At 70.6% G+C, this 55,148-nt stretch carries 58 protein-coding genes (1 of these 58 running past the window's edge); 34 read left to right on the top strand and 24 right to left on the bottom strand.

What is annotated here, in order from left to right:
• The 6 genes from AB4112_RS10865 to AB4112_RS10840 all read left to right on the top strand — a co-directional run.
• On the top strand, nt 1-145 hold the final stretch of the coding sequence (locus AB4112_RS10865; RefSeq protein WP_441719394.1) for an aldolase/citrate lyase family protein. The gene continues 620 nt to the left of window position 1, outside the view; the window shows 145 of its 765 coding nt (coding positions 621-765); its start codon lies off the left edge, out of view; the stop codon is at nt 143-145.
• Nucleotides 146-228: 83 nt separating this feature from the next.
• Nucleotides 229-612, top strand: coding sequence for a DUF2946 family protein (locus AB4112_RS10860; protein WP_309798177.1), 384 nt, complete (start codon nt 229-231; stop codon nt 610-612).
• Between the two features lie 104 nt (nt 613-716).
• Nucleotides 717-1,211 carry a copper chaperone PCu(A)C gene (locus AB4112_RS10855; protein ID WP_441719391.1) on the top strand — a complete coding sequence of 165 codons (495 nt, stop codon included), beginning with the start codon at nt 717-719 and terminating at the stop codon, nt 1,209-1,211.
• 1 nt (nt 1,212) lies between these two features.
• Nucleotides 1,213-1,818, top strand: a complete 606-nt coding sequence (locus AB4112_RS10850; protein WP_441719388.1) for an SCO family protein — start codon at nt 1,213-1,215, stop codon at nt 1,816-1,818.
• Between the two features lie 66 nt (nt 1,819-1,884).
• Entirely contained in the window at nt 1,885-2,403 is a 519-nt protein-coding gene (locus AB4112_RS10845) for a YcnI family copper-binding membrane protein (protein ID WP_441719385.1), read from the top strand.
• A gap of 110 nt (nt 2,404-2,513) precedes the next feature.
• Nucleotides 2,514-4,214: a copper resistance CopC/CopD family protein gene (locus AB4112_RS10840; protein WP_441719382.1), complete on the top strand. Its 1,701-nt coding sequence runs from the start codon at nt 2,514-2,516 to the stop codon at nt 4,212-4,214.
• A 13-nt stretch (nt 4,215-4,227) separates the two neighbouring features.
• Here AB4112_RS10840 and AB4112_RS10835 read toward each other — a convergent pair whose 3' ends face one another.
• Nucleotides 4,228-4,962 (bottom strand): prepilin peptidase, encoded by a 735-nt coding sequence (locus AB4112_RS10835; protein WP_309798189.1) that lies wholly within the window; start codon nt 4,960-4,962, stop codon nt 4,228-4,230.
• Nucleotides 4,963-4,975: 13 nt separating this feature from the next.
• A complete protein-coding gene (gspD, locus tag AB4112_RS10830) occupies nt 4,976-7,177 on the bottom strand; it encodes a type II secretion system secretin GspD (protein ID WP_309798191.1) in 2,202 nt (733 codons plus the stop codon).
• 362 nt (nt 7,178-7,539) lie between these two features.
• Between gspD and AB4112_RS10825 the strand changes: the two genes are divergently transcribed.
• From AB4112_RS10825 to AB4112_RS10760, 14 genes are all read left to right on the top strand, one after another.
• Complete coding sequence (locus AB4112_RS10825) at nt 7,540-9,225, top strand: GspE/PulE family protein (protein WP_441719378.1); 1,686 nt, start codon at nt 7,540-7,542, stop codon at nt 9,223-9,225.
• 4 nt (nt 9,226-9,229) lie between these two features.
• The gene (locus tag AB4112_RS10820; RefSeq protein WP_309798195.1) at nt 9,230-10,435 is read left to right on the top strand and encodes a type II secretion system F family protein; all 1,206 of its coding nucleotides are present in this window, start codon (nt 9,230-9,232) and stop codon (nt 10,433-10,435) included.
• Nucleotides 10,436-10,443: 8 nt separating this feature from the next.
• Nucleotides 10,444-10,902, top strand: coding sequence for a type II secretion system major pseudopilin GspG (gspG, locus tag AB4112_RS10815; RefSeq protein ID WP_309798198.1), 459 nt, complete (start codon nt 10,444-10,446; stop codon nt 10,900-10,902).
• On the top strand, nt 10,877-11,368 hold the full coding sequence (locus tag AB4112_RS10810; protein ID WP_309798199.1) for a GspH/FimT family pseudopilin: 492 nt from the start codon (nt 10,877-10,879) through the stop codon (nt 11,366-11,368). Before gspG ends, AB4112_RS10810 begins: the two co-directional genes overlap by 26 nt.
• Nucleotides 11,358-11,777: a type IV pilus modification PilV family protein gene (locus tag AB4112_RS10805; RefSeq protein WP_309798200.1), complete on the top strand. Its 420-nt coding sequence runs from the start codon at nt 11,358-11,360 to the stop codon at nt 11,775-11,777. The genes AB4112_RS10810 and AB4112_RS10805 overlap by 11 nt, the downstream gene beginning before the upstream one ends.
• Nucleotides 11,774-12,616, top strand: a complete 843-nt coding sequence (locus AB4112_RS10800) for a prepilin-type N-terminal cleavage/methylation domain-containing protein (protein WP_309798201.1) — start codon at nt 11,774-11,776, stop codon at nt 12,614-12,616. Before AB4112_RS10805 ends, AB4112_RS10800 begins: the two co-directional genes overlap by 4 nt.
• On the top strand, nt 12,597-13,607 hold the full coding sequence (locus AB4112_RS10795; RefSeq protein ID WP_441719372.1) for a general secretion pathway protein GspK: 1,011 nt from the start codon (nt 12,597-12,599) through the stop codon (nt 13,605-13,607). The genes AB4112_RS10800 and AB4112_RS10795 overlap by 20 nt, the downstream gene beginning before the upstream one ends.
• Nucleotides 13,608-13,615: 8 nt before the next feature.
• A complete protein-coding gene (locus AB4112_RS10790; RefSeq protein WP_441719369.1) occupies nt 13,616-14,671 on the top strand; it encodes a PilN domain-containing protein in 1,056 nt (351 codons plus the stop codon).
• A complete protein-coding gene (gene gspM, locus AB4112_RS10785) occupies nt 14,668-15,240 on the top strand; it encodes a type II secretion system protein GspM (protein ID WP_441719367.1) in 573 nt (190 codons plus the stop codon). Before AB4112_RS10790 ends, gspM begins: the two co-directional genes overlap by 4 nt.
• 1 nt (nt 15,241) lies before the next feature.
• On the top strand, nt 15,242-15,757 hold the full coding sequence (locus AB4112_RS10780) for a hypothetical protein (RefSeq protein WP_309798208.1): 516 nt from the start codon (nt 15,242-15,244) through the stop codon (nt 15,755-15,757).
• On the top strand, nt 15,754-16,410 hold the full coding sequence (locus tag AB4112_RS10775; RefSeq protein WP_441719364.1) for a cell wall hydrolase: 657 nt from the start codon (nt 15,754-15,756) through the stop codon (nt 16,408-16,410). Before AB4112_RS10780 ends, AB4112_RS10775 begins: the two co-directional genes overlap by 4 nt.
• A 101-nt stretch (nt 16,411-16,511) precedes the next feature.
• A complete protein-coding gene (locus tag AB4112_RS10770) occupies nt 16,512-16,931 on the top strand; it encodes a rhodanese-like domain-containing protein (RefSeq protein ID WP_309798212.1) in 420 nt (139 codons plus the stop codon).
• A 78-nt stretch (nt 16,932-17,009) separates the two neighbouring features.
• Nucleotides 17,010-17,660, top strand: a complete 651-nt coding sequence (gene upp / locus AB4112_RS10765) for a uracil phosphoribosyltransferase (protein WP_309798213.1) — start codon at nt 17,010-17,012, stop codon at nt 17,658-17,660.
• A gap of 5 nt (nt 17,661-17,665) precedes the next feature.
• The gene (locus AB4112_RS10760; protein ID WP_309798214.1) at nt 17,666-17,911 is read left to right on the top strand and encodes a DUF4170 domain-containing protein; all 246 of its coding nucleotides are present in this window, start codon (nt 17,666-17,668) and stop codon (nt 17,909-17,911) included.
• Between the two features lie 23 nt (nt 17,912-17,934).
• On the opposite strand, the gene AB4112_RS10755 is transcribed toward AB4112_RS10760, so the two are convergent.
• Complete coding sequence (locus tag AB4112_RS10755; RefSeq protein WP_441719359.1) at nt 17,935-18,393, bottom strand: MarR family winged helix-turn-helix transcriptional regulator; 459 nt, start codon at nt 18,391-18,393, stop codon at nt 17,935-17,937.
• A 181-nt stretch (nt 18,394-18,574) separates the two neighbouring features.
• On the opposite strand from AB4112_RS10755, the gene AB4112_RS10750 reads away from it, so the two are divergent.
• From AB4112_RS10750 to AB4112_RS10735, 4 genes are all read left to right on the top strand, one after another.
• On the top strand, nt 18,575-18,997 hold the full coding sequence (locus tag AB4112_RS10750) for an organic hydroperoxide resistance protein (RefSeq protein WP_309798216.1): 423 nt from the start codon (nt 18,575-18,577) through the stop codon (nt 18,995-18,997).
• Nucleotides 18,998-19,057: 60 nt separating this feature from the next.
• Entirely contained in the window at nt 19,058-19,831 is a 774-nt protein-coding gene (locus AB4112_RS10745) for an alpha/beta fold hydrolase (protein ID WP_309798217.1), read from the top strand.
• Nucleotides 19,832-19,900: 69 nt separating this feature from the next.
• Complete coding sequence (locus tag AB4112_RS10740; protein WP_309798218.1) at nt 19,901-20,461, top strand: GNAT family N-acetyltransferase; 561 nt, start codon at nt 19,901-19,903, stop codon at nt 20,459-20,461.
• A 91-nt stretch (nt 20,462-20,552) separates the two neighbouring features.
• Nucleotides 20,553-21,740: a hypothetical protein gene (locus AB4112_RS10735; RefSeq protein WP_441719354.1), complete on the top strand. Its 1,188-nt coding sequence runs from the start codon at nt 20,553-20,555 to the stop codon at nt 21,738-21,740.
• Nucleotides 21,741-22,073: 333 nt separating this feature from the next.
• Here the strand turns inward: AB4112_RS10735 and AB4112_RS10730 are convergent, their stop codons facing one another.
• The 6 genes from AB4112_RS10730 to AB4112_RS10705 all read right to left on the bottom strand — a co-directional run bounded on the left by AB4112_RS10730 (nt 22,074) and on the right by AB4112_RS10705 (nt 27,611).
• Nucleotides 22,074-22,424: a hypothetical protein gene (locus AB4112_RS10730; protein WP_441719351.1), complete on the bottom strand. Its 351-nt coding sequence runs from the start codon at nt 22,422-22,424 to the stop codon at nt 22,074-22,076.
• A 9-nt stretch (nt 22,425-22,433) separates the two neighbouring features.
• Entirely contained in the window at nt 22,434-22,784 is a 351-nt protein-coding gene (locus tag AB4112_RS10725) for a hypothetical protein (protein WP_441719348.1), read from the bottom strand.
• A gap of 94 nt (nt 22,785-22,878) precedes the next feature.
• A complete protein-coding gene (locus tag AB4112_RS10720) occupies nt 22,879-24,135 on the bottom strand; it encodes a DUF763 domain-containing protein (RefSeq protein WP_441719345.1) in 1,257 nt (418 codons plus the stop codon).
• Between the two features lie 30 nt (nt 24,136-24,165).
• On the bottom strand, nt 24,166-24,723 hold the full coding sequence (locus AB4112_RS10715) for a DUF6886 family protein (RefSeq protein WP_309798223.1): 558 nt from the start codon (nt 24,721-24,723) through the stop codon (nt 24,166-24,168).
• A 20-nt stretch (nt 24,724-24,743) separates the two neighbouring features.
• Nucleotides 24,744-26,897: a methylmalonyl-CoA mutase gene (gene scpA, locus AB4112_RS10710; protein WP_441719342.1), complete on the bottom strand. Its 2,154-nt coding sequence runs from the start codon at nt 26,895-26,897 to the stop codon at nt 24,744-24,746.
• A gap of 84 nt (nt 26,898-26,981) precedes the next feature.
• Entirely contained in the window at nt 26,982-27,611 is a 630-nt protein-coding gene (locus AB4112_RS10705) for a LysE family translocator (protein WP_441719339.1), read from the bottom strand.
• A 129-nt stretch (nt 27,612-27,740) separates the two neighbouring features.
• On the opposite strand from AB4112_RS10705, the gene AB4112_RS10700 reads away from it, so the two are divergent.
• The 3 genes from AB4112_RS10700 (at nt 27,741) to AB4112_RS10690 (ending at nt 29,455) form a co-directional block, all read left to right on the top strand.
• Nucleotides 27,741-27,995 (top strand): type II toxin-antitoxin system Phd/YefM family antitoxin, encoded by a 255-nt coding sequence (locus AB4112_RS10700; RefSeq protein WP_441719336.1) that lies wholly within the window; start codon nt 27,741-27,743, stop codon nt 27,993-27,995.
• Nucleotides 27,992-28,381 carry a type II toxin-antitoxin system VapC family toxin gene (locus AB4112_RS10695; RefSeq protein ID WP_309798227.1) on the top strand — a complete coding sequence of 130 codons (390 nt, stop codon included), beginning with the start codon at nt 27,992-27,994 and terminating at the stop codon, nt 28,379-28,381. The genes AB4112_RS10700 and AB4112_RS10695 overlap by 4 nt, the downstream gene beginning before the upstream one ends.
• A gap of 228 nt (nt 28,382-28,609) precedes the next feature.
• Nucleotides 28,610-29,455, top strand: coding sequence for an aspartyl/asparaginyl beta-hydroxylase domain-containing protein (locus AB4112_RS10690; protein WP_309798228.1), 846 nt, complete (start codon nt 28,610-28,612; stop codon nt 29,453-29,455).
• A gap of 172 nt (nt 29,456-29,627) precedes the next feature.
• On the opposite strand, the gene AB4112_RS10685 is transcribed toward AB4112_RS10690, so the two are convergent.
• The 4 genes from AB4112_RS10685 to AB4112_RS10670 form a co-directional block, all read right to left on the bottom strand.
• Nucleotides 29,628-30,206, bottom strand: a complete 579-nt coding sequence (locus AB4112_RS10685; RefSeq protein WP_441719332.1) for a cysteine hydrolase family protein — start codon at nt 30,204-30,206, stop codon at nt 29,628-29,630.
• Entirely contained in the window at nt 30,206-31,210 is a 1,005-nt protein-coding gene (locus AB4112_RS10680; RefSeq protein ID WP_309798232.1) for a GlxA family transcriptional regulator, read from the bottom strand. The genes AB4112_RS10685 and AB4112_RS10680 overlap by 1 nt, the downstream gene beginning before the upstream one ends.
• Before the next feature lie 232 nt (nt 31,211-31,442).
• On the bottom strand, nt 31,443-31,616 hold the full coding sequence (locus AB4112_RS10675) for a hypothetical protein (RefSeq protein ID WP_309798234.1): 174 nt from the start codon (nt 31,614-31,616) through the stop codon (nt 31,443-31,445).
• Nucleotides 31,617-31,683: 67 nt separating this feature from the next.
• Nucleotides 31,684-32,145 carry an MEKHLA domain-containing protein gene (locus AB4112_RS10670; protein WP_309798236.1) on the bottom strand — a complete coding sequence of 154 codons (462 nt, stop codon included), beginning with the start codon at nt 32,143-32,145 and terminating at the stop codon, nt 31,684-31,686.
• Nucleotides 32,146-32,341: 196 nt separating this feature from the next.
• On the opposite strand from AB4112_RS10670, the gene AB4112_RS10665 reads away from it, so the two are divergent.
• Nucleotides 32,342-33,121, top strand: coding sequence for a substrate-binding domain-containing protein (locus AB4112_RS10665; protein WP_309798238.1), 780 nt, complete (start codon nt 32,342-32,344; stop codon nt 33,119-33,121).
• Nucleotides 33,122-33,437: 316 nt separating this feature from the next.
• Nucleotides 33,438-37,211, top strand: a complete 3,774-nt coding sequence (gene metH, locus AB4112_RS10660; RefSeq protein ID WP_441719327.1) for a methionine synthase — start codon at nt 33,438-33,440, stop codon at nt 37,209-37,211.
• Nucleotides 37,212-37,479: 268 nt separating this feature from the next.
• On the opposite strand, the gene AB4112_RS10655 is transcribed toward metH, so the two are convergent.
• Nucleotides 37,480-37,947 carry a MarR family winged helix-turn-helix transcriptional regulator gene (locus AB4112_RS10655; protein ID WP_309798242.1) on the bottom strand — a complete coding sequence of 156 codons (468 nt, stop codon included), beginning with the start codon at nt 37,945-37,947 and terminating at the stop codon, nt 37,480-37,482.
• Nucleotides 37,948-38,059: 112 nt separating this feature from the next.
• On the opposite strand from AB4112_RS10655, the gene AB4112_RS10650 reads away from it, so the two are divergent.
• Entirely contained in the window at nt 38,060-39,469 is a 1,410-nt protein-coding gene (locus AB4112_RS10650) for an MFS transporter (RefSeq protein ID WP_441719323.1), read from the top strand.
• Between the two features lie 169 nt (nt 39,470-39,638).
• Complete coding sequence (gene ilvD, locus AB4112_RS10645; RefSeq protein WP_309798246.1) at nt 39,639-41,501, top strand: dihydroxy-acid dehydratase; 1,863 nt, start codon at nt 39,639-39,641, stop codon at nt 41,499-41,501.
• 195 nt (nt 41,502-41,696) lie between these two features.
• On the opposite strand, the gene AB4112_RS10640 is transcribed toward ilvD, so the two are convergent.
• The 5 genes from AB4112_RS10640 to AB4112_RS10620 are packed head-to-tail and all read right to left on the bottom strand — an operon-like array spanning nt 41,697 to nt 46,661.
• Nucleotides 41,697-42,125: a F0F1 ATP synthase subunit epsilon gene (locus tag AB4112_RS10640; protein WP_309798248.1), complete on the bottom strand. Its 429-nt coding sequence runs from the start codon at nt 42,123-42,125 to the stop codon at nt 41,697-41,699.
• A 29-nt stretch (nt 42,126-42,154) separates the two neighbouring features.
• Nucleotides 42,155-43,591, bottom strand: a complete 1,437-nt coding sequence (gene atpD, locus AB4112_RS10635) for a F0F1 ATP synthase subunit beta (protein WP_309798250.1) — start codon at nt 43,589-43,591, stop codon at nt 42,155-42,157.
• 60 nt (nt 43,592-43,651) lie between these two features.
• Nucleotides 43,652-44,530, bottom strand: coding sequence for a F0F1 ATP synthase subunit gamma (locus AB4112_RS10630; RefSeq protein WP_309798252.1), 879 nt, complete (start codon nt 44,528-44,530; stop codon nt 43,652-43,654).
• Nucleotides 44,531-44,571: 41 nt separating this feature from the next.
• Complete coding sequence (gene atpA / locus AB4112_RS10625; protein ID WP_309798254.1) at nt 44,572-46,101, bottom strand: F0F1 ATP synthase subunit alpha; 1,530 nt, start codon at nt 46,099-46,101, stop codon at nt 44,572-44,574.
• A complete protein-coding gene (locus AB4112_RS10620) occupies nt 46,101-46,661 on the bottom strand; it encodes a F0F1 ATP synthase subunit delta (RefSeq protein ID WP_309798256.1) in 561 nt (186 codons plus the stop codon). Before AB4112_RS10620 ends, atpA begins: the two co-directional genes overlap by 1 nt.
• Before the next feature lie 231 nt (nt 46,662-46,892).
• On the opposite strand from AB4112_RS10620, the gene AB4112_RS10615 reads away from it, so the two are divergent.
• Together AB4112_RS10615 and AB4112_RS10610 are read left to right on the top strand one after the other, a co-directional pair.
• Entirely contained in the window at nt 46,893-47,885 is a 993-nt protein-coding gene (locus AB4112_RS10615; protein ID WP_441719316.1) for a cation diffusion facilitator family transporter, read from the top strand.
• A 139-nt stretch (nt 47,886-48,024) separates the two neighbouring features.
• Nucleotides 48,025-48,372 carry a ribbon-helix-helix domain-containing protein gene (locus AB4112_RS10610; protein ID WP_309798260.1) on the top strand — a complete coding sequence of 116 codons (348 nt, stop codon included), beginning with the start codon at nt 48,025-48,027 and terminating at the stop codon, nt 48,370-48,372.
• A gap of 96 nt (nt 48,373-48,468) precedes the next feature.
• On the opposite strand, the gene AB4112_RS10605 is transcribed toward AB4112_RS10610, so the two are convergent.
• From AB4112_RS10605 to AB4112_RS10585, 5 genes are all read right to left on the bottom strand, one after another.
• Nucleotides 48,469-49,362: a TIGR01459 family HAD-type hydrolase gene (locus tag AB4112_RS10605; RefSeq protein ID WP_441719314.1), complete on the bottom strand. Its 894-nt coding sequence runs from the start codon at nt 49,360-49,362 to the stop codon at nt 48,469-48,471.
• A 213-nt stretch (nt 49,363-49,575) separates the two neighbouring features.
• Nucleotides 49,576-50,701, bottom strand: a protein-coding gene (gene prfB, locus AB4112_RS10600; protein ID WP_441719311.1) for a peptide chain release factor 2 whose coding sequence is annotated in 2 segments (ribosomal slippage) — nt 49,576-50,631 and nt 50,633-50,701 — 1,125 coding nt in all. Because the reading frame shifts where the segments join, the coding sequence is not laid out codon by codon here.
• Nucleotides 50,702-50,913: 212 nt separating this feature from the next.
• Nucleotides 50,914-51,369, bottom strand: coding sequence for a DUF3293 domain-containing protein (locus AB4112_RS10595; RefSeq protein ID WP_441719309.1), 456 nt, complete (start codon nt 51,367-51,369; stop codon nt 50,914-50,916).
• A 31-nt stretch (nt 51,370-51,400) separates the two neighbouring features.
• Nucleotides 51,401-51,685: a DUF4242 domain-containing protein gene (locus tag AB4112_RS10590; RefSeq protein WP_309800659.1), complete on the bottom strand. Its 285-nt coding sequence runs from the start codon at nt 51,683-51,685 to the stop codon at nt 51,401-51,403.
• A 75-nt stretch (nt 51,686-51,760) separates the two neighbouring features.
• The gene (locus AB4112_RS10585; RefSeq protein ID WP_309800661.1) at nt 51,761-54,202 is read right to left on the bottom strand and encodes a penicillin-binding protein 1A; all 2,442 of its coding nucleotides are present in this window, start codon (nt 54,200-54,202) and stop codon (nt 51,761-51,763) included.
• Nucleotides 54,203-54,791: 589 nt separating this feature from the next.
• On the opposite strand from AB4112_RS10585, the gene AB4112_RS10580 reads away from it, so the two are divergent.
• The coding region (locus tag AB4112_RS10580; RefSeq protein ID WP_441719305.1) for a S1 RNA-binding domain-containing protein at nt 54,792-55,148 on the top strand (357 nt) is incomplete at its 3' end.

Raw genomic sequence — 55,148 nt, 5'->3', positions numbered from 1 at the left:
CGGCAAGCCGGCCGGCATCCTGACCCCGATCGAGGCCGAGGCCCGGCGCTACATCGAATGGGGTTACCGCTTCGTCGCGGTCGGCTCCGACCTCGGCCTGCTCGCCCGCAACGCCGACGCGCTGGCGCGCAGCTACAAGAGCTGATCTGTCGCACAGCGGCCGGGTTTGCGCCCGGCCGCGGCCGTGATATCCCGGCCGGGCTGAAGGGGGAACGCAGCGACGTGCGGATGAGGCGCAGGCAAGGACGGACATCATGGGTCGCGCTGTGCGCGGCCTATCTGCTGTTCTTCCAGGCCCTGATCGGCGGCTTCGCCATTGGCGCCAGCGCCGCCCCCGTCGCCTTCGACCCCCTGTCCGGCCTGTGCCGCGCCGATGGCGGCCCGTCCACCCCCGACCGCCCGGACCAGCCCGCCGGCCACGGCCACCTGCCCGATTGCTGCACCATCGGCTGCAGCATGTTCGGCGGCCACATGGCCCCGGTCTTCGTCGCGGTGCTGCTGGTGCCGCAGCTGGCCGGCGAACCCGAGGCCACGCCCCTCCGCACCGCGCCGGCCGTCGTCGCCGTGCCGCGGTCGCCGGCCAACCCCCGAGCCCCGCCCTTCCAGGCCTGACCCCGCCCGGACCTTCGGGTCCGCAACGGTTCACGACCGCGCCCCCGCCATCCACCCTAAAAATGGGGTGAATCGGGGGGCGGTCCTGCCTGGAGCACCCCATCATGTCCCTGTTTGCGAAAGCCGCCCTGGCGCTGGCGCTGCTGGCCGCCGGGCCGGCGCTGGCCCAGGAGTTCAAGGCCGGCGCCATCGAGGTCACCCATCCCTGGAGCCGGGCCACTCCGGCCGGGGCCAAGGTCGCCGGCGGCTATGCCGCGATCGAGAACGCCGGGTCCGAGCCCGACCGGCTGGTCTCGGCCACCGCCGAGATCGCCGGCCGTGTCGAGATCCACCAGATGGCCATGACCGACGGCGTCATGACCATGCGGCTGATGCCGGACGGCCTGCCGGTGCCGGCCAACGGCCGGGCCGCGCTGGCCCCCGGCGGCTACCACCTGATGTTCCTGGAGCTAAAGCGGCCGCTGAAGGCCGGCGAGGACTTCGCCGGCACGCTGACCTTCGAGAAGGCCGGCACCCTCGATGTCCGCTTCACGGTCGAGGCGATCGGCGCCACCGCGCCGGACCACGGCGCCGCGACCATGCCCGGGATGGGGAATTGAGATGCGCCTCCGCATCCTGGTCCCGCTGCTGCTCGCAATCGCCGCCATCCTGGTGGGGGCCGCCGGCTTCCTGCTGGTCTATTCGAAGGACCCGTCGGCCACCCGGACCGTGGTGTCCGGGGCGCTGCCGGGCGGCGCCTTCCGGCTGACCGACCAGAACGGCGCCATCGTCAGCGACGCCGACCTGAAGGGCCGGCCCTTCGCCATCTTCTTCGGCTTCACCCGCTGCCCCGAGATCTGCCCCACCACGCTGTGGGAGATGTCGCAGGCGCTGGCGGCGCTGGGCCCCGAGGCCGACCAGGTGAAGGTTCTGTTCGTCACCGTCGACCCGGAGCGCGACCGGCCGGAGATGCTGCAGCAGTACCTGCAGTCCTTCGACCCCCGCATCACCGGGCTGACCGGCAGCGAGGCCGAGATCACCGCCGTGGCCAAGGCATACCGCGTCTACTGGCGGAAGGTCCCGACCAGCGACGGCGACTACACCATGGACCATTCGGCGATGATCTACCTGATGGATCGCCAGGGCCGCTTCGCCGACACCATCGCCTACGGCACCCCCGGCCCCGAACGGGTCGCGGCGCTGCGCCGGCTGATCGCCGGCGCCTGAGCCCCTTTTCCCCTTTTTGAACGCCATCCGACCGGCCGCGGCCGGTCCCATCCTGGAGTACGGACCATGCTGAAGTCCTTCCTGCCCGCTTTGGCAGTCGCCGCCCTGACCGCCGCCCCGGCCTTCGCCCACATCACGCTGGAGACGCAGCAGGCGGCCGTGGGCGGCGCCTACAAGGCGGTGCTGCGCGTGCCGCATGGCTGCGACGGGTCGGCCACCGTCAAGATCCGCGTCCAGATCCCGGAGGGGGTGATCGCGGTCAAGCCGATGCCGAAGCCCGGCTGGACCCTGGCCACGGTGAAGGGCAAATACGCCGCCTCCTACGACTACTACGGCACCCCGACCAGCGAGGGTGTGAAGGAGGTGGTGTGGAGCGGCGGCAACCTGCCGGACGAGTTCTATGACGAGTTCGTGTTCCGCGGCTATCTGACCGCCGACCTGAAGCCGGACACCAAGCTGTACTTCCCGGTGGTGCAGGAATGCGAAAAGGGGACCGACCGCTGGATCGAGATCCCGGCCGAGGGCAAGGACCCCGACGACTACGAGACCCCGGCCCCCGGCATCCGGCTGCTGCCGAAGCCGTGAGAACGTCCTCGACCTGCCTCCTCGGCGCTTCGCAAAAGGAGTCCCCCCTCCCCTCGCGGGAGGGGGCCAGGGGGAGGGGGTTGCCGATCGTAAGGCGCCGGAACCTGGTCGTGAGACCTGACGAATCCGCCCACTCCTTCGCATTCAGAGGTCGTTCTTTCGGCTCGAACCCCCTCCCCCTGGCCCCCTCCCGCAAGGGGAGAGGGGACAAGAGAAGATTCGCTGCGCTCCGGTTCGTTCTCCTGATCGCCATCCTGGCCGGGCTGATCGCCCCCCATGCCGCCCTGGCCCATGCCTCGCGGATCCAGGCCGAGCCGGCGGACAATGCGGTGGTCGCGGCGGCGCCGGCCGGCTTCTCGCTGACCTTCAACGAGCCGGTGTCGCCGCTGGTGCTGCGGCTGATCGGGCCCGACGGCACCGCCACGGTGCTGGACCACTACCGGCTCGAGGACGCCACGCTGGTGATCGAGGCGCCGCCCGGCATCGGCCCCGGCACCCATGTGCTGAGCTGGCGCGTGATCTCCGAGGACGGCCATCCGGTCGGCGGGTCCGTCGTGTTCTCGGTCGGCGCGCCCAGTGCCGGGCCGGTGCCGGGGACGGCGGAAGCGGTCGACAGGCCGGTCCGCGCGGCGATCTGGCTGGCCAAGGTCGCGCTTTACGCCGCGCTGTTCCTCGGCGTCGGCGCGGCGGTGTTCCGCGCCGCGGTGGCGCCACTGCCCCGTGCTACCACGCGGACCGCCGTCGTCCTGATGCTGCTGGGGCTGGCGGCCGCGCCGCTGTCGGTCGGGCTGCAGGGGCTGGATGCGCTGGACGTGCCGCTGTCCGGCCTGGGCCAGCGCATCGCCTGGGCCACCGGCTGGGGCACCAGCTACGGCACCACCGCACTGGTCGCGGCCTTGGCGCTGGCGCTCGGCCTGCTGGCCCTGGCGCTGCGGCGCGGACCGATGGCGGCCGTGCCGGCGCTGCTGGCCCTGGCCGCGACCGGCCTGGCGCTGGCGGCCAGCGGCCATGCCAGCGCCGCCGCGCCGCAGACGCTGACCCGGCCGGCCGTGTTCGTGCACGCGGTCTGCATCACGGCCTGGGCCGGGGCGCTGCTGCCGCTGGGCCTGCATCTGCGCGCCGGCGGCCCCGGGGCGGTGGCGGCGCTGCGCCGCTTCGCCGCCCTGATCCCCTTCATCGTCACGCCGCTGGTGGCCGCGGGCCTGACCCTGGCCGTGGTCCAGCTGGACCATTTCTCGGCGCTGTGGACCACCGCCTATGGCCGGGTCCTGCTGGTCAAGCTGGCGCTGGTGCTGCTGCTGTTCGGCTTGGCCGCGCTGAACCGCTGGCGGCTGACCAGCCGGGCCGAGGCCGGCGACGGACCGGCGGCGCGGCACCTGGCCCGGTCGATCGCGGTCGAGACGCTGCTGGTGCTGGCGATCTTCGCCGTCGCCGCCACCTGGCGCTTCACCCCGCCGCCGCGCGCTTTGGCCGAGGCCGCGGCCCGGCCGGCATCGATCCACATCCACACCGCCCCCGCCATGGCTGACCTGACCATCAGCCCCGGCCGCGCCGGCCCGGTGACGGCGTCGATCGTGGTGATGACCGGGGATTTCGGCGCGCTGGACGCGCAGGAGGTGACGCTGGTGCTGTCCAACCCCGCCGCCGGGATCGAGCCCATCCGCCGGCCGGCGGCCAAGGCCGGGGACGGCAGCTGGCGCGTCGACGGGCTGACCATCCCGGTGCCGGGCCGCTGGACCGCCCGGATCGAGGTGCTGATCTCGGATTTCGAGATGGCGCGGCTGGAGGACGAGGTCGAGATCCGGCCGTAGCCGGACCGCAGCCTCAGGGGCCGAGCAGGCGCATCGCCCAGATGCCGAGGGCCAGCCAGGGCCCGAAGGCGATGGCGGTGTGCCGGGTCAGCCCCCCGCGCTGAAGGATCAGCGCCGCCGCCAGCGCGCCGCCGGCGCCGATCAGGATCACGCCGGGCAGGGCCTGCCAGCCGAGCCAGGCGCCGCCCGCCGCCAGCAGCTTGGCGTCACCCAGCCCCAGCCCGTCGCGGCCGCGCAGGCGGCGATAGGCGAAGGCGAGGCCGGCGAACACCGCATAGCCGACCGCGGCGCCGGCGATCCGGTCGATGGGCGGCGCGCCATCCATCGTCACCAGCCCCTCCAGCAGCCCGGCGGCGATCAGCGGCAGGGTCAGCATGTCGGGAAGGAGGCCGGTGCGCCGGTCGATGGCCCCGAGCAGCAGCAGCCACCAGCCCAGCAGGCAGGTCGCTGGCATCGCCGCGGGGCTGCCGGCCACCAACGCCAGGACGGCGACGCCGACCGCCGCCAGCTCGATCACGGGATGCATCCGGTCGATCGCCGCGCCGCAATGGCGGCAGCGGCCGCGGAGCGCCAGCCAGCTGGCGATGGGAATCAAATCCCGTGCCGTCAGCGGCTGCCGGCAATGGTCGCAGCGCGAGCGGCCGAGCAGCAGGCCCCGGGCGTCGTCCGGCAGACGCTGCGCCGCCGCAGCAAGGAAGCTGCCGATGATCGGCGAGGCGGCGAGCAGCGCGATCGCGACCGGGGTCACGGCGCCCGGCGGGTCAGAGCGGCTTGGGCGGCCGGGTGGGGGAGCCGGTGCGGGGCCGCAGCGCCTCCATCCGCGACCGCAGCTCCTGGGTGATGGCCGCAGCGTCGGCGGCGTTGCGGATCACCCGCGGGGTGATGAACACCATCAGCTCGGTCCGGACCCGGCTGTCGTTGGTGGAGGAGAACAGGTTGCCCAGCAGCGGGATGTCCTGCAGCACCGGCACGCCGCTGCGCCCGTTGGTCTGGTTCTCCTGGATCAGCCCGCCCAGCGCCACGGTCTGGCCGTTGGCGACCGAGACGATCGAGCCGATGCGGCGGGTCGAGATCGTCGGCGCCAGCGCGTCGTCGGCCGAGGAGGAGGCGTCGGGAACGATGTTCGAGACCTCCTGCTGCACATCCATGCTGACGTCGCCGTTGGAGTTGATCCGCGGCGTGACCTTCAGGATCACGCCGGTGTCCTTGTATTCGATGTTGCTGATGACCGGCGAGTTGCCGGTGTCGGTCGACTGGCTCTGCTGCGTCCGCACCGGCACCTGGTCGCCGACCTGCAGCCGGGCGGTCTGGTTGTTCAGCACCGACAGGGTCGGGGCCGAGATCACCCGCACATCGGTGATCGACGACAGCGCGTTGATGATCACCCGCGAATTGGCGCCGGCGACGACCAGGTTGAGGCCACCCCCGGCGGTCGGCTGGGGCGCGTTCACCGATCCGGCCGCGGGCGTGCCGGTGGTGAAACCGCCGGAGAAGTTGCCGGATTCGAGGTAGTACTGGACGCCGTATTGCAGCTTGTCGTTCAGCGTCACCTCGGCGATCGTCGCCTCGATCACCACCTGCAGCGGGCTGGCGTCGATGGCGCGCAGCGCCGTCTCGATCATGCGGAACGCCGCTGGCCGGGCCCGGATCAGCAGCGCGTTCTTGTCCTTGTCCGGCACCACCCGGACCTCGCCCAGCTTGTCCAGCTTGAACACCGCCGCCTTGCCGGCGGAGGTGCCCGCCAGGCCGAGGATCGAGGCGTCGCCTTCCTTCGACTGGGCGTTGAAGTCGATCGGGGCGAATTGCGACTGCGACCCGCCTGGCTGCCCGGCCCCGGCCTGGGCTGTGCTGCCCGGCTGGCTGGCGGTGCTGCCGCCGGGCGAGGATTGCTGGCCGGCGCCGCCGCTGGTGCTGTCGGTCAGGCCGAGCCCGGGGGCCGTGGTCGAGCCCTGTTCGTCGTCGAAGGGCGAGCTGCCGTTCTGGTCGACCTTGCCGAAGGCCTGGCCCAGCACCCGCGCCATGTTCGCCGCGGTGCCGTTCTGCACCATGTAGACATAGACCCGCTCTTCGTCGGAATCGCCCTGGTCCAGCCGCTTGATCCAGCGGCCGGCCTCGTTGAGCTTGTCGACCCGCGACGTCACCACCAGCACGGCGTTGAGCCGCTCGACCGGCATGAAGTTGATCAGGCCCTTCAGCGGGCCGCGGTCCGGCGCGCCGCCGAACACCGAGCTCAGCTCGCGGATCACCGCCTCGGGCGTCGCCTGGTGCAGCGGGAAGATCCCCGACGACATGCCGCGCAGCCAGTCGACGTCGAAGGATTCGACGGTGGCGCCCAGCGCCGCACGGTCGGCGCTGGTGCCGGAGATCAACACCAGGTTGCGGGTCGGGTCGACGCGCACCAGCTCCGGGTTGGTCGCCGGCGCGATCAGCGGGCCGATGGTTTCGGCCGAGACGTTGCGCAGCGGGATGATGGTGATGCCGTAGCCGGCCGGCAGCGGCTTCGGATCGGTGCCGAGCTGCAGCACGGTGCGGCCGGCGACCGCCTCGCCGAGCGGCAGGATGCGGTAGCCGGCGCGGCCGTCCTGCACCAGCGCGGCGCCGCTGGCGCGCAGCACGGTCTCGAGCATGGCCAAGAGGTCGTTGGGGCTGATCGGCCCCTGGGTCGACAGCGTCACCGTGCCGGTGACCCGCGGGTCCAGCGTGTAGGGCTGGTGCAGCAGGTCACCCAGCACGCCCTGGACCACCTGCGCCAGGTCGGCGTTGTTGAAGTTGATCTGGTAGCCGCCGGGCTGCGCCTGGATCGGCGCGCCGATGTCCGGCTGGCCGCCGGGGGCTGTGTCGATGCCGGGGAAGACCTGGGCCTGGCGCACCGGCGCGGTGCGTCCCGCCGAGGCCACCACGTTCGAACGCGACCGATTGTCCCCCGGCGCCGCCAGGGAGCGGTTGGACAGGTCGTCGAACATCGAGGGCTGCCGGTCCTGGCCCTGCGGCTGCGCGCAAGACACCAGCGCGAGCAGCAAGGGAATCCCAAGGATCCTGAAGGAAAACGCCCGACAAATCACTGATGCTATCCCCGCGGCGACGTCGAGCCATAGCCCGTCCGGCCCTGGCTCCACAAGAGCCAAGAGCGGTGGGCCCGGAATCAAGACAGCCTTGTTGCATTAATGTTAAGTTTTATTGAAATCGGCAAAGTAACCCCATGATAAGACACAAACATTTCGGTTGACCGTTACAGTCGGGCGGCCGAGATTGCGCGCGGTCGCCGACGCGCCGATGATGCAGGGTCGCGGCCAAGCCTGCCGCCATACGGACCGGAAAGGGCGTCGTGAAACCCCTGTTGGACATTCTCGTCGAACTCGGCAAGCTCGGCCCCGAGGATCGGACGCGGGTGTCGCGCCTGCAGGAAAGTTCCGGCGACGCCGTCCCTGCCCTGCTGTCGAAGCTGGGCCTGGTGTCGGGCCGCGACCAGGCGCTGGCCCTGTCGCTGCAGCATGACGTCCCGCTGGTCGGGCCGGACGCGTTCCCGGCCGCACTGCTGTTCGACGGCAAGCTGTCGGCCCGCTTCCTGCGCGAGACCCGGGTGCTGCCGCTGGCCGAGGCCGAGGACGGCGTCGTCCTGGCCATGGCCGATCCCGGCGACCTCTACGCCCGCCAAGCGGTCGAGCTGGCGACCCGCCGGCCGGTCCGCCCCTGCGTCGCGGCGACCGAGGACCTGGACGACGCCTTCGCCCGCTATTTCGAGAGCGGTCGCACCGCTGTCGAGCGCATCGTCGACGACATCGGCAGCGATCCCGAGGAGTCAGCGCGCGACCCGGATGTCGAGCACCTGCGCGACCTGGCGCAGGAGGCGCCGGTGATCCGCCTGGTCAACCAGATCTTCAGCGACGCGATCCGGCTCCACGCCTCCGACATCCACGTCGAATGCTACCGCGACGAGGTCAAGGTCCGGTACCGCATCCACGGCATCCTGCGCGAGATGAAGGGCCCGCCGGTGCGGCTGGCCCCGGCCCTGGTCAGCCGGATCAAGATCCTGTCGCGGCTGGATATCGCCGAGCGCCGGTTGCCGCAGGACGGGCGGGCCCGCTTCGGCGTCGGCGGCCGCAGCATGGACATGCGCGTCGCCACCATCCCGACCCTGCATGGCGAGAACGTCGTCATCCGCCTGCTCGACACCGCCGGCATGGACATCGCGCTGACCGCGATCGGCTTCGCGCCGGAGGTCGAGGCGGCGCTGCTGCGCCAGCTGGCCAAGCCGCACGGCATCCTGCTGGTGACCGGCCCGACCGGCAGCGGCAAAACCACGACGCTGTACGGCGCGCTGCGGATCCTCAATCAGCCGAGCCGCAAGATCCTGACCGTCGAGGACCCGATCGAGTACCAGATCAAGGGCGTCAACCAGATCCATGTCCGGCCCCAGATCGGCCTGGATTTCGCCCGGGTGCTGCGATCCTGCATGCGCCACGATCCCGACGTGATCATGGTCGGCGAAATCCGCGACGGCGAGACCGCCAACATCGCGGTGCATGCCGCCCTGACCGGCCATCTGGTGCTGTCGACCCTGCACACCAACAACGCCGCCGGCGCGGTCAACCGCCTGCTCGACATGGGCGTCGACAACTACCTGCTGACCTCGACCATCGGCGGGGTGATCGGCCAGCGTCTGGTGCGCAAGCTGTGCACCGAATGCCGCCGGCCGGTGACGACCCCGGACGAGCTGGTCGAGCGGGCCCAGGCGGTGCGGCCGCTGGCGACGGCCACGCCGCAGCTGTACGAATCGGTCGGCTGCAGCGCCTGCGACGGGCTGGGCTACACCAGCCGGATCGGCATCTTCGAGTATTTCGCGCCGGACGATGCGGTGCGCGAGCTGCTGCGCGACAAGGTCTCGACCACCGCTTTGGCCCAGGCGGCGCGCGCCGGCGGCATGGTCACCATGTTCGAGGACGGGCTGCACAAATGCCTGGCCGGGCTGACCACGCTGGACGAGGTCCACCGCGTCACCGAGGAGTGGTAGGGCGGTGCCGGTCTTCGCATACAAGGCGATCGACGCCACCGGCGCCCTGGTCGAAGGCCGCGCCGAGGCCGCGGACGAGGCCAGCCTGGCCACCCGGCTGCAGGCCACCGGCATCCTGCCGCTGGACGTGGCGCCGGTGCGCGCCGGCAAGGGGCCTGCCACCGGCCGTCGCAGCGGCCGCGCGCCAAAACCCGGCGACATCACCACCCTGACCCGCGAGTTGGCGATCCTGCTTGCCGCCGGCCAGCCGCTGGAGCAGGCGCTGGTCACCCTGTCCGAAGGCGCCGGCGTGATCTCCGCCCTCTCCGCCCGGATCCTGGCGCGGGTGCGGGCCGGGGCCAGCCTGAGCACGTCGCTGGAGGAGCAGGGCGCCACCTTCCCCAAGCTGTACGTCAACATGGTCCGCGCCGGCGAAAGCTCCGGCACGCTGGACGTGGTGCTGGAGCGGCTGGCCGAACTGCGCGAGCGCGGCGAGAAGACCCGCGAGATGGTGGTCTCGGCGATGCTGTACCCGGCGATCCTGGTGGTCGTGTCGCTGTCGTCGGTGTTCCTGCTGCTGGCCTTCGTGGTGCCGCAGTTCGAGACCATCTTCAAGGATGCCGGCGCCGCGCTGCCGACGCCGACCGCCATCGTCATCGCCGTGGGCCGCTTCGCCCAGAACTACGGCTGGGTGGTCGGCCTGGGCATCGTGGCGGCGGTGATCGCGGTGCGGCGGCTGCTGGCGATCCCCGGGCCACGCTTGGCCTGGGACAAGGTGGCGCTGCGCCTGCCGCTGTTCGGCCCGCTGCTGCGGCTGCTGGTGACGGCCCGGTTCTGCCGCACCCTGTCGACCCTGGTCGGCAACGGTGTCGACCTGCCGACGGCCATCGCCCTGTCGCGCGACGTGATTTCGAACACCGCGGTGGCCACTGCGATGGAGACCGTCATGAGCGGCGTGCGACAGGGCCGCGGACTGGCCGAGCCGCTGGCCGAGATCGGTGTGTTCCCGCCGCTCGCGGTGCAGATGCTGCGGGTCGGCGAAGAGACCGGCAGGATCGACATGACCGCTGCGCACATCGCCGACGCCTATGAACGCAAGCTCGAAGCTGCCATCAAGCGCCTGGTCACGCTGGTGGAGCCGGCCCTGATCATCATCCTCGGCCTGGCCGTGGGCGGCATCGTCATGTCGATCCTGCTGGCCGTCATCAGCATCAACGACCTCGCCTTCTGAGATCCCGCATGCAGAACACCCCGCACGACACGCCCGCCCTTCCCGCTGCCGCCGAACCGGACCGGCAGGCCGGCTTCACCCTGATCGAGCTGCTGGTCGTGCTCGTCATCCTCGGCCTCCTGGCCGGGCTGGTGGGCCCCCGCGTCCTGGCCTATCTCGGTGGCGCCCGGTCCGATTCGGCGCGGCTGCAGATCGAGAACTTCAAATCCGCGCTCGACCTCTACGCCATCGATGTCGGCGGCTATCCGACCACCAGCCAGGGGCTGAAAGCCCTGCTCGTCTCTCCGGGCGGGCTGCGCGGCTGGAACGGCCCCTATCTGCGCACCACCGATCTGCCGCAGGATCCCTGGGGCGTGGCCTATGGCTATCGCGCGCCGGGGCAGCACGGGGCGTTCGACCTCTACTCCTTCGGCGCCGACAAGCGGGAAGGCGGCAGCGGCGATGACGCCGACATCACCAGCTGGTGAGAGGGCCCGTGACCGGGACAGCCGCGGCTTCACCCTGCTGGAGCTGCTGGTGGTTCTGGTCATCCTCGGCGCCATGGCGGCGCTGGTACCGCCGATGCTGTCGCGCGGCGCCGCCCAGGCGTCGCTGAAGCGCACCGTGGCGACGCTGGCGTCGGAGCTGCGCCAGGCCCGCAGCGACGCCATCCTGCACGCCGACCCGCGCGGCGTGGTGATCGACCCGACCGGGCGGACCTTCGGCCCGGTCGACGCGCCGCTGCGCAACCGCATCGCCGACGGCATCGCCGTCCGCGTCACCGCCGCCGACATCGCCGCCGACCCCGACGGCCGGCCCGGCATCCGCTTCCTGCCCGATGGCCGGTCGACCGGCGGCACCATCTTCCTGGGCGACCAGCGGCGAACCTACCAGGTCGAGGTCAACTGGCTGACCGGCCGGGTCCGCATCGGCGAGGCCGGCGATGGCGCATAGGCGAGGACTGCGCGACCGGACGGCGCCCCAGCGCGGCTTCACCCTGATCGAGGTGGTGGTCTCGCTGGTCATCCTCGGCCTCGTCCTGACCGTCATCTTCCGCATCTTCTCGACCGGGCTGACCGGGCTGGCCCGCGCCGACGGGCTGCAGCGCGCCGCTTTCGTCGCCGAAGGGCTGTCGGCGCAGCTGGGCGCCTCAAGCACGCCGCTGAAGCTGGGCGACCGCCTGGCCGGCGAGGCCGACGGCTATCGCTGGCGGATCGACGCCGACCGCTGGGCCGATGCGCCGCGGGAGAAGGTCAAGCTCGGCGGCCGCGATGCGGTGCTGGCCCAGGTGCGCATCGCGGTCGAAAGCGCGGCCGGCACCCGCTTCGAGATGACCACCGTGACCCTGGTGGCGGTGCAATGATCGCCCGCCGGAACCAGCGCGGCTTCACGTTGATCGAGACGATCATCGCCATGGTCGTGCTGGCCCTGGTGATGGTGCTGCTGACCGGCGGCCTGCGCTTCGTCACCGCCGGCTGGGACCGCGGCGCCCGGGCGACCGACGCCAGCGAGACCATCGCCCTGGTGCAGGCCACGCTGCGGCGCGAGGCGGCCGCGGCGGGGCGCCTGACCCTGCAGGGCGGCCCCAAGCCGGCCGTCGCCTTCCGCGGCGAGGCCGATCGCGTCGGCCTGGCCGTGGTCGATCCCGGCTTCCCCGGCGCGCCCGGCCTGGCCATCGCCATCTTCCATGTCGACGTGGCGGCGGGGGTGTCGACCCTGCGCTACGCCCGCGCCGGCTTCGACCCGCGGCTGGACGATTTCAGCGCGGCCAAGACCACGGACGACCTGATCCTGGCCCACGGCCCGACCCGCTTCGCCTTCGACTATTTCGGCACCGTGCCCGGCGAGGCCAAGCCGCGCTGGGTGTCGCCCTGGCCGGACCGGCAGGCGCCGCCGCTGCTGATCCGGCTGCGCAGCCGCGACGCGGCCGGGCAGGCGCCGTGGCCGGACATCGTGGTGCCGCTGCCGGTCGACCTCGAGGCCGCCTGCGCCCGCACCGCCCCGGCCGCCGGCGCCCAGCCGCCCGAGCAGCCGGATACGACGGGGAAGGACGCCGCCACGCCGCCGGCGCAGCCCAATCCACCGGCGCAGAATGGCCCGGCCAACCCCGCTGCCAACACTACCGCCGCCGCCACGCCCGTCGCGGGCGACGGCGATTTCTGCAGCCTGTCGGTGTCGCACGATGCCAGCAAACCCGGCTGACCCCCGCGCCGATGGCGCCCGTCACGGCGAACGCGGCATCGCGCTGGTCGTGGTGCTGTGGACGCTGGTGATGCTGGCGATGCTGACGCTCGGCTTCAGCGTCAGCAGCCGGACCGAGGCCCGGGTCGCCGCCAACGGCGCCGAGCAGACCCGGCTGCGCGCCCTGCTGCGCGGCGGGGTGGAGCTGGCCGTGCTGGGCCTGGGCACCGCCGATGACGAGCGCGGCTGGCATGCCGACGGCACCGCCTATCCCGCCGAGATCGACGGCGGCCGCGTCACCGTCCGGATCCGCGACGAGGCCGGCCGCGTCGACCTGAACCGCGCCGATGCCGACACGCTGCAGCGGCTGATCACCGCCGTGATGGGCTCGCCGGAAGGGGCGCCGCGCCTGGCCGCCGCCATCCTGCACCAGCGCGGCGGCGACGCCGCCCCCGCCGGCGCCGATCCCACCGCCGCCAGGCCCCCGCCCGCCGGCCCGAACGGCCCCCAGGCCGCACCGCCGACCAAGGCGATACCGCCGGCCCGGACCGATCCGGACGACCCGGCGGCCGGCCGTCCGTTCCAGTCGCGCGAGGAGCTGCGGCGGGTGCCGGGCGTCACCCGCGCCATCGCCGACGCGCTGATGCCGCATGTCACCGTGCTGTCGCCCGCCGCCGGCATCAACCCCTTCGCCGCCGACCCGTTGGTGTTGCAGGCGCTGCCGAGGGTGACCAAGGCCCAGGCCGAGGCCGTGGTGCGGGCGCGACGGGAGAAGCCGCCGCCGACGCCGGAGCGGCTGGCCGCGATGCTGCCGGCCGATGACGCCAACCTGCTGCGCACCGCCGCCGGGCCGATCTATGCCGTCACCGTCGACGCCGTCACCAGCCGCGGCGGGCGCGGCCGGGTCGAGGCGGTGGTGTGGATCGCTGCCGACTCGCAGGCCTTCTATCGTATCCTGGATTGGCGCGAGGCCGGATTCGACCGCCCGCGCAAGGGGGAGGACCCGGCATGATCGCCGGCATGACCAGTCGATTGGCCAAATTCCTGCGCTGGTGGGGGCGCGAGCTCGCCGCCGTGGTGCCGGACCGCTGGCTGCGCCGCCCGGCCCCCCGGCGCCGGGCGATCCTGCTGTGGCGGGACGACGGCCCGCGGCTGATCGAGGCCCGCGGCGCCCGGATGCTGCGCGAGGCGCCCTTCGACCGGGCCATGCCGAAGCCGCGCGGCGCCGCCGTCATCCTGCGCTTTCCGGCCGGGGACGGGCTGCGCCGGCAGATCGTGCTGCCGCGGGCGGCGGAGGCGGCGCTGGGCCGGGTGCTGCGCTTCGAGATCGACCGGCTGACCCCCTGGCCCGCCGACGGCGTCGCCTTCGGCGCCCGCCGCCTGGGCCCGGTCGGCGACGGCGCGACCTTCGCGGTCGAGATCTCGGCGGTGCCGCGCGACCGGATCGACGCCGCACTACACGCGCTGGCGGGGACCGGCTGGACCCCCGACGTGGTCGACCTCGCCACCGAGGATGAAGCCGCACCGCCGGGACCGGATCTGCGCCGGGACATCGATGCCGAACGCCGCCGGGCCCTGCGCCGCCTGGGCTGGCTGTGCGGCCTGGGCCTCGCCGCCCCCGCCGCGATAGCCGGGCTGTGGCTGGGCTGGACCGTGGTGGCGCATTGGTCGGCGGTGTCGGCGCTGCGCGACCAGGTCGCCACCGCGCGAGCGGCAACCGCGCCGATCAGCGCCATGCAGGCGGAGATCCGCGGGCTGGAGGAGGCGGATTCCTATCTCGGCGCCCAGCGCCGCACCACGCCCTATGTCTCGGCCCTGCTCGAATCGATCAGCCGCACCGTGCCGGACACCGCCTTCCTGACCGACCTGTCGCTGGAACAGGGCACGCTGCGGCTGGGCGGCTTTTCCGACGACGCGGCCGGCCTGATCCCGCTGCTGGCGGCGCTGCCGCAGCTGGACGCCGTCGCCTTCGCCGCGCCGAGCGTGCGCGACCCCGAGCGCAACCAGGACCGCTTCGCCGTGAGTGCGACGCTGGTGCCCGAGTCGGCGGCCCCTGGTCCGGGAGGCCGCCGATGAGCTTCGACCTCAGCCCCGCCGCCGCCCGCGCCCTGGCCGTCGGCCTGCTGCTGCTGCTGGTGGCGGGCATCGGCGTCGGCTTCGCCGCCGGGACGGTCGCCATCCGCGACGCCGACGACACCGCCGCCGGGCTGCGGCAGGAGCTGGCGCTGCTGGCCCGGCTGTCGATGACGCGCGACCGGCTGGAGGAGCGGCGGGCCGCGCTGGTCGCCGCCGCGGGCGGGGCCACCCCGGCGCTGCAGGGCGCCAGTCCGGCGATCGCCGCGGCCTCGCTGCAGCAGCTGGTCGGCGGCATCGTCGCGGCCCATGCCGGCCGGGTCGACAGCACGCTGGTGCTGCCGGCGATCGAGGATCCCGGCTATACCAGGATCGGGCTGCGGGCCACCTTCAGTGCCCGGATCGGCGCGCTGCGCGACATCCTGTATGCTTTCGAGGCGGGCGCGCCGCCGCTGTTCATCCCGGCGTTCACCATCCGCGCCGACACCGCGGCGGGGGATTCCGAGGACCCGGACCTGACCGTGTCGGTCGACCTCTATGGCGTGATGCGCCGATCGGCGGAGGGCAGTTGAGATGGCGTGGCACCCCCTGACCCGGCTGCTGGTGGCGCTCGGCCCGCTGGTCATCGCCGGATCCTACCTGCTGACGCCGGAGGATCCGTCCGCGGTGCCCGCCGTGGTCCGCGCCGGCAACGCCCAGGCCGCGCTGCCGCCGGAAGGCGGGGCCGCGCCACCCGCGCCGGCCCTGGTGGCGGCACCTGACCTGGCCAGCCTGACCGAGACGGTGGAGCGGCCGCTGTTCAGCACCTCGCGCCGGCCGCCGCAGCCGTTGCCGGAGCCGGAGCCGACCGTCGAAGCCCCGGTGGCCACGCCGGCGCCGCCGCCGCCGTCGATGACGCTGCAGGGCATCATGCTAGCCGGGGACCGCAGCGCCGCCTTGCTGCGCCGCGACGACACCGGCGAGACCGTGACGCTGCACGAGGGCGACAATCTCGCCGGCTGGCAGGTCGAGCGGATCGCCGCGGGCTCGGTGACGCTGAGCGGCCCGGACGGAGCGGCCGAGCTGCCGCTGTTCCCGCCCGCCCCGTGACGCGCCGCCCTCTGAAACGCCATGGGTCCCGTTCCCTGGCGCTGCTGGCGGCGCTGGCCTGCCTGGCGCCCGGTCCCGGGCTGCGGGCGCAGACCCTGCCGGGCGAAGGCTGGATCATGCCGGCGGACCCCGACCCCGGCAGCCTGATCCCCAGCCGGCCGGACGCCGACGCCACGGCGGCCGTGCCGCAGCCGGCCCAGAAGAGCGCCGTCACCCCCGCCCAGATCCGCCGCCTGATCGTGGCGCGGCTGCGGCTGGCCGATGCCCGGGCGCGGCCGACGGTGCTGCACCAGGCCAGCTGCCTGGCCTATGCCGTGTATTTCGAAGCCCAGGGCGAGCAGCGGCTGGGCCAGCTGGCGGTGGCGCAGGTGGTGCTGAACCGGCTGCGCGACCCGGACTATCCCAAGACCATCTGCACCGTGATCGGCGACCACGGCCAGTTCCCCTGGACCACCGGCGACCTGACCATCCGCGACATGCCCCGGTTCCGCATCGCCTGGTCGGTGGCGCTGCATGTGATGGCCGGCATCTTCACCGACCCGACCGCCGGCGCCACCCATTTCTACGCCCCGGCACGGGTGCGGGCGCCGGCCTGGGCGACGGCGGAGGCCTACCGCACCACCATCGGCGGCCACCGCTTCTTCCGGCCCTGAGCCGGCGGATTGGCAAGATCTGCCCGGTCCCTGTCGTTCACGCCAATGGCAGCGGACCCTCCGGCTGGGCAGAGTGGCGGCGTCGCAATTGGAGACCCGCCATGACCAGCCCTGCCCCGAGATCCGCCCCCAGCGTCGTCGCCGCGATCCCCGCCGCCCCGTCCGATGTCGCCCTGGCGCATTTCCGCGCCCGACTGGGCTTCGAGACCGACTGCTCCGACGTCCATGCCGCCCTGGCGTCCGGCGCCCCCGACTTCGTCCTGGCCGAGGCCCGTGGCCCGAACGCCTATGCCGCCGGCCGCATCGCCGGCGCGATCAACCTGCCGCATCGCGAGATCACGGCGGAGCGGATGGCGGAATGGCCTGCGGACACGCTGTTCGTGGTCTATTGCGCCGGGCCGCACTGCAATGGCGCCGACCGCGCCGCCATCAAGCTGGCCGAGCTGGGCCGGCCGGTGAAGGTGATGATCGGCGGCCTGGCCGGCTGGCTGGACGAAGGCTTCACCCTCGAGCAGGCGTAACCGCCGAGTCCGGCGCGCCCCTTGGAACCGTCGGCCCGGCCCTGTATGGTCGGGCCGCAACCGCCGCGCCGAGGCCCGATGAAGACGCTGCCCGAATTCCCCAACCTCTTCATCCTCGACCACCCGCTGATCCAGCACAAGCTGTCGCACATGCGCGACAAGGGCCGGTCGACCAACGGATTCCGCACCCTGCTGCGCGAGATCTCGCTGCTGATGGGCTACGAGATCACCCGCGACCTGCCGATGACCAGCGAGCGGATCGAGACGCCGCTGGAGCCGATGGACGCCCCCGTCCTGATGGGCAAGAAGGTGGCGCTGGTCGCGATCCTGCGCGCCGGCCTCGGCATGACCGAGGGGCTGATCGAGCTGATCCCCTCCGCCCGCCAGGGCCATATCGGGCTGTATCGCGATCACGACACCAAGATGCCGGTCGAATACCTGGTGAAGCTGCCGGAGCCGCAGGGCCGCATCTTCATCGCGGTCGACCCGATGCTGGCCACCGGCAATTCCGCGGTGCACGCGATCGACGTGCTGAACCGCCACGGCGTGCCGGACGAGCTGATCCGCTTCATGGCCCTCGTGGCGGTGCCGGAAGGCGTGCGCACGCTGCACGCAAAGCACCCCGGCGTGCGCATCTACACCGCGGCGCTGGACCGCTGCCTCGACGGCAACGCCTATATCCTTCCGGGCCTCGGCGATGCCGGGGACCGCATGTTCGGCACGAAGTGAGCGAAATGACCGACCAGCCCAAGCAGCTGCTGCACCTCGTCCTCGGCGGCGACCTCAAGGACCCCACCGGGATCGAGTTCTCCGACCTGTCGAAGCTCGACATCGTCGGCGTTTTCCCGAACTACGCCGAGGCCTATGCCGCGTGGCGGGCCAAGGCGGCGGCGACGGTGGACGACGCGCAGAAACGCTATTTCGTCGTGCATCTGCACCGGCTGCTGGACCCGTCGACCGACCCCAGCCGCAAGGGCTGACGCGCCCAGGCTTTCTGGCGGTCTTACTCGGCCGCCCCGGCGCTGGCGTGCAGGCTGTCGCGCACCTTCAGCAGTGAAGCCCGCAGGCTGCCCGCCGTCTCCAGCGTCAGTTCGGCGGCGCAGCCGATCCCCTCGCCCACCGCCGCCACCTCGGCCTGCAGCGACCGTCCCGCGGGGGTCAGGTGGATGTTGACCACCCGCTCGTCCTCGCGGCTGCGGCGGCGCTCGACCAGGCCGGCCGCCTCGAGGCGCTTGAGCAGCGGCGTCAGCGTGCCGGAATCGAGGAACAGCTGCTCGCCGATCGCCTTCACCGCCAAGCCATCGCGTTCCCACAGCACCAGCATGACGAGGTATTGCGGATAGGTCAGGCCGATCCGGTCGAGCAGTGGCTTGTAGACGCGGTTGAAGGCATGCGCCGTGGAGTAGACGGCGAAGCACAGTTGCTGCGCCAGGCGCTGGTGGGGTTCCAGGGTATCGGGCATCGCGGGCTCTCCCGGGGTGGGGAACGGGACAATCCGATTGGATACGCTCCACAATTGGATTGCGCACCATTCAATTTTGCGGCCGCGCCATACCGGAATCACATATCGAGCAATTCAATTGTGCGCTATTTAATTTCTCGCAAGCGGCAACCCGCCGCCCCCTCATCAGCGAGATCCGATCATGAGCATCCTCTATCGCACCAAGGCCACGGCAACCGGCGGCCGTGACGGCCGCGCCACCAGCGAAGACGGCAAGCTGTCCGTCGCGCTGACCACGCCGAAGGAGCTCGGCGGCCAGGGCGGCGACGCCACCAATCCGGAGCAGCTGTTTGGCGCCGGCTATTCCGCCTGCTTCCTGAGCGCGCTGAAATTCGTTGCCGGCCAGCTGAAGGTGAAGGTCCCGGCGGACGCCACCGTCACGGCCGATGTCGGCGTCGGCCCGCGTGACGACGGCCAGGGCTTCGGCCTCGAGGTCGGGCTGACCATTGCCCTGCCCGGCGTGGAGCGTGCGGTCGCCGAGGACCTGGTCGCCCGCGCCCATGTGGTCTGCCCCTATTCGCACGCCACCCGCGGCAATCTCGACGTCCGCCTGACCGTCGCCTGATCCCCCGGCCGGGCCGGCGATGACGCCGGCCCGCCTTCCTTCTCCTTCCGGAGTCGTTTCATGAGCCTTCCCCTGAAGTCGCTCGCACTCGCCGCCGTCGCCGCCCTGGCGCTCGGCCTCGGCCCGGTGTCCGCCGAGGCCGCGCCCACCGGCGTCAAGAACATCGTCCTGGTCCACGGCGCCTTCGCCGACGGGTCGGGCTGGAACGGCGTGGTCGCCGCACTGCAGGCCAAGGGCTATCACGTCACCGCGGTGCAGAACCCGCTGACCTCGCTGGCCGACGACGTCGCCGCCACCAAGCGGGTGCTGGCGCAGCAGGACGGCCCGACCCTGCTGGTCGGCCATTCCTGGGGCGGCGTGGTGATCACCCAGACCGAGTCGCCGAACATCGCCGGCCTGGTCTATGTCGCCGCCCTCGCGCCGGATGTCGGCGAATCCGCGGCCGATGTGTTCAAGCACGGCCCGGCGGCGGTCGAGGCCGATGCCATCCAGCCCGGCCCGGACGGCTTCGCCACCATCCCGGCAGCCCGCTTCCACAGCGCCTTCGCCGCCGATTCGTCGGTCAAGGAGGCGGCGGTGATGGCCGCCACCCAGGGCCCGATCGCGCTCGCGGCCTTCGGCGAGAAGGTGACCGTCGCGAACTGGAAGACCCTTCCGTCGTGGTTCCTGGTGTCGACCGCCGACCGCGTGATCAACCCGGACCTTGAGCGTTGGGAGGCCCAGCGCATCGGCGCCCATGTCGTGTCGGTCACCGGCAGCCACACCGCCTTCGTGGCGAACCCGGCCGTGGTCGCCAAGGCGATCGAAGAGGCGGCGACGTCGCTGCACAAGTGATCTCCCTCTCCTGAGCGAAGGCCGCCCGTGGCGTTGCGCCACGGGCGGGCTTTCGTCTAGGACGGGGGAATGACGATCGAACTGCTTGCCCCGTCCCTCGCCCGGCTGCCCTTCTATGCCGACGCCCTGCGGCGCGGCTGGTCGCCGGACACCGTTCGCAAGGCCGCGGCCGCCACGGAGCAGTTGGAGCGCATCGCCCAGGATCCGGTCGCCTTCGTCGCCGGGCTGGACGATCCCGAAGCCTGCGGCGGCCCGATCCCGATGCCCGACGGCACCACCGTGCCGCGGCTGCCCGGTTTCCAGCGCTGGCTTTGGGATGGCGAATTCTGCGGCAGCATCAACCTTCGCTGGCAGCCCGGCGGGGCCGCTCTGCCGCCGCATGTGCTGGGCCATATCGGCTATTCCGTGGTGCCCTGGATGCAGGGCCGCGGCCATGCCACGCGGGCCCTGGCCCTGCTGCTGCCGGAGGCCCGGGCGCACGGCCTGCCCTATGTCGAGCTGACCACCAACCCCGACAACATCCCGTCGCAGCGGGTCATCCTGGCGAATGGCGGCCGGCTGGTCGAACGCTTCCGCAAGGCGGCGGCCTATGGCGAGGACGAGGCGCTGCGGTTCCGCATCGACCTGTGACGGCGGCGCAAGCCGCCGTCGCGGCGATGGAGTCCGGGCCGGGCTTGCCGTAAACCGGTCCCGGCTTCGCGATTCGGGACGGGAGATCGGCATGGCGGCAAGCGGCGACAGATCATCGGCGGCCGTGCTGGTGCGGCCGATGCTGGGCCTCGCGCTCGGCGCCGGCACCCTGCCGCTGCTCTATGCCGGGGTGTTCCCCCTGCTGCTGCCGGCGATGGCGGCGCAGGTCGGCGCCGGCGGGCTGGTGGCGGCGGAAGCGCTGCTGGCCCTGCTGCCCTACCTGCTATGGGCCACCCTGGCCCGGCGCCGCGACGAACGCGCGCCGATCATCGCCGGCGGCGTGCTGCTGGCGGTGGCGCTGGCCGGCCTGCTGGTCCTGTTGCGCCGGCCGCTGGCGCCCGGCGACGGCGTCCTGCTTCCCGGCCTGCTATGGGCGGCGGCGGTGGCCGGTGCCGCCGGGCTGGTGGTCGGCAACCATCTGCGGCTGGTCCGGCTGAGCGGCGGGTCCAGTGGCCGCACCGCGGTGCTGGCCGCCGCCTCCGCGACGCTGCTGGGCCCGATCCTGGCCAATGCCATCCTGGAGCTGCTGACGCCGGCCGCCGGGCAGCCGGGGATCTCGTCCGGGCCCTGCCTGTTCTGGGCGGCCATGGCGCTGGCCCTCGCCTTCGTCAGCTGGCGCAGCCCGGCGGTCGACGCGAGCCCGTCCGCCCCGGCCGCCTGGCCGGCGATCCTGGCCGCGACCATCGGGCTGGTGCTGCTGCTGGCCCCGGTCATCTGGCTGAACGCCGTCCGGCTGCCGCTGCTGGTCCATGCCGCATCGGTTGCCGGCGTCGCGGTGCCCGGCCTGCTCGGCCAGGCGGCGATGTTCGGCTATCTCGCCATCGCCGTGGTGCTGGTGCTGGCGGCGCTGCATCCCGGCCTGGCCACCCTGCTGGCCGGCCCGCTGGCCGTGGCCATCGTGGTGTGGGCGCTGGTCGGGCTCGACATCCAGGTGCCGGTCTCCCTGGCCTGGGCGGTCAGCAGCGATCCGGCCTATGCCCTGGCCCTGATCGCCGGGCTGGCGGCGATCCTCGGCCGCGGTGCCGGGCCGGTCCGCATCGCCCTGGTCTGGACCGCGCTGCAGGCGGCGTCGGTGCTGGGCAACCGCGGCGGTCAGGCCTGGTGGCAGCAGAACCAGTTCGTGGTCACCGATGCGATGCGCCAGGCCGGCATCGGCATGGCCGTGCTCGGCGCGCTGGTCCTGCTCGGCATCATCCTCGCCCGCCGCGCCCGGGGCTGAAGCCAACAGAAAGGAAGCCCCCGGAGGGTGCTCCAGGGGCTTCGAGTGTGGATCGGGCCGGAGGAACGCCAGCCAGGGACCGGCCCGATCGTCGACGGATCGACGGCTTTCGCGATGGCGGCGGCTTAGGTCCAGCCCGCCCGATCCGCGATCTCCACGGCCCGAGGGCCGCCGGCGGCCGCGCTGCTGAGGAGGAGGCGACCGGTCTTCGTCATCTCCCGCTCTCCTCGGCATGCAACTGCAATTCATTCGCAATCGCAGAATACGACTCTGGCTGGCCGGCGCAAGCAGAATCGTCGAGACCCCGACCGGCGACGGTCGGGGTCTCTCGCATCAATCGAAGCGCAGCGGGATGTTGATGGTGATGCCGGGCGCCGGGGCGACGTAGACCGGTGGCGCCGGCTCGACATAGACCGGGCGCGGCCGCCGCCGCTCCACATAGTAGCCGTCGTCGTCATCCGGATCGCCATAGACGACCACCCGGTCCCGGTGCGGCCGGGCGTAGTAGTAATCCGGCGGGCCGCGCCAATGGCCGTGACGATGGCCATGCCAGCGGTGGCCGCCATCGTCATCGTCGTCGTCATCATCCGCGATCGCCGCCGACGGGTGGAGCAGCAGCATCGGGGTTGCCGCGGTCAGGGCAAGCAGCGCCAGGAATGACAGGCGCATCAACGGCTGGCGCATGCCCATGCCTCAGTCGAACCGCAGCGGGATGTTGACCGAGATGCCGGGGGCCGGCGCGACGTAGACCGGCGGCGGCGGCGCATAGTAGACCGGCGGACGCTCGTAATAGACCGGGGGCCGTTCGTAGTAGACCGGCGGGCGCTCGTAATAGACGACCGGCGGGCGCGGCCGCACCACCACCACCGGACGGCCGTAATAGCCGCGATCGTAGTAGCCACGGTCGTAGTACCCGCCATGGTGGGCCCAGGGCGGCCCCCAGCCATGATGGTTCCACTTCTTGGCGAGGGCCGGCGACGACACCGCCAGCGTGGTCGCCGCGACGACCAGGGCACTGGTCAGGATTCGGCGTATCGTGATCATCTCGTTCATCCTTCTGGCTGCCGGGCGGCGCATTGCGCCAAACCCACCAACGCTCGAAGGGATCAACCCCCGACCCGGTTGCTTCGATCCGGATTCAATCTGGGCATTTTTGTGGCAGCGACCCGGGCGCCGGCTCCCAGCCGAAGACGCTGCGGCCGCCATAATCGTGCGAGCGGCGGCGCTCCTCGGCGATGTGTTCGGGCAGGGTCGGGCCGGTGGCGTGCCGTTCGACCCGCCGGGCCTGGTCGTCGAGGCGGCGGATCGCGTCGAGCCGTTCGTCATTGCCGAGCTTCGCGGCGGCGACGGCGGATTTCAGCACCGCGATGGTCTTGTCGTAGACCAGGGTCGGCACCGGATAGGGGTGCCGGTCCTTGCCGCCATGGGCCAGCGAGAAGCGCCCCGGATCGGCGAAGCGGCACGGCGCGCCGTGCACCACCTCCGCCACCATGGCCAGCGACCGCACGGTGCGGGCGCCGACGCCCGGCACCAGCAGCAGCTCGCCGAAATCGGCCGGCGCCCGGTCCGCCGCGGCGCTGAGCGCCCCGTGCAGCCGGCGTAGGATCACGTCGCTGGGCCGGACGTCGTGATGCGCCGGCATAGTCAGATGCGGCAGCCGGGGCTGGTCCGGCGGCGGCGGAACCCGGCCCTCCAGCACCGCGACCTCGCCGACGATGCGGTCCGGCCCGAGATCGCGCAGCAGGTCGATCTGGCCGTGGCGCGAGGCCCGCGCCCGCCGGTCGGTCAGGTTGACGATGACGCCCTGGCCGGCGCCCTCGATCGCGGTGTGCGGGGCCTCGACGAAGCTCTTCAGATCCTCGGAATGCCAGTGGTAGCGGCGGGCCAGGCGGCTGTCGCCGTTCATGCCCTGCTGCACCACCACCCAGCGCCCGTCATCGGCGACGATGAAGCCGTGGAGGTACAGGTCGAAACCGTCCTGCACCGCGGCGCTGTCGACTTTGGCGACCAGCCGGCTGGCCTGCGCCAGGGCCGCGCCGTCGAAGCCGACGCGGTCGCCGATGGCGACCAGCTCCGCCGGGGTCCGCCGCGAATGCGCGCCGCGCCCGCCGCAGACATGCAGGCCGAGCTCGCCCGCCATCGGCTGCAGGCCGCGCTTCAAGGCGCCGATCACGCTGGTGGTGATGCCGGAGGAATGCCAGTCCATCCCCATCACGGCGCCGAAGGACTGGAACCAGAAGGGATGGGCCAGGCGCCGCAGGAAGTCGTCGCGGCCGTAATGATGGATGATCGCCTCGGCAATCACCGCGCCCAGCCGGGCCATGCGCTGGCCCAGCCAGGCCGGGACCCGGCCATGGTGCAGGGGCAGATCGGCGCTGCCGGCCCGTTTCGCCACGCATCCTCCAGGAACAAAGATGGAACGATCCTAGCGCGGACCTCGCCGGGACGCCAGCGCCCAGGTGGCTGAGTTACGCAGCCGGATCCCGCTGACATGCAGGCTGCTCTCCCACAGCGAGGCGAGCGGGACCAGCGAATCGACGACGCAAAGGTCGACGCCGCACCGCGCCAGCTCGCCGTCGAGCCCGGCCAGGGCGACGCAGCCGAGCGGGACGACCGGCGCCTCGGACACCCACATCCCGGCATCCTCAAGGCTACGGAAGGTCTCGGACGGCAGCTCATAGCGGTGGATCGCGGCGGAGCGCAGCCGGCCGATCCAGGCGGCCTCGACGAAGGCGACGGCGCAAGGCTCGCCGGGTCCCAGCCAGCGCGCCCGGTCCGCCGCCGTGCTCCCCGGCGTCGCCCAGGCAAGGATCCGGGGACAGTCCCGCGGGAACAGGTACAGCATCTGATGGGCGTCATCGATCGCCCAGACCAGCGGCCCGTTGAGCCACTCCAGCCCGGCGGGGCGAACCGACGGCACGCGTGCCGGGCGAGGCTCGAACCGGGCGATCGCCGGATCGTCGCTGAAATGGAACAGCCGCACGATCGCGCCCGCCGGAGGCCCTACGCCGCTGCCGCCCGCGCCTTGCTGATCAGGGTCAGGATCTCGGCCGCCGCCTGCGGGATGTTGGTGCCGGGGCCATAGACGGCGCTGACGCCGGCGGCCAGCAGCGGCTCGTAATCCTGCGGCGGGATCACGCCGCCGCACACCACCAGGATGTCGCCGGCGCCCTCGGCCTTCAGCGCATCCATCAGCTGCGGCACCAGGGTCAGGTGCCCGGCCGCCTGGGACGACACGCCGACGACATGGACGTCGTTCTCGATCGCCTGGCGCGCCGCCTCTTCCGGTGTCTGGAATAACGGACCGATATCGACATCGAAGCCGATGTCGGCGAAGGCCGTGGCGATCACCTTGGCACCGCGGTCGTGGCCGTCCTGGCCCATCTTCACCACCAGCATGCGCGGCCGCCTTCCCTCGGCCTCGGCGAAGCGCGCGACTTCGGCCTGGATCCTGGCATAGCCCTCGTCGCCGGCGAAGGCGCCGCCATAGACGCCGGAGACTGAGCGGACCACGGCGCGGTGGCGGGTGAACACCTGCTCCAGCGCGTCGGAGATCTCGCCCACCGTGGCGCGGGCGCGGGTGGCCTTGACCGCCAGGTCCAGCAGGTTGCCCTCGCCGGTCTTCGCCGCCTCGGTCAGCGCCGCCAGCGCCGCCCGGCAGGCCGCGTCGTCGCGGCTGGCGCGGATCTGCTTCAGCCGCGCCACCTGGGCCTCGCGCACCGCCGAATTGTCGATCGCCAGCACCTCGACATGGTCGGGCTTCTCCGGCACGTATTTGTTGACCCCGACGATGGTCTGCTCGCCGCGGTCGATCCGGGCCTGGCGGCGGGTCGCGCTCTCCTCGATGCGCAGCTTCGGCAGCCCGGCCTCGACCGCCTTGGTCATGCCGCCCATGGCCTCGACCTCGTCGATCAGCGCCCGAGCCTTGTCCACCAGCTCCTGGGTCAGCGCCTCGACATAGTAGCTGCCGCCTAGCGGGTCGACGGTGCGGGTGACGCCGGTCTCCTCGGCGATCACCAGCTGGGTGTTGCGGGCGATGCGGGCCGAGAACGGGGTGGGCAGGCCCAGCGCCTCGTCGAAGCTGTTGGTGTGCAGGCTCTGGGTCCCGCCCAGCACCGCGGCCAGTGCCTCGATCGTGGTGCGCACCACGTTGTTGTAGGGGTCCTGCTCGGTCAGGCTGACGCCGGAGGTCTGGCAATGGGTGCGCAGCATCAGGCTCTCGACCTTCTTCGGCGCGAATTCGGCCTGGATCAGCTCGGCCCACAGCCGGCGGGCGGCGCGCAGCTTCGCCACCTCGGTGAAGAAGTCCATGCCGATGGCGAAGAAGAAGGACAGGCGCCCGGCGAAGGCGTCGACGTCGAGCCCGCCGGCGATCGCGGCACGGACATATTCCAGCCCGTCGGCCAGGGTGTAGGCCAGCTCCTGCACCGCCGTCGCCCCGGCCTCCTGCATGTGGTAGCCGGAGATCGAGATCGAGTTGTATTTCGGCATCCGCGCGGCGGTGTAGGCGATGATGTCGGCGACGATCCGCATCGAGGGCCCGGGCGGGTAGATGTAGGTGTTCCGGACCATGAACTCCTTGAGGATGTCGTTCTGGATGGTGCCGGACAGCTTGGCCTCCGGCACCCCCTGCTCCTCCGCCGCGACGATGTAGCCGGCCAGCACCGGCAGCACCGCCCCGTTCATGGTCATCGACACCGACATGCGGTCGAGCGGGATGCCGTCGAACAGGATCTTCATGTCCTCGACGGAATCGATCGCCACGCCGGCCTTGCCGACATCGCCGACCACGCGCGGATGGTCGCTGTCGTAGCCACGATGGGTGGCGAGGTCGAAGGCCACTGAGACGCCTTGCTGCCCGGCCGTGAGGTTGGCGCGGTAGAAGGCGTTCGACGCCTCGGCCGTGGAGAAGCCGGCATATTGCCGGACGGTCCAGGGCCGGCCGGCATACATGGTGGCGCGCACGCCGCGGGTGAACGGCGCGAAGCCCGGCAGTTCGGCCTCCGCCTGCGCCGGCAGGTCCGCGGCGGTGTAGAGCGGCTTGACGTCGACGCCCTCGGCCGTCTCGACGGCGAGGTCGGCCAGCTTCTTGTCGCGCAGTTCCTTCTGCGCCAACGCCTCCCAATCGGCGCGGCTCCGCTTCTCGAAGGCGGTCATGGGCGGCACTCCTCCAGTCACGGCGCGAGTATAGGAGGGGCGATCGCCGCGGTCACGCGGGCCGCGCAGCTTTCTTTCGCTTGCTCAATTGCGGCTGAGCGCCATGTGCGCGCCGAGGCCGACCAGGGCCGAGCCGCTGCCGATCCTCAGCCAGCGCGCCACCCGGGCGCTGCGGCGCAGCCGGGCCATCGCCTGGTCGATACACAGCAGCGTCACCACGTCGGCGGCGAAGAACACGGCGTTGACGATCAGCCCCAGCACCAGGAACTGGGCCCAAACCGGGAGCCCGGCGGCGGGGTCGACGAACTGGGGCAGGAAGGCGATGAAGAACAGCGCCGTCTTCGGGTTCAGGAGCTCGACCGTCACGCTTTCGGCGAAGGCGCGGCGCGCGGTCTTCTGCGCCACCTGCGGCAAGGCGTCCGCGGCATGGCGGCTGCGCACCATGCGGAAACCGAGCCAGACCAGATAGGCGGCGCCGAAGATCTTGACCGCCAGGAACAGGGTCGGCGACCAGCGGAACACCGCCGACAGCCCGGCCGCGGCCGCGGCGACATGCACCAGGTCGCCGACCGCGATCCCGGTGGCCGCGCGAAAGCCCGCCGCCCGGCCGCGCGCCAGGGTCTGGGCCACGGTGTAGAGGATGGCGGGGCCTGGGATGATCGCGATCAGCACGGTGGCCAGGAGGAACGGCAGCAGGTGGGCGAGGGACGGCATGGCGGGCCTCCTGTGGAATTGCGAGCCATCATAGCGCGGCCGGACGCAGGCGTCAGGCATCCGGCCTCAGCGGTTGCACCCATCCGAGCGACAGATTATATCTGGCTAAGCCTAGCTAGGATCGACGCCATGACCACCGTCAACATCTTCGAGGCCAAATCCAGCCTCTCCCGTCTGGTGGCAGCGGTCGAGGAGGGGCGCGAGACGGAGATCGTCATCGCCCGCAACGGCCGACCGGTGGCGCGCCTCGTTCCCATCGCCCCCGCGGCGGACGCGACCAGGCGCCTCGGCCTTCTCGCCGGCCGGTATCCGGCGATGACACTCCAGGAATTCGACGCCGACAACGAGCGGATCGCGGCGCTGTTCGCGGGCGAGGCGGAGTGAGGCTGCTGCTCGACACCCATGTCGCGATCTGGGCCCTGGTGTCCCCGGAGGTGATGCCGGCGGCGATCCAGGCCCTGATCGCCGACCCCGCGAATGCCATCCACGTCTCCGCCGCCAGCGTCTGGGAGATCGCGATCAAACATTCGATGGCGCGGCGCGGAGCACCGCCCTTTTCCGGGTCTCAGGCGCTCGCGTATTTCGGCCAGGCCGGATACGCCCTTCTCGCGGTGTCGGCCGAACATGCCGCGGGAGTCGAGACGCTGCCCTTGCTTCATGCCGACCCGTTCGACCGGCTCCTCATCGCCCAGGCCCTGGCCGAGCCCCTGCGGCTGGTGACCCACGACGCCGTGGTCGCGTCCTATGGCGGCTCCATCATCCATTTCTGAGCGGTCCGCGGCACCGTACCGCTCCCGCATTGTCTTGACGCTGTCACAATTCCAGATAGGACTGACTCGCAGACAGAGCGATGGCGGTCGCGGCGGCGTTGGTGTAGGGGAAGAATCACGTGGCGGACCGAGATCCCAACCCGCGTTTTTCTGCGGTATGATGGCCATGGCAGAGCGCAAGATCGCAGCCTATGTTCGAAAGCGAGAGCAGAGTCGGAGTGTGAGACCGTGAACGTTAGCGTCGGAAACCACGGCACCGCGACGCATCCGGGCCAGATCAAGCCGAAGCAGACGATCGTCACCGAAGGCATCGACCCGACCCTGGACCGGCCCAGCGCGGTCACCCGGTTCTTCATGCGCATCGTGGCCGGGGCCGAGCGGCTCAACCTCAGATACAGCAAGGTCGGCAACCCCCCGGTCTACGACAACGCCACCTTCCCCTGGGTGGCGGAGATCGAGCGCGAGTGGCATCTGATCCGGAGCGAGCTGGACCGCGTCCTGCTGCGCCAGAGCGAGCTGCCGAGCTTCCAGGAGATCGCTTCCGACGTGAAGACGATCAGCAAGGACAACCACTGGAAGACGTTCTTCCTGACCGGCTACGGCGTCAGTTCGGACCGCAACATCGCGCAATGCCCGGAGACCTGGCGCATCGTCCAGAAGATCCCGGGGCTGAAGACGGCGATGTTCTCGATCTTCGAGCCGGGCAAGCACCTGGCGCCGCATCGCGGGCCCTACAACGGCGTGCTGCGGCTGCATGTCGGCCTGCTGGTGCCCGAACCGCGCGACCAACTGGCGATCCGCGTCGACAAGCAGATCTGCCATTGGAGCGAGGGCAAGGCCCTGGTGTTCGACGACGCCTATGAGCACGAGGCCTGGAACCACACCGACAAGACCCGCGTCGTGCTGTTCGTCGACTTCGTCAAGCCGCTGCGCTTCCCGGCGAAGCTGGTGAACTGGCTGCTGCTGAACCTCGCCGTCTTCACCCCCTTCATCCGCGAGGGCCAGGACGCCCACAAGGAGTGGGAGAAGAAGTTCTACGCCCAGGCCGAGGCGCTACGGAACCACAAAGCTTAAGGCGTCGCCCGTAGCAACTGTCTTATGCGGCACAATTTCAGGTGTCATGCCACGGCTTGACCGTGGCATCCAGGGGCGGCCAGGGCGGCTCTTTGTGGCCCCTGGATTGCCCGGTCAAGCCGGGCAATGACAGTGGAAGGGGATCCTGGGACGTAGGTTAGGTTGGGCGACGCTACGCCCCCAGCCCCTCCATCACCGCATTCGTCGTCGTCACCGTCGCAAACTCCGCCGCAAGCGTCGCCAGATGGGCCCGCTGCAGGTCCTCGGCCGTGATTATGCCGCCGGCGCCGTCGGGCAGGTCGAAGCAGGCGGAGGCGTCGCCGACCAGGATCGCGCGGTAGCCGAGATTGGCCGCCACCCGCACCGTGGTCGAGACGCACATGTCGGTCGTCAGGCCGAACATCACCACCGTGCCGACGCCCAGCCGCCGCAGCCGCAGGTCGAGATCGGTGGCGATGAAGGCGCAGTTCACCGATTTCGCCACCACCGGCTCGTTGTCCCACGGCTCGAAACCGGGGCGGAAGGCGTTGCCCGGATGCGACGGCACGAAGACCGAGCCGGATTCCACGGAATCGTGGCGGATGTGCAACAGCGGCAGCCCCGCCGCCCGCCAGGCCACCAGCAGCCGCAGGCCGTTGGCGTCGAGATCCGGGTTGTTGCGCCGGCCGAAGGGCGGCAGGTCGAAGCCGCGCTGCATGTCGATCGGCAGCAGGGCGGCCCGGCTGGACCACAGGTCGGGGGTCGCGGTCATCATGTCCTCACAGGGAGATCTGGGGCGTGGATGGCGGCCCGGCCGTTGCCGGCAGGCGGACGGAAGCGCTCGCGATAGTCGCTCGGCGCCACGCCGATCCGGCGCAGGAAGGCGCGGCGCATGCCGTCGGCATTGCCGAAGCCGCAGCTGCGGGCCACGGTCTCGCCCGGCAGGTCGGTCTCCTCCAGCCGCCGGCGCGCCGCCTCGATCCGCAGCCGCTCGACATAGGCGGCCGGGGTGGCGCCGATCTCGCGCAGGAAAGCGCGGGCGAAGTTGCGCGGGCTCATCGCCGCCCGGTCGGCCAGGGCCGGCACCGACAGGTCGGCCTCGGGATGGGCCAGCATCCAGTCCTGCAGCGCGCGCAGCGGCGGCCGTTCGGCGATCTGGCCGGCCAAAGCGGCGCTGAACTGCGACTGGCCGCCCGGGCGCTTCAGGAACATCACCAGATCGCGGGCGGTGGCCAGGGCCAGGTCGCGGCCGTGATCGGCCTCGATCAGGGCCAGCGCCAGGTCCATCCCGGCGGTGACGCCGGCGGAGGTCCACACCCTTCCATCCTGGATGAAGATCGGGTCGGGCTCGACCCGCACCGCCGGATAGCGCCGGCTCAGCCTTTCGCACCAGTTCCAATGGGTCGCCGCCCGGCGCCCATCCAGCAGCCCGGCCTCGGCCAGCAGCAGCGCCCCGGTGCAGACCGAGCCGAGCCGCCGCACCCGCGGCGCCATGCCCCGCAGCCAGGCCACCAGGGCCGCGTCGGCGACCGCGGCCTCGATGCCGGCGCCGCCGGCCACCAGCAGGGTGTCGATGCCGTCGCCGGCCTCATCCAGCCCGCGATCGGCCAGGACGGACAGGCCGGAGGTGGCGCGCACCGGGCCGGCCCGTGCGGCCAGCACCTCGACGGCATAGCCCGGCGGCGCCCCCGCGTCGCGCTGCAGGGCGGTGGCGGCGGCGAAGACCTCCAGCGGCCCGACGACGTCGAGCAGCTCGACTCCGGGAAAGGCGAGCATGGCGATGCAGCGTGGCCGAAGGCTGGGAGAGGCTGACATCTGCGCAGTCTGTCCGGATCGGCCGATGGCAGCAAGGCCATGATGCCGTCGGATTCTGCCAAACCCGATCCTGCGCGAAGGGCCAGCGCCGCCAGGGCTGTCGTCGGTGGCCGGCCCAGGCCGGCCTGGGTCCAAATCCTACAGAGTACGGAAGGGGGGTACGGACGGGCGACTGAGGGCCTTCAAAGCGCCGTCAGGACGACGCCATGGCCATGACGATGCCGAAGACGACCAGCACCAGGACAAAAGTGGATCCGACGGCCTTGATCGCACCCCACGGGCCGTAACCGCCGGCGACCATGAGAATGATCACCAGAAAGGCCGCGAGAATCGAGCCGTAGATCAGAAACGCCTTGATCCGCCCCATGCGTGGCCTCCCTCTTCGCCGGAGGTGAAGCCTAGCATGGCCCCGAAGCCGTGGCGGAGGAGGATCCCTACTCGTCCCGCCAGTCGCTGAACGTCGCGGCCTGGCCGCGCAGCACGCCGGCCTCGTCGATCAGCTGCCAGACCGTGGCGTTCTCGATCCAGAAGCGGCGGCCGGACTTGGCGATGCGCAGGCCGCGATAGTCGCTGATGAAGCCGTCGCGGGTGACCATGTCCAGCAGGCGCTGCCGCTCGGTCCGGTCCGGCGCCTCGGCGGAGAGGCGGGACGGCAGCGTGGTGAACTCGTCCCAGCCATACTCGAACCGGGCCTGGGCCGCGCGGTTGGCGTAGACGAAGCGGGGGTCGGCGTCGGTGTTGTGCGCCAGCACGCAGAACGGCGCCGTCTCGTACAGCCAGCGCGCCTGCGCGGCGGCGTCGCCGCCCGCCTCCTCCGGAATCAGCGGCGTGCCGACCAGCCGGGCATGGCTGCCGGCCAGCAGGCGGAGGAAATCGGGATCATGGGCCAGGCTCATCAGCGGACTCCGGTCGCGCCGCGATGGCAGCGCATGGGGTCTAGGTCGGACATGAAGCCGGGACAGGCAAGCCGGCGGGGCTGCGGCACGGTGTCCGGCCCGGGGCATGGCAGACCCGACGGACCGGCGGAGGCCGGGCCGCGGCATTTTCGGCCACGATAGGACCCTGATCCGATTCAGCCGAGGAACTGGTCCCATGAAGCTGCCGCCGATCCTCTCCCTTGCCGTCGCCGGCCTGCTGCTGCTGGCCCAGCCCGCCGCCGCGGCCGAGCTGCAGGTCGTCAGCTCCGGCGGCTTCGCCCCGGCCTACCGCGCCCTGGCCCCGCAATTCGAACAGGCCAGCGGCGACACCTTGAAGATCGGCTGGGGCCCGTCGATGGGCGACACGCCGAACGCGGTGCCGGTGCGGCTGGCCCGCGGCGAGAAGCTGGATGTCGTGATCATGGTCGGCTATGCCCTCGACGACCTGATCAAGCAGGGCAAGGTGCTGGCCGACAGCAAGGTCGTCCTCGCCCGCTCCAGCATCGGCGTCGCGGTGCGGGCCGGCGCGCCGAAGCCGGATATCGGCTCGGCCGAGGCGGTGAAGCAGGCGCTGCTGGCGGCGAAGTCGATCGCCTATTCCGACAGCGCCAGCGGCGTCTACATCGAGACCGAGATGTTCCCGCGCCTGGGCATCGCCGAACAGATGGCGACCAAGGCCCGCAAGATCCCGGCCACGCCGGTCGGCGAGATCGTGGCCAAGGGCGAGGCGGAGCTGGGCTTCCAGCAGATCGCCGAGCTGAAGGCGGTGCCGGGCATCGACCTGGTCGGGCCGCTGCCGCCGGAGCTGCAGCAGGTGACGCTGTATTCCGCCGGCATCGTCGCCGGCTCGCACGACCCGGCGGCGGCCAGGAAGCTGCTCGACTTCCTCGCCTCGCCCGCCGCCGCCCCGGCCATCGCCGCGACGGGGCTGGAGCCGGTCGCGACAGCCAGGTAGGGGCAGGCGGAGCGCAAGGCGGCCAAGGCGGCGAAAGCGGCAGCGCCGGAGCCTGTCCCCGCGGCCCTCGAGGCTGCCCCCGAGCCGGCCGAGAACTCCGAGCCGCGCGAGACCCTGGCCGAGGCCGAGACCCCCGAGTTCGAAGACTTGGCGGAGGAATCGGAGGAGGCCGCGAATGGCTGGGGCAACCTGAAAAGGCTTCGGCCCGTCGCTCTCTCGGCGACATCCGTAGCTCTTTCGGCGACATCGAATGTTGATATAAAGATATCTTTATGTCATTACATACCCTCCCATCCGGAACCCGGTCCCGTCCGCCATGACCACGCGCGTCGAAGCCTTCGATATCCCGCTGGAGCCGGTCGACGGCGCCGAGGTGCTGGCCGCCCTGACCGCGGCGGCGCGCGAGCGCGTGCTGATCCTGGACGGCGCCATGGGCACCCAGATCCAGGGGCTGGGCTTCGAGGAGGACCATTTCCGCGGCACCCATTTCCTGGGCTGCGACTGCCACCTCAAGGGCAACAACGACCTTCTGACCCTGACCCAGCCGGACGCGATCGAGGCGATCCATTTCGGCTACGCCATCGCCGGCGCCGACATCCTCGAGACCAACACCTTCTCCTCGACCTCGATCGCCCAGGCCGATTACGGCATGGAGGCGGTGGTCTACGACCTGAACCGCGACGGCGCCCGGCTGGCGCGCCAGGCCGCGGCCAAGGCCCGGCGGATGGACGGCAGGCGCCGCTTCGTCGCCGGCGCGCTGGGGCCGACCAACCGCACCGCCTCGATCTCGCCCGACGTCAACAACCCGGGCTACCGGGCGGTGACCTTCGACACGCTGCGCGACGCCTATGCCGAGCAGGTGCGCGGGCTGATCGACGGCGGCGCCGAGATCATCCTGATCGAGACCATCTTCGACACGCTGAACGCCAAGGCGGCGATCTTCGGCACCGAGCTGGTCTTCGCCGAGAAGGGCGTGCACCTGCCGGTGATGATCTCCGGCACCATCACCGACCTGTCGGGCCGCACCCTGTCGGGCCAGACGCCGACCGCGTTCTGGAATTCGGTACGCCACGCCAGGCCCTTCACCATCGGCCTGAACTGCGCCCTGGGCGCCAACGCCATGCGGGCGCATCTGGCCGAGATCGCCGCCGCGGCCGACACCTTCGTCTGCGCCTATCCCAATGCCGGGCTGCCGAACGAGTTCGGCCAGTACGACGAATCGCCCGAGGCGATGGCCGCCCAGATCAAGGGCTTCGTCGAGGAAGGCCTGGTCAACATCGTCGGCGGCTGCTGCGGGTCGACCCCCGACCACATCCGCGCCATCGCCGACGCGGTCGCGGGCCTGCCGACCCGGTCGGTGCCGACCATCGCGCCGCTGATGCGCCTGTCCGGCCTGGAGCCGTTCACGCTGTCGAGCGACATCCCGTTCGTGAATGTCGGCGAGCGCACCAACGTCACCGGCTCGGCCAGGTTCCGCAAGCTGATCACCGCCGGCGACTTCGCCGCCGCGCTGGACGTGGCCCGCGACCAGGTCGCCAACGGCGCCCAGATCCTCGACATCAACATGGATGAGGGCCTGATCGATTCCGAGCGGGCGATGGTCGAGTTCCTGAACCTGATCGCGGCCGAGCCGGACATCGCCCGGGTGCCGGTGATGATCGACAGCTCGAAATTCTCGATCATCGAGGCCGGGCTGAAATGCGTCCAGGGCAAGCCCCTGGTCAATTCGATCTCGATGAAGGAGGGCGAGGCCGCCTTCCTGCACCATGCCCGGCTGGTGCGGTCCTACGGCGCCGCCGTCGTGGTCATGGCCTTCGACGAGGCCGGCCAGGCCGACACGCTGGAGCGCAAGGTCGCGATCTGCACCCGCGCCTACAAGCTGCTGACCGAAGAGGCCGGCTTCCCGCCCGAGGACATCGTCTTCGACCCCAACGTGTTCGCGGTCGCGACCGGCATCGAGGAGCACAACGGCTACGGCGTCGCCTTCATCGAGGCGACCAAGCAGATCCGCGAGACCCTGCCGCATGCCCACATCTCCGGCGGCGTCTCCAACCTGTCCTTCTCGTTCCGCGGCAACGAGCCGGTGCGCGAGGCGATGCACGCGGTGTTCCTGTACCACGCCATCCAGGTCGGCATGGACATGGGCATCGTCAACGCCGGCCAGCTCGCGGTCTACGAATCGATCGAGCCCGACCTGCGCCAGACCTGCGAGGACGTCGTCCTCAACCGCCGCGACGACGCGACCGAGCGGCTGCTGACCCTGGCCGAGCGCTTCAAGGGCGCCGCCGGGCGCGAGGCCAAGGAGCGCGACCTGACCTGGCGCGAGCGCACGGTCGACAAGCGGCTGGAGCACGCGCTGGTCAACGGCATCACCGAGTTCATCGAGGTCGATGTCGAGGAGGCGCGGCTGGCGGCCGAACGGCCGCTGCATGTGATCGAAGGCCCGCTGATGGCCGGCATGAACGTGGTCGGCGACCTGTTCGGCGCCGGCAAGATGTTCCTGCCCCAGGTGGTGAAGTCGGCCCGCGTCATGAAGCAGGCCGTGGCCCAGCTGCTGCCCTACATGGAGGCCGAGAAGGCCGCCGGCGGCGGCGGCACCGGACGCAGCAGCGCCGGCAAGATCCTGATGGCCACGGTCAAGGGCGACGTCCACGACATCGGCAAGAACATCGTCGGCGTCGTGCTGGCCTGCAACAACTACGAGATCATCGACCTCGGCGTCATGGTGCCGGCCACCAAGATCCTGGAGACGGCGAAGGCCGAGAAGGTCGACATCATCGGCCTGTCCGGCCTCATCACCCCGTCGCTGGACGAGATGGTGCATGTGGCGGCGGAGATGGAGCGCGACGGCTTCGACATTCCGCTGCTGATCGGTGGCGCCACCACCAGCCGGGTGCACACCGCGGTGAAGATCCACCCGCGCTACAACAGCGGCCAGACCGTCTACGTCAACGACGCCAGCCGCGCCGTCGGCGTGGTGTCGAACCTGCTGTCGCCCGAGGGCCGCCGCGGCTATGTCGACGGCGTGCGCGAGGAGTACCGCAAGGTCGCCGACGGCCATGCAAGAGCCGAGGCCGAGAAGCAGCGCCTGCCGCTGGCGGCGGCGCGGGCGGCGCCGTTCAAGATCGACTGGGCGGCCTACCAGCCGCCGAAGCCGTCCTTCCTCGGCACAAGGGTGTTCGACGATTACGACCTGGCCACCCTGGCCCGCTACATCGACTGGACCCCGTTCTTCCAGACCTGGGAGATGAAGGGCCGCTATCCCGCCATCCTGCAGGACGAGAAGCAGGGCGAGGCGGCGCGCCAGCTGTTCGCGGACGCCCAGGCCATGCTGGTCCGGGTGATCGAGGAGCGCTGGTTCAAGCCCAAGGCGGTGATCGGCTTCTGGCCGGCCGGCGCGGTGGGCGACGACATCCGCCTGTTCACCGACGACACCCGCGGGCAGGAGCTGGCGACCTTCTTCACCCTGCGGCAGCAGCTGTCGAAGCGCGACGGCCGGCCGCGGGTGGCGCTGTCCGACTTCGTCGCCCCGGTCGACAGCGGCAAGGCGGATTACGTCGGCGGCTTCGTGGTCACCGCCGGGATCGAGGAGGAGGCGATCGCCGACCGCTTCGCCCGGGCCAATGACGACTACTCCTCGATCCTGGTCAAGGCGCTGGCCGATCGCTTCGCCGAAGCTTTCGCCGAGGCCATGCACCAGCGGGTGCGCAAGGAGATCTGGGGCTATGCCCCGGACGAGCCCTTCGCCCCGGACGAGCTGATCGGCGAGCCCTATCGCGGCATCCGCCCGGCGCCGGGCTATCCGGCCCAGCCGGACCACACCGAGAAGGTGACGCTGTTCCGCCTGCTCGACGCCGAGCGCCGGATCGGGGTGCGCCTGACCGAGAGCTACGCCATGTGGCCCGGCTCCTCGGTCTCCGGCGTCTACCTGGCGCATCCGGACTCGTATTACTTCGGCGTCGCCAAGGTCGAGCGCGACCAGGTCGAGGACTATGCCCGCCGCAAGGGCATGCCGATCGCCGAGGTCGAGCGCTGGCTGGGCCCGATCCTGAACTACATCCCCACCCCGCTGGTCGAGGCGGCGGAGTAGGCGACAAGCGGAGCGTTGCGTTGCCTCTCCCGCTTGCGGGGTCTTTTTAAAAGCCTACCCCCTCGTCGTCATTGCGAGGAGGCGAAGCCGACGAAGCAATCCATGGGCCCGCACGAGCGGCCCGATGGATTGCTTCGCTGCGCTCGCAATGACGGGGTTGGGGGCTCCAACTGCGGTTGTCCGGCAGGACTCCTGCCCTAGCTTAACAACCGACTCGTGTTCATGATCTGTTCATGGACACAGCGCACCCCGCCACCGCAGCCGTGGTTCAGCCGCCCGACGGCGCCTGGTATTCCGCCAGGCGCTGCAGCAGCGTGCCGACGGCGATCAGCTGCGCCCGCTCCTCCGCCGACAGGCAGGCCTCCACCGCCTCGGCCATCCAGGCCTCGCGCCGGCTGCGGTTGGCCAGCACCGCCTCCGCGCCGGCATCGGTGATCACGACATGCAGCCGGCGGCGGTCGCCGGCGTCGGCCTCGCGCCGGACCATCCCCTCCTTCTCCAGCTCGCGCAGCAGGGCCGCGACGTTGGACGAGCGCAGCCCCTCGGCCGTGCCGAGCTCGGTCGGGCTGGCCGTGCCGCCCAGGCGCAGCAGCGCGGCCAGCAGCATCAGCTTCGACAGCGGCAGGTCGCCGCTGTCGGATTCGCGCCGCAGCCGCCGCAGCAGCGCCATCAGCTGCAGCCGCAGGGCGCCGAGCTGCTCTCGTTCGGTCGGGGACATCGGGTCGGGGTTGGTCATTTTACTATTCTGTTATAGCTAAAACGCTATAGCCATTTCCGACGGCTGGTTCCAGGATCATGCCATGGACGGCGGACCCGAGGGTGCCCGCCGCGAAACGCGAGGTCATCCCGTGTCCCTGCCCGACGGCCTTCCTCTGCCCCGCCGCAGATGGGCCTTCGCCACCGTGGTGCTCGGCATCATGCTCGCCGTGCTCGACGGCTCCGTCGCCAATGTGGCGCTGCCGACGATCGCGGCCGAGTTCCAGGCCAGCCCGTCGATGTCGATCTGGATCGTCAACGCCTACCAGCTGGCCGTGGTGGTGTCGCTGCTGCCCCTCGCCGGGCTGGGCGAGATCTATGGCTATCGCCGGGTCTATCTCGGCGGCCTGGCCCTGTTCACCGTCGCCTCGGTCGCCTGCGCCCTGTCCGATTCGCTGATCACCCTGACCCTGTCCCGCGTCGCCCAGGGCTTCGGCGCCGCCGGGATCATGAGCGTCAACACCGCGCTAATCCGCTACATTTTCCCGCGCGCCCGGCTGGGCCATGTGCTGGGCGTCAACGCCATGATCGCGGCCGGCGCCTCGACCGTCGGCCCCAGCTTCGCCGGCGCCCTGCTGGCGATCGCCTCCTGGCCCTGGCTGTTCGCGATCAACCTGCCGCTCGGCGTCGCGGCCCTGATCATCGGCAGCCGCAACCTGCCGGAGAGCGACCTGGCCGACCGCCGCTTCGACCTGCTGAGCGCGCTGCTCTCCGCCGCCACCTTCGGCCTGCTGATCACCGGGATCGACAGCATCGCCCACGGGCTGGACTGGGGGCTGGTGGCGCTGCAGCTCGGCATCGGCATCGGCGCCGCGATCTGGCTGGTGCGGCGGCAGCTGGGCCGGGCGACGCCGCTGGTGCCGCTGGACCTGCTGCGCATCCCGGTGGTCGGGCTGTCGGTCGTCACCTCGATCACCTCCTTCGCGGCGCAGATGGCGGCCTTCGTGACGCTGCCCTTCCTGCTGCAGACCGGCTCCGGCTTCTCCCCGGCCCAGGTCGGCCTGCTGATGATCCCCTGGCCGCTGGCGGTCGCGGTCACCGCGCCGATCGCCGGCCGCCTGTCCGACCGGCACCCGCCCGGCCTGCTGGGCGGCATCGGCCTCGCCCTCATGGCCATCGGCCTGGTGCTGATGGCGACCCTGCCGGCGGATCCCTCTCCCTGGCACATCGTCTGGCGCATGGCGCTATGCGGCGCCGGCTTCGGCCTGTTCCAGGCGCCCAACAACCGGGTGATGATCGGGTCGGCCCCGCGCAGCCGCAGCGGCGCCGCCAGCGGCATGCTGGGCACCGCCCGCCTGCTGGGCCAGGCCACCGGCGCGGCGCTGGTCGCGCTGCTGTTCGCGCATTTTCCGGACCATGGTGCCCAGGCGGCGCTGCTGACCGCGGCCGGGCTGGCGACCGCCGCCACGGTGGTCAGCTGCCTGCGCCTGGCCACCCCGGCCTATGCCGCCGACGACCCGGCGCCGGAGCCCGAACCCCACGCCCCCGCGCCCATGCGATAGGGCAGGCGACAGGCCCGCGCGCGGGTGCCTTGCATCCGCCGCCCTTGCGCAACGGCCGGGAATGGCGTTTTTTCAGGATCGGACGTTTCGGGCGGGCGCCGCAGCCGTGCGCGAATGCCGCAGCCCGTCCGCCCGACCGAAAGTGACCCGAGCCAGTACGGACCCGATCATGCCAGCCTATCGCTCCCGCACCACCACCCACGGCCGCAACATGGCCGGAGCCCGCGGGCTCTGGCGCGCGACCGGCATGACGGATGCGGATTTCGGCAAGCCGATCATCGCCGTCGTCAACTCCTTCACCCAGTTCGTCCCCGGCCATGTCCACCTCAAGGACCTCGGCCAGCTGGTGGCGCGGGAGATCGAGGCGGCGGGCGGCGTCGCCAAGGAATTCAACACCATCGCGGTCGATGACGGCATCGCCATGGGCCATGACGGCATGCTGTACAGCCTGCCGTCGCGCGAGATCATCGCCGACAGCGTCGAATACATGGTCAACGCGCATTGCGCCGATGCCATGGTCTGCATCTCGAACTGCGACAAGATCACGCCCGGCATGCTGATGGCCGCGATGCGCCTGAACATCCCGGTGGTGTTCGTGTCCGGCGGGCCGATGGAGGCCGGTAAGGTCAAGATCGGCGGCGAGTCCAAATCGCTGGATCTGATCGACGCCATGGTCGCCGCGGCGGACAGCCGCATCAGCGACGAGGACGTCAAGGTGATCGAACGGTCGGCCTGCCCGACCTGCGGCTCCTGCTCCGGCATGTTCACCGCCAATTCGATGAACTGCCTGACCGAGGCGCTGGGCCTGGCCCTGCCGGGCAACGGCTCGACCCTGGCCACCCATGCCGACCGCCGGCGCCTGTTCGTCGAGGCCGGGCACCTGATCGTCGACCTGGCCAAGCGCTACTACGAGCAGGACGACGCATCGGTGCTGCCGCGCAGCATCGCCAGCTTCGCCGCCTTCGAGAACGCCATGACCCTCGACATCTCGATGGGCGGGTCGACCAACACCGTGCTGCACCTGCTGGCCGCGGCGCAGGAGGGCGAGGTCGACTTCACCATGGCCGACATCGACCGGCTGTCGCGCCGGGTGCCGGTGCTGTGCAAGGTCGCGCCGTCGGTGCCGAACGTGCATATGGAGGACGTCCATCGCGCCGGCGGCATCATGGCCATCCTGGGCGAGCTCGACCGCGGCGGCCTCTTGAACCGCGACACCCACACCGTCCACGCCCCGACCCTGGCCGCGGCGCTGGACCAGTGGGACATCAAGCGCACCGACAGTGAGTCGGTGCACAAGTTCTTCAGCGCGGCGCCGGGCGGCATCCCGACCCAGGTCGCCTTCAGCCAGGACGCCCGCTACCCCAGCGTCGACGCCGACCGCAAGCGCGGCTGCATCCGCAGCATCGAGCACGCCTACAGCCTGGATGGCGGGCTGGCCGTGCTGTACGGCAACCTGGCCGAGGAAGGCTGCATCGTGAAGACCGCCGGGGTCGACGCCAGCATCCTGAAGTTCTCCGGCCCCGCCCGGATCTTCGAGAGCCAGGACGCCGCGGTCGAGGGCATCCTGGGCGACAAGGTCCAGGCCGGCGACGTGGTGCTGATCCGCTACGAAGGGCCGAAGGGCGGCCCCGGCATGCAGGAGATGCTGTATCCGACCAGCTATCTCAAGTCGAAGGGGCTGGGCAAGGCCTGCGCCCTGGTCACCGACGGCCGCTTCTCTGGCGGCACCTCGGGCCTGTCGATCGGCCATGCCTCGCCGGAAGCGGCCGAGGGCGGCACCATCGCCCTGGCCCAGGAAGGCGACCGGGTCGAGATCGACATCCCCGGCCGCCGGATCGAGCTGATGGTGTCGGATGAGGAGCTGGCGCATCGCCGCGCGGCGATGAAGGCCCGCGCCGATGGCGGCTGGAAGCCGGCCGAGCCGCGCCCGCGCAAGGTCTCGGCCGCGCTGCAGGCCTATGCCGCCCTGACCACCAGCGCCGCCCGCGGCGCCGTCCGCGACGTCACCCAGCTGCAGCCGCGGAAGGCGTAGGGGTCGCCGACCTCGCTCTGTCTCTGTCATGCCACGGCTCGACCGTGGCATCCAGGGGCGGCCGGAGCGGCTCTTGGTGGCCCCTGGATTGCCGGGTCAAGCCCGGCAATGACAGAAAAGGGGATGGCCATCTCCCCATCCCAACGAAAAAGGGCCCCGCGAGGGGCCCTTTCCGTTCGGTCGGTCCGCCCGGGATCAGGCGTGGCCGGCGGTCGCGGCGCGGGTGACCGCGTAGAGCTTGGCCTTGGCCAGCTTCAGCGCCCGTTCGGCCACGGCAGTCTCGCCGGGGGTCTTGGCGTCGGCCACGTCTTCCTCGGCGTCGCGCAGCTCCTGCTCGACCTTGGCGCGGTCGAGCGAGGCCACCGGCACCACATGCTCGGCCAGCACGGTGCAGCGCTCCGGCGTCACTTCGGCGAAGCCGCCGGTGACGAAGATCCGGTTGGAGATGGCGCTGCGCTGCTCATAGACGTCGATCACGCCCGGCTGGACGGTCGACAGCATCGACATGTGCCCCTTGAGCACGCCGAAATAGCCGTCGCCACCGGGGACGACCACCATTTCGACCTGCTGCGCCACGAGCAGCTTCTCGGGCGAGACCAGTTCGAAGGCGAATTTCTCGGCCATGGATGTCCCCGGTTCCGGTGCTGCTGGCGTCAGGCGGCTTCGGCGAGCTTCTTCGCCTTGGCGATGGCGTCGTCGATGGTGCCGACCATGTAGAAGGCCGCTTCCGGCAGGTGGTCGTAGTCGCCGTTCACGATGCCCTTGAAGCCGCGCACCGTGTCCTCGACCGAGACCAGCACGCCCGGCGTGCCGGTGAAGACCTCGGCGACGTGGAAGGGCTGGCTGAAGAAGCGCTGGATCTTGCGGGCGCGGGCCACGGTCAGGCGCTGTTCTTCGGTCAGCTCGTCCATGCCCAGGATGGCGATGATGTCCTGCAGCGCCCGGTATTCCTGCAGCGTGCGCTGCACGGCGCGGGCCACCTCGTAGTGCTCCTGGCCGACGACGCGCGGGTCGAGGATGCGCGAGGTCGAGTCGAGCGGGTCCACCGCCGGGTAGATGCCGAGCTCGGAGATGGCGCGGCTGAGCACGGTCGTCGCATCGAGATGCGCGAACGAGGTCGCCGGCGCCGGGTCGGTCAGATCGTCGGCGGGCACGTAGATGGCCTGCACCGAGGTGATCGAACCCTTGTTGGTCGAGGTGATGCGCTCCTGCAGCGCGCCCATGTCGGTCGACAGCGTCGGCTGATAGCCCACCGCCGACGGGATGCGGCCGAGCAGCGCCGACACTTCGGCGCCCGCCTGGGTGAAGCGGAAGATGTTGTCGACGAAGAACAGCACGTCCTGGCCTTCGACGTCGCGGAAGTACTCCGCCACGGTCAGGCCCGACAGGCCGACGCGGGCACGGGCGCCCGGCGGCTCGTTCATCTGGCCGTAGACCAGCGCCACCTTCGAGCCCTCTTCGCCGAGCTTGATGACGCCGGAGTCGATCATCTCGTGATAGAGGTCGTTGCCCTCGCGGGTCCGCTCGCCCACGCCGGCGAAGACCGACACGCCGCCATGCGCCTTGGCGATGTTGTTGATCAGCTCCTGGATGGTCACGGTCTTGCCGACGCCGGCGCCGCCGAACAGGCCGATCTTGCCGCCCTTGGCGTAGGGGCTGATCAGATCGACGACCTTGATGCCGGTCACCAGCATCTCCGCCTCGGTCGCCTGGTCGACGAACTCGGGCGCGGCACGGTGAATCGGCGAGGTCAGCTTGGCGTTGATCGGGCCGCGCTCGTCGATCGGCTCGCCGATCACGTTCATGATGCGGCCCAGCGTCTCCGGCCCGACCGGCACCATGATGGCGTTGCCGCTGTCATGGACCTTGTTGCCGCGGACCATGCCGTCGGTCGAGTCCATGGCGATGCAGCGCACCGTGTTCTCGCCGAGATGCTGCGCCACCTCGAGCACGAGCTTGCGATCACCGATGTCGGTGGTCAGCGCGTTCAGAATGGCGGGCAGCTCGCCATCGAACTGGACGTCCACCACGGCGCCCAGAACCTGGCTGACGCGGCCGATGACGTTGCTTCCGGTCTGGGTCTCGACCATGGTGTTCACGCTCCTCGAACTGTCTTCAAGCGATCGGTGGATCAGGGTGCCTTGCCGGCGCTAGACGGCTTCGGAACCCGAGATGATCTCGATCAGCTCCTTGGTGATGTAGGCCTGACGGGTCCGGTTGTAGACCAGCGTCAGCTTCTTGATCATGTCGCCGGCGTTGCGCGTCGCATTGTCCATCGCGGTCATGCGGGCGCCCTGCTCGGAGGCGGCGGATTCGAGCAGCGCCTTGTAGATCTGGATCGCCAGGTTGCGCGGCAGCAGCTCCGCCAGGATCTGCTCCTCGCTCGGCTCGAACTCGTAGACGATGTTCGAGGCAGTGGCCTCGGCCACTGCCGGGATCGCCACGGGCACCAGTTGCTGCACCGTGATGATCTGGGCGATCGCCGATTTGAACTTGTTGTAGACGACCGAGCAGACGTCGAAATCGCCGGCCTCGAACATCGCCAGGATGCGGATCGCGATGCCGTCGGCATCGGCGAAGCCCAGGCGGGGCCGGCCGATGTCGGTGACGCTTTCGACGATCAGGTTGGCGAAGTCGCGGCGCAGGCTGTCCCGGCCCTTGCGGCCGACGGTGAACAGCTTGACCGTCTTGCCCCGGCCCTGCAGCTCACGGATCTGCCGGCGCGCCTCGCGCACCACCGTGGCGTTGAACGCCCCGGCCAGCCCGCGGTCCGAGGTGATGACGAGCAGCAGGTGCACGTCGCTCTTGCCGGTGCCGGCCATCAGCTTCGGCCCTTGGCCGGCCACGCTGGCGACCGCGGCAAGCCCGGTCAGCATCCGCTCCATCCGGTCGGCATAGGGCCGGCCGGCCTCGGCCTGCTCCTGCGCCCGACGCAGCTTCGACGCCGCGACCATCTTCATGGCCGCAGTGATCTTCTGCGTCGACTTGACGGTCGCGATCCGGTTCCTGAGATCCTTCAACGACGGCATGGTGCCCCGCCTTCAATCTGTGTGGTGGGTCCGATTGCCGTTCAGACGAAGGTCTTGGCATAGTTGGAGATGAAGCTGGCCAGCTTCTCCTCGTTCGCCGGCGAGATCTGCTTCTCGTTGCGGATCGCCTCGAGGATCGCCTTGCCCTCATCGCGCAGCGCGTCGAGCAGGCCCTTCTCGAAATCCGAGACCCGGTTGGCCGGGACGGTGTCGAGATGGCCGCGGACGCCGGCGAAGATCGACGCCACCTGCTCCTCGACCGGGAGCGGGCTGAACTGCGGCTGCTTCAGGAGCTCGGTCAGGCGCGCGCCGCGGGCCAGCAGCTTCTGGGTCGAGGCGTCGAGGTCCGACGCGAACTGGGCGAAGCTTTCCATCTCGCGGTACTGCGCGAGCTCGAGCTTGATGCGGCCGGCGACCTGCTTCATCGCCTTGATCTGGGCGGCGGAGCCGACGCGGCTGACCGACAGGCCGACGTTGATGGCCGGGCGGACGCCCTTGTAGAACAGGCCGGTCTCCAGGAAGATCTGGCCGTCGGTGATCGAGATCACGTTGGTCGGGATGTAGGCCGAGACGTCGCCGGCCTGGGTCTCGATGATCGGCAGGGCGGTCAGCGAGCCGCCGCCATGCTCGTCGTTCATCTTGGCCGCGCGCTCCAGCAGGCGGCTGTGCAGGTAGAACACGTCGCCCGGATAGGCCTCGCGGCCCGGCGGGCGGCGCAGCAGCAGCGACATCTGGCGGTAGGCCACGGCCTGCTTGGACAGATCGTCATAGATGATCAGCCCGTGCATGCCGTTGTCGCGGAAGAACTCGCCCATCGCGGCGCCGGTGTAGGGCGCCAGGAACTGCAGCGGCGCCGGCTCGGACGCCGTGGCGGCCACGACGATGGTGTATTCCAGCGCGCCGTATTCCTCGAGCGTCTTGACGATCTGGGCGACCGTGGAGCGCTTCTGGCCGATGGCGACGTAGATGCAGTAGAGCTTCTGGCTCTCGTCGCCCGACTTGTTGATCTCGCGCTGGTTCAGGATCGCGTCGATCGCCACGGCGGTCTTGCCGGTCTGGCGATCGCCGATGATCAGCTCGCGCTGACCGCGGCCGACCGGGGTCAGCGCGTCGATCGACTTCAGGCCGGTCTGCATCGGCTCATGCACCGACTTGCGCGGGATGATGCCCGGCGCCTTGACCTCGACCCGGCTCAGCTTGGCGTCGGTGATCGGGCCCTTGCCGTCGATCGGGTTGCCCAGCGCGTCGACCACGCGGCCCAGCAGGCCGCGGCCGACCGGGACCTCGACGATGGCGCCGGTCCGCTTGACGGTGTCGCCTTCCTTGATGTCGCGGTCTTCGCCGAAGATCACGATGCCGACATTGTCGGTCTCGAGGTTCAGCGCCATCCCCTTGATGCCGCCGGGGAACTCGACCATCTCGCCGGCCTGGACGGCGTCGAGCCCGTAGACGCGGGCGACGCCGTCACCGACGGACAGGACCTGGCCGACTTCGGCCACATCGGCCTCGGTCCCGAAATTGGCGATCTGATCCTTGATGATCGCAGAGATTTCGGCGGCACGGATGTCCATCAGACGGTCCCCTTCATCGCGAGCTGTAGCTTGGCCAGTTTGGTGCGCAGGGAGCTGTCGACCATGCGCGAGCCGACTTTGACGATCATCCCGCCCAGCAGGGCGGGATCGATTTTGACGTTGACCTGGACTTTGGCGCCCATGGTCTTCTTGAGCTGGTCGACCAGCGCCTCGGTCTGCCGGTCGGTCAGCGCGACCGCGGCGGTGACCTGGGCCGTGACCTCGCCGCGGCGGCGCGCCAGCTCGGCCAGGAAGGCGTCGATCATGGCGTCGAGCGCGAACAGGCGGCGGTTGCGGGCGACCAGGCCGATGAAGCGGCGGACGAGGTCGGACACGCCCGCCCGCTCCAGCACCGCGGCCATCGCCTTGCCCTGCACGTCGCGCGAAAGCAGCGGACTGCGGACCAGACGGCGAAGGTCCTCGCTCTCGCCCAGCGCGGTCTTCAGCCCGCGGAGGTCGTCCGCGGTCTGGTCCAGCGCCTTGCCTTCGTCGGCAAGAGCGTAGAGTGCCGTCGCGTAGCTGGATGCGAGGCCGGAAATCCCTGAGCCTGTGGCTGCCACCGATCGTCCCTCGATCGTTTGTAGGTCGATCGTGGCAGGACGCCACGACCGCCGAATGTTCGGGGGGCTCTATCGCACAACAAAAGGCTGCCCGAGGCCCACCCCTTCCGCTCGGCGCGCCGTCATCTAACATAGCCCCTGGGGGTGTGCAACCGGCATGCGGCCGGCTTTTTCACCCGAAGGCGCAGGATGTAGACTGCCGCGACTGATTCGCATCATCCCGAGGTCGGAATGCCGCATGACCATACGCCCGGAGAGACCCCGCACCAGCATGGGTCCGAAGCGGGGCACGATCACGCGGCCCACGGCCACGGGCCGGGCCATGCGCACCACCATCACGGCATGCCGGAAGGGGTCGACGGCGAGCGCCGGCTGCTGATCGCGCTGGCCGTCACCGCCGGCTTCATGCTGGTCGAGGCGGCGGGCGGCTGGTTCGCCAATTCGCTCGCCCTGCTCGCCGATGCCGGCCACATGCTGACCGACGCGGCGGCGCTGGGGCTGGCCTGGCTGGCGGCGCGCATGGCCCGCCGGCCGCGCGACGCCCGGCGTTCCTATGGGTATGGCCGGGTCCAGGTGCTGGCCGCCTTCGCCAACGGCATCGTGCTGATCGCCGTGGTCGCCGCCATCGTGGTCGAGGCGGCCGGCCGGCTGGCTGACCCGGCGCCGGTCGCGGGCGGGCTGATGATGGCGGTCGCGGCGGCCGGCCTGGTCGCCAACCTCGTGGCGTTCCAGGTGCTGCGGGGCGGCGACCGCGGCAACCTGAACCTGCGCGGCGCGGCACTCCATGTGATGGGCGACCTGCTCGGCTCGATCGGCGCGCTCGCCGCCGGCGCGGTGATCCTGGCGACGGGTTGGACCCCGATCGACCCGATCCTGTCGGTGCTGGTGTCGCTGCTGGTGCTGCGCAGCGCCTGGTCGATCCTGCGCGAATCCGGCCATGTGCTGGTCGAGGGCTCGCCCGACCGGATCGACGAGGCGGCGCTGAGCGCCGCCATCGTGGCCGGGGTGCCCGATGTGGTCGACGTGCACCACGTTCACGCCTGGACCCTGACGCCGGACCGCCCGATCGTGACGCTGCACGCCCGGCTGTGCGAAGGCGCGGATTCGGACCAGGCGGTGGCGGCGGTGATCCGCCTGCTGCACGAACGCTTCGGCATCGACCACGCCACGGTGCAGGCCGAATTCGAGGTCTGCGCTGACGTCACGACCGCGCCGCGACACTAAGCGCAACGATACGTGACGGAAAAAAGCAAACGCCAGTTCACCTTTTTGCGCAAAAGCGGTAATTATTCGACATAATGAGGTGCATTTTGTGCTGCCCATGGCCCGGAGCGCTCCGGACCGCGGGCCCGGAAAGGTAACCATGGGCCACAACGGAACTCTCGCCCGCGATGCGGATCCGATGTCGATCTGCCGCAATGTGACGGTCGCCGGCCGGCGCACCAGCGTGCGCATGGAAATCGCGTTCTGGGACGGCCTGATGGAGGTCTGCGCGCGAGAGCAGATCGGCCTCAACGAGATCTGTACCCGCATCGATGCCGCCCGCAAGGGCAGTGGGCTCACGGGCGCGCTGCGCGTCTTCGTGCTGTGCTATTTCCGTGAGCTGACGCGCCGGCCGGTGCCGATGCAGGTGCCGGTCCATGCCTCGATGCAGACCCCGCCGGCGCTGCTGGCGGCCGCGCTGGAAGGCGTGATCGGCGCCCGGGCCTGAGCTGTCAGGCGTAGGTTGGGTCCGCCTCGGCGAACCCAACATCGTGCAGCCAGGGCCACCGTTGGGTTCGCAAGCGCGAACCCAACCTGCGACACCTCAGGGCAACTCGTCCCAGACCAGCCGGTCGACCGCCGCCGCCGGACGCAGCCCGTGGCGTTCGGCCGCCGCGGCGAGCTTGTGCCCGTCCGGCCGGCCGGTCGCGGCGTCGCTCAGTTCGGCGCCATGGATGCCGCCGACCACGAACAGCCCGTCGATCCCGGCCGCGGCCGCGCCGGCCATGTCGGTGTGGAAGCTGTCGCCGATCGCCAGCACCCGCGCCGGGTCGGGCCGACCGAGCAGCTCGAAGCAGCGGCGATAGACCGGCGGGTGCGGCTTGCCGTGGTAGAACACCGGCCCGCCCAGCGTCTCGTAGTGCTGGGCCAGCGCCCCGGCACAGATCTGCATCCGGCCGCCGACGATGACGACGATGTCGGGGTTGGCGCAGATCATCGGCAGCTTGCGCGCCGCCGCGGCCTGCAGCAGCGGCGCATGGTCCTCGACCCGCTCCTCGGGGTCGTCGATGCCGGTGTTCAGCACGAACTCCGCATCCGCCACCGCATCGACCCGGTAGATGTCGTCGATGCCCTCATAGACGTCGGAATCGCGGTCCGGCCCGAGATGCAGGAAGCGTTCGCCGAGCGCCTGGTGGAAGTCGTCGTCGCGCGCCGCCAGCGCCAGATGCGCCGCCTCGCCCGAGGACAGGATGGCGTCCCAGCAATCCTCCGGCACGCCGATCTGGGCCAGGCGCTGGGTGACCGAGCCGATCCGCCGCGGCGCGTTCGACAGCAGGCAGACCTGCTTGCCCTCGCCGCGCAGCCGCTGCAGGCAGTCGACCACGCCGGGATAGGGGGTGACGCCGTCATGCACCACGCCCCAGAGGTCGACGATATAGGCGTCGTAGCGGTCGTGGATCGCGGCGATGCCGTCGAGAATCGGAATGCTGTCGGTCATCGTCCGCTCGTTCGTCCCATTCCGATCTTGTGCCACGCCAGGGAGGGCGGCGCCACTCCGCGTCCGAACCCGCAAGCCTTCCCCCATCCGTCATTGCGAGGAGGCGAAGCCGACGAAGCAATCCATGGCGCCGGTATGAGCTGCCCCATGGATTGCTTCGCTGCGCTCGCAATGACGGGTGAGGGAAGCCCTCGCGGGAGAGCTCCCACCTGATCAGCCGGTCTGAAGGTCCTCGCCCTGCCCCTTGAGCCTCGCGGCCAGCGACGCCTCGAGGAACTGGTCGATGTCGCCGTCCAGCACCGCCGAGGAGGCGCTGGTTTCGACCCCGGTGCGCAAATCCTTCACCATCTGGTAGGGCTGCAGCACGTAGCTTCGGATCTGGTGGCCCCAGCCGATCTCGGACTTCTCGGCGTTCAGCGCATCGGCCTGGGCCTCGCGGATCTTCAGCTCGCGCTCGTAGAGCCGGGCCCGCAGCATGTCCATCGCCATGGCCCGGTTGCGGTGCTGCGACCGGTCGTTCTGGCAGGCGACGATGACGCCGGTCGGCATATGGGTGATGCGGATGGCCGAATCCGTCTTGTTCACATGCTGGCCGCCGGCGCCGGAGGCCCGGTAGGTGTCGACCTTCAGATCCTTGTCCAGGATCGTGATCTCGATCGTGTCATCGACCACCGGCGACACCGAGGCCGAGGCGAAGCTGGTGTGACGCCGCGCCGCGCTGTCATAGGGGCTGATCCGGACCAGGCGGTGCACGCCCGATTCGGTCTTCAGCCAGCCATAGGCGTTGTGGCCCTTGATCAGCACCGTGGCCGACTTGATCCCGGTCTCTTCGCCCGGGCTCTCCTCCAGCCACTCGACCTTGAAGCCGTGCTGCTCGGCCCAGCGCACATACATGCGCAGCAGCATCTGGCCCCAATCCTGAGCCTCGGTGCCGCCGGCGCCGGCATTGACCTCGAGATAGCAGTCGTTGCCGTCGGCTTCGCCGGACAGCAGGCTTTCCAGCTGCTTCTTCGCCACTCGCTGGGCCAGCTGGCCCAGCTCCGCCTCGGCGCCGGCCAGCACTTCGGCGTCGCCTTCGGCCTCGGCCAGCTCGATCAGGCCGAGCGTGTCCTCGAACTCGCCGGCCATCGCCTTGTAGGCGCCGATGGCGTCATCGAGATGGGTGCGTTCGCGCAGCAGCGTCTGCGCCTTGTCGGGGCTGTCCCAGAGCTTGGGGTCCTCGGCGAGGGTGTTCAGTTCGTCCAGGCGTCTGACGGAGTTATCCCAGTCAAAGAGACCTCCTCAGCAGCGCGAGCGACTGCTTGATCTCGTTGGCCATGGCTTCGGTCTCGGCACGCATCGGCGCGTTCCTCTCGAAAATCCGTTATCTTGATCCGGGATGTATGATGGATCGGCGGCGAGGTAAAGACCACGGGCCGGAAAAGGCCCCGACTGCCCCGCCTCCTCCTTCCCGTCATCCCCGCGAAAGCGGGGATCTCGCCGCGGCCCGACCGGCAAGAGATTCCCGCTTTCGCGGGAATGACGGCCGATCGAGAGGAAGCAACGCCACGCTCAATCCAGCCCCTCGGCGAAGGCGTCGAGCAGGATCCGGGTCGGCACCAGCCGCGCGGGCTGGCCGGGGGCGAACCACACCACGGCGTTCTGCCCGAAGCTCTCGGCCAGCTCCAGCAGGTCGTCGAGCGGCATATTGAGCACCAACAGGCCATGCTCCCACCAGGCGGCGTCCAGACCGGCGCCGGTGTGCGGCACGGCGTCGAAGCCGTGGGCCCGCACCGCAGCCGCCAGCCGCACCCGCGCCGCCGCGTTCTCGGCCTCGGTCAGCCGGCAGCTGCGCGGGTTGTCGGCGGTGATGAAGCCGGCATGGGTCGACCGGCGGCCCGCCAGCCACGCCTCGGCGGCCGGGTTGCGCCGGTCGACCCGCACGTCGTGTTCGACCCCGTCGGCGACGAAGAGATAGCGGGTGTCCCGGTAGGCTTCGAGCAGCCGGATGAAGCCCCCGAGATCCATGATCCCCTTTCCCGCGCCGACGGTCAGGGCGTCAGGCCGCCCGCTCGGTCGTCGGGTCGATCATCTTGCGGATTTCGGTGATCTTGGTCGCCGGAAAGCCGCTGATCTCGGCATGCTTGCGGATCACGCCCTCATCCTTGGCGAGGTAGACGCAGAAGGTCTTGTTGTCGGCGACATAGCTCTCGACCCACTGGATGTCGGGGCCGATCTGGCGCAGGGCGTCGTTGGACTTGGCCGCGGCGCCGCGCAGCTGGTCGCGCTCCAGGGAGCCGACGGCCGGGATATCGCGTTCGATGATGAACTTGCGAAGGGACATAATCACTCTTCCTGGGTTGGTACGATGGTGCCTCGTTCCCCCATTGCTTTCGTCTGATCCGGGTTGCGGCGGGCGTCAGTACAGCCCGCCGGTCCCGGTCGTCGCCTCCGGCACGGTGTCGCCGAAGCCGGTGGTGTCTCCTTCGGGCGCCGCCGCGCCCGAACCGGACAGCCGGTCGAGCGCGTAGCCGGTGCCGGGCTCGGTGCCCGGGCGGAACGCCTCCCAGATCGTGCTGCCGTCGTTGCCATAGGCGGGCTGGCCGGTCTGGCGGTCGATCTTGACCAGGCTGACGCCGGGCGGGATGCGGAAGGGCGGCACGTCCTTGCCCGTGAGGGCGGCGGACATGAAATCGCCGAAGATCGGCAGCGCCGCGGTCGACCCCCATTCCCGGGCACCCAGCGTCTTCGGGTCGTCGAAGCCGACATAGATCGCCACCACCAGGTCGGGGGCGAAGCCGACGAACCAAGCGTCCTTGGCATCGTTGGTGGTGCCGGTCTTGCCGGCCAGGGTGAAGCCCAGCTTGTTCAGCGCCGCGCCGGTGCCGCGCTGGATCACGCCCTGCAGGATCGAGGTCATCTGGTAGGCCGAGACCGGATCGGCGATCTGCTCGCGCGTGTCCGGGATCACCGGCGTCGCCTGGTCGGCCCAGGGCTGGGCGCAGGTGTCGCAGGGCCGGTCGTCATGCCGGTAGATGGTCTTGCCGTTGCGGTCCTGGATCCGGTCGATGAAGGTCGGGATGATCTTCTTGCCGCCATTGGCGATCTGGCCGTACCCCGCCGCCATCTGCAGCGGCGTGGTCTCGCCGGCGCCGAGCGCCATGGAATAGAGCAGCGGCATGTCCTTGTAGACGCCGAAGCGCTGGGCCGTGTCGCGCACCTTGTCCAGCCCGAGGACCTGCAGCAGGCGCACCGTCATCGCGTTGCGCGACTTCTCCACGCCGACCCGCAGCGGCATCGGACCCAGGAAGGTGTGGTCGTCATTCTCCGGCTCCCAGGTCGAGGTGCCGGTGTCGATCGAGATCGGCGCGTCGTCGATGATGGTGGTCGGGGTGTAGCCGGCCTCGAGCGCGGTCAGGTAGACGAAGGGCTTGAAGCTGGAGCCCGGCTGCCGCACCGCCTGGGTGCCGCGGTCGAATTCGCTCATCGCATAGTCGTAGCCGCCGGCGATCGCCATCACCCGGCCGGTGTTGGGGTCGAGCGCCACCAGGGCGCCCTGCACGTCGGGGATCTGGCGCAGGCCGAATTCCTGCGGGATCGCCTTGTCCTCCGGCACCGGGCCGGTCGGCTCGACCAGCACCACGTCGCCCTTGGCCAGCACATCGGCCGGCTTGCGCGGTTCGGCCCCGACATTCTGGTTCGACCGCCACGGCCGGGCCCATTTCATCCCGGCGAAGGGGATGGTGCCGCGGCTCTTGTCGGAGAAGCCGATGGCGGCGGATTTGGCGTCGACGTCCAGCACCACCGCCAGCTGCCAATCGCCGGCGCCGGCCGGGCGCACGATCGCGGCCAGCTGGCCAGCCCAGTCTTCGAAGCCTTCGATCTTCTTCAGCGGCCCGCGCCAGCCATGCCGGGTGTCGTAGTTGCGCAGCCCGCTGCGCAGCGCCTGGTCGGCCAGGTCCTGCAGATGCGGGTCGAGCGAGGTGCGCACCGACAGCCCGCCCTGGTACAGCGCGTCGTTGCCGTAGAGCCGCTGCAGCTCACGCCGCACTTCCTCGGCGAAGTAGTTGGCGCTGACGAACTCGACCTGCCGGCGGTCCTTGGCCACCAGCGGCTCGGCCAGGGCCGCGTCGGCCTGGGCCTTGGTGATCGCGCCGTCCTCCAGCAGCCGGCCGATGACGTAGTTGCGGCGATTCACCGCAGCTTCCGGCTTGCTCTTGGGATCGTAGTTGCTCGGCGCCTTGGGCAGCCCGGCCAGGAAGGCGGCCTCGGACACCGTCAGGTCCTGCAGCGGCTTGTTGAAATAGGCCAACCCCGCCGCCGCCACGCCATAGGCGCCGCGGCCGAGATAGATCTGGTTCAGGTACAGCTCGAGGATCTGCTGCTTGGTGAAGGTGCTTTCGATCCGCAGCGCCAGCAGCACCTCGCGGATCTTGCGGCTGATCGCCCGGTCCGGGGTCAGGAAGAAGTTGCGCGCGACCTGCTGGGTGATGGTCGAGGCGCCTTCGACGCGCTTGCCCGAGAGGTAGTTCTGCACGCCGCTGATCGCGGCCCGGGCGATACCCTGCGGGTCGATGCCCGGATGGTCGTAGAAGCGCTGGTCCTCGGCCGAGACGAACGCCTGCGCCACCAGGGGCGGGATCGCCGCGAAGGGGACGAACAACCGGTTCTGGTTGGCGTATTCAGCCATCAGCCGGCCGTCGGCCGCATGCAGCCGGGTGGTGATCGGCGGCGCGTAGTTGGCCAGCTGCGCCGTGTCCGGCAGGTCGCGGCCGAAATAGCTCGCGGCCGCGAAGACGCCGACCGCGGCGACGGCCAGCAGCAGGATGAGGGAGGACAGGAGCCAGCCGATCAGGCGCATCGGACCACGGGAGCAGTGATGGGGCGGCGGCCGGCCGCCCCGGAACGGCGGGGTTGACCCGGCAGGCCGGCCTCGACGCAGAAGCGGATAGTCCGCGATTGTGTTCCGGAGATGACCGGCACGGCGTCGGATCCTGCAGGGGCGGCCTCTGTTACCACGACGCCGCCCGCGAGTCAGGCCTTTGCCGCGGGCCGCCCGTTACCGCTGAAATCTACCATTGTCGAGACCGCACCGCCCCGGTATCGTGGCCACGCGACAGTCTGTCCGATCGGCCGATGCGAGGCCCGGTTCACCGGGGCTCCGAGTCGGTTGCGTGGATGTGCATCGATTTCCGCCGTGGAACGCCAGTCGAACGGCCGGCCACGATGTGCATTTGCGGGCGTCGGACGACATTGAGGATCAACTCGAGGCCGTGCCCCGGCGCATGCCGTGCCGGACCCGGTGGTCGCGAACCCCCCCGTCTGGCCTGCTGCGAAGCGCCGTTCTCGGGTGATTACGGTTCGCGACTCCGGCGGCCTCCGCAGGACAAGGACGCGCCGCGGCCCCGTCGGTCGCGCGGGGTCGCCGGCAGCGTCGCCAGGGTTTGTACATGGCCAAAAGAATGTTGGTGGACGCCACCCATGCGGAAGAAACGCGGGTGGTGGTGTTGGACGGCAACCGTCTCGAAGAGTTCGATTTCGAGACCGAAGCCAAGAAGCAGCTCAAGGGCAATATCTATCTGGCCAAGGTGACGCGGGTCGAACCCTCGCTCCAGGCCGCCTTCGTCGAGTATGGCGGGAACCGGCACGGCTTCCTCGCCTTCTCCGAAATCCACCCCGACTACTACCGCATCCCGATCGCCGACCGAGACGCCATCCTGGCGCGCCAGGCGGCCGAGGCCGACGAGGCCGAAGCCCCGCCGGTCGAAGGCCCGTCGGCCGAACCGGCGCCGCGCCGGCGCCGCGGC

Origin of the sequence: Inquilinus sp. 2KB_23, assembly GCF_052115705.1 — a bacterium.
GTDB classification, from domain to species: Bacteria; Pseudomonadota; Alphaproteobacteria; order DSM-16000; family Inquilinaceae; genus Inquilinus; species Inquilinus ginsengisoli_A.
This window is presented reverse-complemented; position numbering and strand designations above follow the sequence as displayed.

Excerpts from the sequence above, each read along its gene's own strand:
- AB4112_RS10860 (WP_309798177.1), top strand. The coding sequence starts at position 229 with ATGAGGCGCAGGCAAGGACGGACATCATGGGTCGCGCTGTGCGCGGCC.
- AB4112_RS10855 (WP_441719391.1), top strand. The coding sequence starts at position 717 with ATGTCCCTGTTTGCGAAAGCCGCCCTGGCGCTGGCGCTGCTGGCCGCC.
- AB4112_RS10850 (WP_441719388.1), top strand. The coding sequence starts at position 1,213 with ATGCGCCTCCGCATCCTGGTCCCGCTGCTGCTCGCAATCGCCGCCATC.
- AB4112_RS10845 (WP_441719385.1), top strand. The coding sequence starts at position 1,885 with ATGCTGAAGTCCTTCCTGCCCGCTTTGGCAGTCGCCGCCCTGACCGCC.
- gspD (WP_309798191.1), bottom strand. The coding sequence starts at position 7,177 with ATGTTCGACGACCTGTCCAACCGCTCCCTGGCGGCGCCGGGGGACAAT.
- gspG (WP_309798198.1), top strand. The coding sequence starts at position 10,444 with ATGCAGAACACCCCGCACGACACGCCCGCCCTTCCCGCTGCCGCCGAA.
- AB4112_RS10810 (WP_309798199.1), top strand. The coding sequence starts at position 10,877 with ATGACGCCGACATCACCAGCTGGTGAGAGGGCCCGTGACCGGGACAGC.
- AB4112_RS10805 (WP_309798200.1), top strand. The coding sequence starts at position 11,358 with ATGGCGCATAGGCGAGGACTGCGCGACCGGACGGCGCCCCAGCGCGGC.
- AB4112_RS10800 (WP_309798201.1), top strand. The coding sequence starts at position 11,774 with ATGATCGCCCGCCGGAACCAGCGCGGCTTCACGTTGATCGAGACGATC.
- AB4112_RS10795 (WP_441719372.1), top strand. The coding sequence starts at position 12,597 with ATGCCAGCAAACCCGGCTGACCCCCGCGCCGATGGCGCCCGTCACGGC.
- AB4112_RS10790 (WP_441719369.1), top strand. The coding sequence starts at position 13,616 with ATGACCAGTCGATTGGCCAAATTCCTGCGCTGGTGGGGGCGCGAGCTC.
- gspM (WP_441719367.1), top strand. The coding sequence starts at position 14,668 with ATGAGCTTCGACCTCAGCCCCGCCGCCGCCCGCGCCCTGGCCGTCGGC.
- AB4112_RS10780 (WP_309798208.1), top strand. The coding sequence starts at position 15,242 with ATGGCGTGGCACCCCCTGACCCGGCTGCTGGTGGCGCTCGGCCCGCTG.
- AB4112_RS10770 (WP_309798212.1), top strand. The coding sequence starts at position 16,512 with ATGACCAGCCCTGCCCCGAGATCCGCCCCCAGCGTCGTCGCCGCGATC.
- upp (WP_309798213.1), top strand. The coding sequence starts at position 17,010 with ATGAAGACGCTGCCCGAATTCCCCAACCTCTTCATCCTCGACCACCCG.
- AB4112_RS10760 (WP_309798214.1), top strand. The coding sequence starts at position 17,666 with ATGACCGACCAGCCCAAGCAGCTGCTGCACCTCGTCCTCGGCGGCGAC.
- AB4112_RS10755 (WP_441719359.1), bottom strand. The coding sequence starts at position 18,393 with ATGCCCGATACCCTGGAACCCCACCAGCGCCTGGCGCAGCAACTGTGC.
- AB4112_RS10750 (WP_309798216.1), top strand. The coding sequence starts at position 18,575 with ATGAGCATCCTCTATCGCACCAAGGCCACGGCAACCGGCGGCCGTGAC.
- AB4112_RS10745 (WP_309798217.1), top strand. The coding sequence starts at position 19,058 with ATGAGCCTTCCCCTGAAGTCGCTCGCACTCGCCGCCGTCGCCGCCCTG.
- AB4112_RS10740 (WP_309798218.1), top strand. The coding sequence starts at position 19,901 with ATGACGATCGAACTGCTTGCCCCGTCCCTCGCCCGGCTGCCCTTCTAT.
- AB4112_RS10735 (WP_441719354.1), top strand. The coding sequence starts at position 20,553 with ATGGCGGCAAGCGGCGACAGATCATCGGCGGCCGTGCTGGTGCGGCCG.
- AB4112_RS10730 (WP_441719351.1), bottom strand. The coding sequence starts at position 22,424 with ATGCGCCAGCCGTTGATGCGCCTGTCATTCCTGGCGCTGCTTGCCCTG.
- AB4112_RS10725 (WP_441719348.1), bottom strand. The coding sequence starts at position 22,784 with ATGATCACGATACGCCGAATCCTGACCAGTGCCCTGGTCGTCGCGGCG.
- scpA (WP_441719342.1), bottom strand. The coding sequence starts at position 26,897 with ATGACCGCCTTCGAGAAGCGGAGCCGCGCCGATTGGGAGGCGTTGGCG.
- AB4112_RS10705 (WP_441719339.1), bottom strand. The coding sequence starts at position 27,611 with ATGCCGTCCCTCGCCCACCTGCTGCCGTTCCTCCTGGCCACCGTGCTG.
- AB4112_RS10700 (WP_441719336.1), top strand. The coding sequence starts at position 27,741 with ATGACCACCGTCAACATCTTCGAGGCCAAATCCAGCCTCTCCCGTCTG.
- AB4112_RS10685 (WP_441719332.1), bottom strand. The coding sequence starts at position 30,206 with ATGACCGCGACCCCCGACCTGTGGTCCAGCCGGGCCGCCCTGCTGCCG.
- AB4112_RS10680 (WP_309798232.1), bottom strand. The coding sequence starts at position 31,210 with ATGCTCGCCTTTCCCGGAGTCGAGCTGCTCGACGTCGTCGGGCCGCTG.
- AB4112_RS10675 (WP_309798234.1), bottom strand. The coding sequence starts at position 31,616 with ATGGGGCGGATCAAGGCGTTTCTGATCTACGGCTCGATTCTCGCGGCC.
- AB4112_RS10670 (WP_309798236.1), bottom strand. The coding sequence starts at position 32,145 with ATGAGCCTGGCCCATGATCCCGATTTCCTCCGCCTGCTGGCCGGCAGC.
- AB4112_RS10665 (WP_309798238.1), top strand. The coding sequence starts at position 32,342 with ATGAAGCTGCCGCCGATCCTCTCCCTTGCCGTCGCCGGCCTGCTGCTG.
- metH (WP_441719327.1), top strand. The coding sequence starts at position 33,438 with ATGACCACGCGCGTCGAAGCCTTCGATATCCCGCTGGAGCCGGTCGAC.
- AB4112_RS10655 (WP_309798242.1), bottom strand. The coding sequence starts at position 37,947 with ATGACCAACCCCGACCCGATGTCCCCGACCGAACGAGAGCAGCTCGGC.
- ilvD (WP_309798246.1), top strand. The coding sequence starts at position 39,639 with ATGCCAGCCTATCGCTCCCGCACCACCACCCACGGCCGCAACATGGCC.
- AB4112_RS10640 (WP_309798248.1), bottom strand. The coding sequence starts at position 42,125 with ATGGCCGAGAAATTCGCCTTCGAACTGGTCTCGCCCGAGAAGCTGCTC.
- atpD (WP_309798250.1), bottom strand. The coding sequence starts at position 43,591 with ATGGTCGAGACCCAGACCGGAAGCAACGTCATCGGCCGCGTCAGCCAG.
- AB4112_RS10630 (WP_309798252.1), bottom strand. The coding sequence starts at position 44,530 with ATGCCGTCGTTGAAGGATCTCAGGAACCGGATCGCGACCGTCAAGTCG.
- atpA (WP_309798254.1), bottom strand. The coding sequence starts at position 46,101 with ATGGACATCCGTGCCGCCGAAATCTCTGCGATCATCAAGGATCAGATC.
- AB4112_RS10615 (WP_441719316.1), top strand. The coding sequence starts at position 46,893 with ATGCCGCATGACCATACGCCCGGAGAGACCCCGCACCAGCATGGGTCC.
- AB4112_RS10610 (WP_309798260.1), top strand. The coding sequence starts at position 48,025 with ATGGGCCACAACGGAACTCTCGCCCGCGATGCGGATCCGATGTCGATC.
- AB4112_RS10605 (WP_441719314.1), bottom strand. The coding sequence starts at position 49,362 with ATGACCGACAGCATTCCGATTCTCGACGGCATCGCCGCGATCCACGAC.
- AB4112_RS10595 (WP_441719309.1), bottom strand. The coding sequence starts at position 51,369 with ATGGATCTCGGGGGCTTCATCCGGCTGCTCGAAGCCTACCGGGACACC.
- AB4112_RS10590 (WP_309800659.1), bottom strand. The coding sequence starts at position 51,685 with ATGTCCCTTCGCAAGTTCATCATCGAACGCGATATCCCGGCCGTCGGC.
- AB4112_RS10585 (WP_309800661.1), bottom strand. The coding sequence starts at position 54,202 with ATGCGCCTGATCGGCTGGCTCCTGTCCTCCCTCATCCTGCTGCTGGCC.